The 56,801-nt window shown below is 53.9% G+C and carries 55 protein-coding genes and 1 tRNA gene (1 of these 56 cut by a window edge); 26 read left to right on the plus strand and 30 right to left on the minus strand.

Annotated elements, in window-relative coordinates; all coding sequences use genetic code 11:
* Positions 1 to 103: 103 nt before the first annotated feature.
* The 4 genes from ABD931_RS00740 (at position 104) to ABD931_RS00755 (ending at position 2,941) form a co-directional block, all read left to right on the plus strand.
* Positions 104 to 331, plus strand: a complete 228-nt coding sequence (locus ABD931_RS00740) for a hypothetical protein (RefSeq protein ID WP_345262926.1) — start codon at positions 104 to 106, stop codon at positions 329 to 331.
* A gap of 125 nt (positions 332 to 456) precedes the next feature.
* A complete protein-coding gene (locus ABD931_RS00745) occupies positions 457 to 888 on the plus strand; it encodes a sugar 3,4-ketoisomerase (protein ID WP_345262928.1) in 432 nt (143 codons plus the stop codon).
* A gap of 16 nt (positions 889 to 904) precedes the next feature.
* Positions 905 to 1,096, plus strand: a complete 192-nt coding sequence (locus ABD931_RS00750; protein ID WP_345262930.1) for a hypothetical protein — start codon at positions 905 to 907, stop codon at positions 1,094 to 1,096.
* Between the two features lie 42 nt (positions 1,097 to 1,138).
* Positions 1,139 to 2,941 (plus strand): AMP-dependent synthetase/ligase, encoded by a 1,803-nt coding sequence (locus ABD931_RS00755; RefSeq protein WP_345262932.1) that lies wholly within the window; start codon positions 1,139 to 1,141, stop codon positions 2,939 to 2,941.
* Between the two features lie 86 nt (positions 2,942 to 3,027).
* Here the strand turns inward: ABD931_RS00755 and ABD931_RS00760 are convergent, their stop codons facing one another.
* The 6 genes from ABD931_RS00760 to ABD931_RS00785 all read right to left on the minus strand — a co-directional run bounded on the left by ABD931_RS00760 (position 3,028) and on the right by ABD931_RS00785 (position 9,759).
* Complete coding sequence (locus tag ABD931_RS00760) at positions 3,028 to 6,282, minus strand: autotransporter outer membrane beta-barrel domain-containing protein (protein ID WP_345262934.1); 3,255 nt, start codon at positions 6,280 to 6,282, stop codon at positions 3,028 to 3,030.
* Positions 6,283 to 6,293: 11 nt separating this feature from the next.
* The gene (locus ABD931_RS00765) at positions 6,294 to 7,439 is read right to left on the minus strand and encodes an ABC transporter substrate-binding protein (protein ID WP_440590436.1); all 1,146 of its coding nucleotides are present in this window, start codon (positions 7,437 to 7,439) and stop codon (positions 6,294 to 6,296) included.
* Between the two features lie 7 nt (positions 7,440 to 7,446).
* Positions 7,447 to 7,974 carry a phage tail protein gene (locus ABD931_RS00770; RefSeq protein ID WP_345262938.1) on the minus strand — a complete coding sequence of 176 codons (528 nt, stop codon included), beginning with the start codon at positions 7,972 to 7,974 and terminating at the stop codon, positions 7,447 to 7,449.
* A gap of 35 nt (positions 7,975 to 8,009) precedes the next feature.
* Entirely contained in the window at positions 8,010 to 8,570 is a 561-nt protein-coding gene (locus ABD931_RS00775) for a phage tail protein (RefSeq protein WP_345262940.1), read from the minus strand.
* A 54-nt stretch (positions 8,571 to 8,624) separates the two neighbouring features.
* Positions 8,625 to 9,155, minus strand: coding sequence for a phage tail protein (locus ABD931_RS00780; protein ID WP_345262942.1), 531 nt, complete (start codon positions 9,153 to 9,155; stop codon positions 8,625 to 8,627).
* Positions 9,156 to 9,222: 67 nt separating this feature from the next.
* Positions 9,223 to 9,759, minus strand: a complete 537-nt coding sequence (locus ABD931_RS00785) for a hypothetical protein (RefSeq protein ID WP_345262944.1) — start codon at positions 9,757 to 9,759, stop codon at positions 9,223 to 9,225.
* Positions 9,760 to 10,124: 365 nt separating this feature from the next.
* On the opposite strand from ABD931_RS00785, the gene ABD931_RS00790 reads away from it, so the two are divergent.
* From ABD931_RS00790 to ABD931_RS00800, 3 genes are all read left to right on the plus strand, one after another.
* Positions 10,125 to 10,838 (plus strand): hypothetical protein, encoded by a 714-nt coding sequence (locus ABD931_RS00790; RefSeq protein WP_345262946.1) that lies wholly within the window; start codon positions 10,125 to 10,127, stop codon positions 10,836 to 10,838.
* 88 nt (positions 10,839 to 10,926) lie between these two features.
* On the plus strand, positions 10,927 to 11,946 hold the full coding sequence (locus tag ABD931_RS00795) for an LLM class flavin-dependent oxidoreductase (protein ID WP_345262948.1): 1,020 nt from the start codon (positions 10,927 to 10,929) through the stop codon (positions 11,944 to 11,946).
* 76 nt (positions 11,947 to 12,022) lie between these two features.
* Positions 12,023 to 12,916, plus strand: a complete 894-nt coding sequence (locus ABD931_RS00800; RefSeq protein WP_345262950.1) for a PIG-L deacetylase family protein — start codon at positions 12,023 to 12,025, stop codon at positions 12,914 to 12,916.
* A 266-nt stretch (positions 12,917 to 13,182) separates the two neighbouring features.
* Here the strand turns inward: ABD931_RS00800 and ABD931_RS00805 are convergent.
* Positions 13,183 to 13,256 (minus strand) — tRNA-Asp (locus ABD931_RS00805).
* A gap of 259 nt (positions 13,257 to 13,515) precedes the next feature.
* On the opposite strand from ABD931_RS00805, the gene ABD931_RS00810 reads away from it, so the two are divergent.
* Positions 13,516 to 14,058: a PAS domain-containing protein gene (locus ABD931_RS00810; protein ID WP_345262952.1), complete on the plus strand. Its 543-nt coding sequence runs from the start codon at positions 13,516 to 13,518 to the stop codon at positions 14,056 to 14,058.
* A gap of 2 nt (positions 14,059 to 14,060) precedes the next feature.
* Here the strand turns inward: ABD931_RS00810 and ABD931_RS00815 are convergent, their stop codons facing one another.
* Together ABD931_RS00815 and ABD931_RS00820 are read right to left on the minus strand one after the other, a co-directional pair.
* Positions 14,061 to 14,222: a hypothetical protein gene (locus ABD931_RS00815; protein ID WP_345262954.1), complete on the minus strand. Its 162-nt coding sequence runs from the start codon at positions 14,220 to 14,222 to the stop codon at positions 14,061 to 14,063.
* The gene (locus tag ABD931_RS00820; protein WP_345262956.1) at positions 14,223 to 14,402 is read right to left on the minus strand and encodes a hypothetical protein; all 180 of its coding nucleotides are present in this window, start codon (positions 14,400 to 14,402) and stop codon (positions 14,223 to 14,225) included.
* 203 nt (positions 14,403 to 14,605) lie between these two features.
* On the opposite strand from ABD931_RS00820, the gene ABD931_RS00825 reads away from it, so the two are divergent.
* Complete coding sequence (locus ABD931_RS00825; protein ID WP_345262958.1) at positions 14,606 to 15,526, plus strand: alpha/beta fold hydrolase; 921 nt, start codon at positions 14,606 to 14,608, stop codon at positions 15,524 to 15,526.
* Between the two features lies 1 nt (position 15,527).
* Here the strand turns inward: ABD931_RS00825 and ABD931_RS00830 are convergent, their stop codons facing one another.
* Positions 15,528 to 20,180 carry a translocation/assembly module TamB domain-containing protein gene (locus ABD931_RS00830; RefSeq protein ID WP_345262960.1) on the minus strand — a complete coding sequence of 1,551 codons (4,653 nt, stop codon included), beginning with the start codon at positions 20,178 to 20,180 and terminating at the stop codon, positions 15,528 to 15,530.
* A gap of 196 nt (positions 20,181 to 20,376) precedes the next feature.
* Between ABD931_RS00830 and tsaD the strand changes: the two genes are divergently transcribed.
* The 6 genes from tsaD to ABD931_RS00860 all read left to right on the plus strand — a co-directional run bounded on the left by tsaD (position 20,377) and on the right by ABD931_RS00860 (position 26,924).
* Positions 20,377 to 21,375, plus strand: coding sequence for a tRNA (adenosine(37)-N6)-threonylcarbamoyltransferase complex transferase subunit TsaD (tsaD, locus tag ABD931_RS00835; protein WP_345262962.1), 999 nt, complete (start codon positions 20,377 to 20,379; stop codon positions 21,373 to 21,375).
* 101 nt (positions 21,376 to 21,476) lie between these two features.
* Positions 21,477 to 22,298, plus strand: coding sequence for an MOSC domain-containing protein (locus ABD931_RS00840; protein ID WP_345262964.1), 822 nt, complete (start codon positions 21,477 to 21,479; stop codon positions 22,296 to 22,298).
* Positions 22,295 to 23,122, plus strand: a complete 828-nt coding sequence (locus ABD931_RS00845) for a hypothetical protein (RefSeq protein WP_345262966.1) — start codon at positions 22,295 to 22,297, stop codon at positions 23,120 to 23,122. The genes ABD931_RS00840 and ABD931_RS00845 overlap by 4 nt, the downstream gene beginning before the upstream one ends.
* Before the next feature lie 34 nt (positions 23,123 to 23,156).
* Positions 23,157 to 24,113: a D-2-hydroxyacid dehydrogenase gene (locus ABD931_RS00850; RefSeq protein WP_345262968.1), complete on the plus strand. Its 957-nt coding sequence runs from the start codon at positions 23,157 to 23,159 to the stop codon at positions 24,111 to 24,113.
* Between the two features lie 24 nt (positions 24,114 to 24,137).
* Positions 24,138 to 25,268 (plus strand): cellulase family glycosylhydrolase, encoded by a 1,131-nt coding sequence (locus ABD931_RS00855; RefSeq protein WP_345262970.1) that lies wholly within the window; start codon positions 24,138 to 24,140, stop codon positions 25,266 to 25,268.
* Between the two features lie 156 nt (positions 25,269 to 25,424).
* Positions 25,425 to 26,924 carry a sensor histidine kinase gene (locus tag ABD931_RS00860; RefSeq protein WP_345262972.1) on the plus strand — a complete coding sequence of 500 codons (1,500 nt, stop codon included), beginning with the start codon at positions 25,425 to 25,427 and terminating at the stop codon, positions 26,922 to 26,924.
* 6 nt (positions 26,925 to 26,930) lie between these two features.
* On the opposite strand, the gene ABD931_RS00865 is transcribed toward ABD931_RS00860, so the two are convergent.
* The 8 genes from ABD931_RS00865 to ABD931_RS00900 form a co-directional block, all read right to left on the minus strand.
* Entirely contained in the window at positions 26,931 to 28,226 is a 1,296-nt protein-coding gene (locus ABD931_RS00865) for a hemolysin family protein (protein ID WP_345262974.1), read from the minus strand.
* A 95-nt stretch (positions 28,227 to 28,321) separates the two neighbouring features.
* Entirely contained in the window at positions 28,322 to 28,549 is a 228-nt protein-coding gene (locus ABD931_RS00870; RefSeq protein WP_345262976.1) for a hypothetical protein, read from the minus strand.
* 3 nt (positions 28,550 to 28,552) lie between these two features.
* Entirely contained in the window at positions 28,553 to 31,117 is a 2,565-nt protein-coding gene (gene ccsA / locus ABD931_RS00875; protein ID WP_345262978.1) for a cytochrome c biogenesis protein CcsA, read from the minus strand.
* A gap of 110 nt (positions 31,118 to 31,227) precedes the next feature.
* Positions 31,228 to 31,668, minus strand: coding sequence for a cytochrome c maturation protein CcmE domain-containing protein (locus tag ABD931_RS00880; protein WP_345262980.1), 441 nt, complete (start codon positions 31,666 to 31,668; stop codon positions 31,228 to 31,230).
* A gap of 30 nt (positions 31,669 to 31,698) precedes the next feature.
* Complete coding sequence (locus tag ABD931_RS00885) at positions 31,699 to 31,950, minus strand: CcmD family protein (protein WP_345262982.1); 252 nt, start codon at positions 31,948 to 31,950, stop codon at positions 31,699 to 31,701.
* 43 nt (positions 31,951 to 31,993) lie between these two features.
* Positions 31,994 to 32,653: a cytochrome c biogenesis protein CcsA gene (gene ccsA, locus ABD931_RS00890; protein WP_345262984.1), complete on the minus strand. Its 660-nt coding sequence runs from the start codon at positions 32,651 to 32,653 to the stop codon at positions 31,994 to 31,996.
* A 196-nt stretch (positions 32,654 to 32,849) separates the two neighbouring features.
* A complete protein-coding gene (locus tag ABD931_RS00895; RefSeq protein ID WP_345262986.1) occupies positions 32,850 to 32,999 on the minus strand; it encodes a hypothetical protein in 150 nt (49 codons plus the stop codon).
* 12 nt (positions 33,000 to 33,011) lie between these two features.
* On the minus strand, positions 33,012 to 33,686 hold the full coding sequence (locus ABD931_RS00900) for a heme exporter protein CcmB (RefSeq protein ID WP_345262988.1): 675 nt from the start codon (positions 33,684 to 33,686) through the stop codon (positions 33,012 to 33,014).
* A 190-nt stretch (positions 33,687 to 33,876) separates the two neighbouring features.
* Here ABD931_RS00900 and ABD931_RS00905 point away from each other — a divergent pair, with 190 nt between their 5' ends.
* The gene (locus ABD931_RS00905) at positions 33,877 to 34,137 is read left to right on the plus strand and encodes a FeoA family protein (RefSeq protein WP_345262990.1); all 261 of its coding nucleotides are present in this window, start codon (positions 33,877 to 33,879) and stop codon (positions 34,135 to 34,137) included.
* Positions 34,138 to 34,169: 32 nt separating this feature from the next.
* The gene (feoB, locus tag ABD931_RS00910; protein WP_345262992.1) at positions 34,170 to 36,299 is read left to right on the plus strand and encodes a ferrous iron transport protein B; all 2,130 of its coding nucleotides are present in this window, start codon (positions 34,170 to 34,172) and stop codon (positions 36,297 to 36,299) included.
* 67 nt (positions 36,300 to 36,366) lie between these two features.
* Here feoB and ABD931_RS00915 read toward each other — a convergent pair whose 3' ends face one another.
* Complete coding sequence (locus ABD931_RS00915) at positions 36,367 to 36,531, minus strand: hypothetical protein (protein WP_345243430.1); 165 nt, start codon at positions 36,529 to 36,531, stop codon at positions 36,367 to 36,369.
* 253 nt (positions 36,532 to 36,784) lie between these two features.
* Positions 36,785 to 38,284 (minus strand): NAD(P)H-hydrate dehydratase, encoded by a 1,500-nt coding sequence (locus tag ABD931_RS00920; protein ID WP_345262994.1) that lies wholly within the window; start codon positions 38,282 to 38,284, stop codon positions 36,785 to 36,787.
* A 110-nt stretch (positions 38,285 to 38,394) separates the two neighbouring features.
* Here ABD931_RS00920 and rplS point away from each other — a divergent pair, with 110 nt between their 5' ends.
* From rplS to ABD931_RS00935, 3 genes are all read left to right on the plus strand, one after another.
* On the plus strand, positions 38,395 to 38,769 hold the full coding sequence (gene rplS / locus ABD931_RS00925) for a 50S ribosomal protein L19 (protein WP_345262996.1): 375 nt from the start codon (positions 38,395 to 38,397) through the stop codon (positions 38,767 to 38,769).
* Positions 38,770 to 38,832: 63 nt separating this feature from the next.
* A complete protein-coding gene (gene dapF / locus ABD931_RS00930; protein ID WP_345262998.1) occupies positions 38,833 to 39,612 on the plus strand; it encodes a diaminopimelate epimerase in 780 nt (259 codons plus the stop codon).
* 110 nt (positions 39,613 to 39,722) lie between these two features.
* Positions 39,723 to 40,322, plus strand: a complete 600-nt coding sequence (locus ABD931_RS00935) for a DUF4142 domain-containing protein (protein WP_345263000.1) — start codon at positions 39,723 to 39,725, stop codon at positions 40,320 to 40,322.
* Positions 40,323 to 40,372: 50 nt separating this feature from the next.
* Here ABD931_RS00935 and ABD931_RS00940 read toward each other — a convergent pair whose 3' ends face one another.
* Positions 40,373 to 40,681, minus strand: coding sequence for a rhodanese-like domain-containing protein (locus ABD931_RS00940; protein ID WP_345263002.1), 309 nt, complete (start codon positions 40,679 to 40,681; stop codon positions 40,373 to 40,375).
* 208 nt (positions 40,682 to 40,889) lie between these two features.
* Here ABD931_RS00940 and htpG point away from each other — a divergent pair, with 208 nt between their 5' ends.
* The 3 genes from htpG (at position 40,890) to ABD931_RS00955 (ending at position 43,994) form a co-directional block, all read left to right on the plus strand.
* Complete coding sequence (gene htpG, locus ABD931_RS00945; protein WP_345263005.1) at positions 40,890 to 42,725, plus strand: molecular chaperone HtpG; 1,836 nt, start codon at positions 40,890 to 40,892, stop codon at positions 42,723 to 42,725.
* Between the two features lie 97 nt (positions 42,726 to 42,822).
* Complete coding sequence (locus tag ABD931_RS00950) at positions 42,823 to 43,299, plus strand: nuclear transport factor 2 family protein (RefSeq protein ID WP_345263007.1); 477 nt, start codon at positions 42,823 to 42,825, stop codon at positions 43,297 to 43,299.
* Between the two features lie 62 nt (positions 43,300 to 43,361).
* Positions 43,362 to 43,994, plus strand: coding sequence for an HAD hydrolase-like protein (locus ABD931_RS00955; protein ID WP_345263009.1), 633 nt, complete (start codon positions 43,362 to 43,364; stop codon positions 43,992 to 43,994).
* 22 nt (positions 43,995 to 44,016) lie between these two features.
* Here ABD931_RS00955 and ABD931_RS00960 read toward each other — a convergent pair whose 3' ends face one another.
* Positions 44,017 to 44,649 carry a DUF4126 domain-containing protein gene (locus tag ABD931_RS00960; RefSeq protein ID WP_345263011.1) on the minus strand — a complete coding sequence of 211 codons (633 nt, stop codon included), beginning with the start codon at positions 44,647 to 44,649 and terminating at the stop codon, positions 44,017 to 44,019.
* Positions 44,650 to 44,873: 224 nt separating this feature from the next.
* Between ABD931_RS00960 and ABD931_RS00965 the strand changes: the two genes are divergently transcribed.
* Positions 44,874 to 46,634: an ABC transporter ATP-binding protein gene (locus ABD931_RS00965; RefSeq protein WP_345263012.1), complete on the plus strand. Its 1,761-nt coding sequence runs from the start codon at positions 44,874 to 44,876 to the stop codon at positions 46,632 to 46,634.
* A gap of 46 nt (positions 46,635 to 46,680) precedes the next feature.
* Here ABD931_RS00965 and ABD931_RS00970 read toward each other — a convergent pair whose 3' ends face one another.
* The 7 genes from ABD931_RS00970 to ABD931_RS01000 form a co-directional block, all read right to left on the minus strand.
* The gene (locus ABD931_RS00970; protein WP_345263014.1) at positions 46,681 to 47,046 is read right to left on the minus strand and encodes a hypothetical protein; all 366 of its coding nucleotides are present in this window, start codon (positions 47,044 to 47,046) and stop codon (positions 46,681 to 46,683) included.
* A 123-nt stretch (positions 47,047 to 47,169) separates the two neighbouring features.
* A complete protein-coding gene (locus ABD931_RS00975) occupies positions 47,170 to 49,701 on the minus strand; it encodes a penicillin-binding protein 1A (protein ID WP_345263016.1) in 2,532 nt (843 codons plus the stop codon).
* 145 nt (positions 49,702 to 49,846) lie between these two features.
* Positions 49,847 to 50,377 (minus strand): peptide-methionine (R)-S-oxide reductase MsrB, encoded by a 531-nt coding sequence (gene msrB, locus ABD931_RS00980; protein ID WP_345264450.1) that lies wholly within the window; start codon positions 50,375 to 50,377, stop codon positions 49,847 to 49,849.
* 78 nt (positions 50,378 to 50,455) lie between these two features.
* Positions 50,456 to 51,268 (minus strand): anti-sigma factor, encoded by an 813-nt coding sequence (locus tag ABD931_RS00985; protein ID WP_345263018.1) that lies wholly within the window; start codon positions 51,266 to 51,268, stop codon positions 50,456 to 50,458.
* Positions 51,265 to 51,831, minus strand: a complete 567-nt coding sequence (locus ABD931_RS00990) for an RNA polymerase sigma factor (RefSeq protein ID WP_345263020.1) — start codon at positions 51,829 to 51,831, stop codon at positions 51,265 to 51,267. Before ABD931_RS00990 ends, ABD931_RS00985 begins: the two co-directional genes overlap by 4 nt.
* A gap of 133 nt (positions 51,832 to 51,964) precedes the next feature.
* Positions 51,965 to 53,101 (minus strand): fasciclin domain-containing protein, encoded by a 1,137-nt coding sequence (locus ABD931_RS00995; protein WP_345263022.1) that lies wholly within the window; start codon positions 53,099 to 53,101, stop codon positions 51,965 to 51,967.
* A gap of 123 nt (positions 53,102 to 53,224) precedes the next feature.
* Positions 53,225 to 54,547: an alkaline phosphatase D family protein gene (locus tag ABD931_RS01000; RefSeq protein WP_345263024.1), complete on the minus strand. Its 1,323-nt coding sequence runs from the start codon at positions 54,545 to 54,547 to the stop codon at positions 53,225 to 53,227.
* A 62-nt stretch (positions 54,548 to 54,609) separates the two neighbouring features.
* On the opposite strand from ABD931_RS01000, the gene lysA reads away from it, so the two are divergent.
* Together lysA and ABD931_RS01010 are read left to right on the plus strand one after the other, a co-directional pair.
* The gene (gene lysA / locus ABD931_RS01005; protein WP_345263026.1) at positions 54,610 to 55,860 is read left to right on the plus strand and encodes a diaminopimelate decarboxylase; all 1,251 of its coding nucleotides are present in this window, start codon (positions 54,610 to 54,612) and stop codon (positions 55,858 to 55,860) included.
* Between the two features lie 117 nt (positions 55,861 to 55,977).
* Positions 55,978 to 56,691, plus strand: a complete 714-nt coding sequence (locus tag ABD931_RS01010) for a YebC/PmpR family DNA-binding transcriptional regulator (protein WP_345263028.1) — start codon at positions 55,978 to 55,980, stop codon at positions 56,689 to 56,691.
* Positions 56,692 to 56,700: 9 nt separating this feature from the next.
* Here ABD931_RS01010 and ABD931_RS01015 read toward each other — a convergent pair whose 3' ends face one another.
* Positions 56,701 to 56,801: the 3' end of a sulfatase gene (locus tag ABD931_RS01015; protein ID WP_345263030.1), read on the minus strand. Its footprint extends 1,336 nt past the window's final position; 101 of the gene's 1,437 nt are visible here — the last part of the coding sequence; the start codon falls outside the window, past its right edge — the gene reads right to left on this strand; its stop codon occupies positions 56,701 to 56,703.

The following is a 56,801-nucleotide window of genomic DNA, read 5'->3' on the forward strand; positions in this document are numbered from 1 at the left end:
CAGAGTGTGGTTTGATAACGAAAACCCCGTGGTGTAGATAAATAGGCGACAGGCATTAAACGCCGGTCGGAAAAAAATATCTAACCAATAAACGCTCTACGCCATGGAAGCCCGTCCGCAAACCGCCGTTGTCCGCATGTTGTGCGGCATTAATTCGGCCGATTACACCTACCATCGGCTTACCTTTTTCGAGTCGGGCCGGGTCCGGATTGAAAGTCCGTATTCACAGATCGACACCCATCAGGAAGTACCCATCGTAGAAGACAGCGCCCGGCTGCACAAGTGGCTGATCTGGGATCTGGAAGAACACCAGACCGAGCAGTGGGTGTAAGCTGCAGGCTAAACGTCTGATACCTGATACACCGGTGGCCGATAAAAGTTGGAAATGGCGCAACAGAAACGCTCAATTTCTGTTTAGAATACGTAAATTGAGCATTCTCTTACAGACCATATCGAATGGCTAAACTGATCGATAACCTTCTTGACCTGAACCAGATACAAAAACAGTGGGGTACAGAAGTAAAGCGGTGTTTTTTTATATACGATGTTACCAGTGATTCAAAACGGGGAAAACATCGTCACAAAAAGAGCCGCATGGCGTTGTCGTGTCTGAATGGTACGGTGCGGGTATATGTGCAGAATCGGCGGACAGATGCGCATTATCTGCTTAGCCGGCCCGAACAGTGCCTGCTGGTGGAGCCGGAAGAATGGCGCATCATGTACGATTTCAGCCCCGGTGCCATTCTCTTAGTGTATTGCTCTACTCCGTTCGACGCCAGTGATTACATTGATAAACCGTACTTCCAGGCACCCAGCCTGGACAAAGGCTTCCTGAAAAAAGTGTTCGGCTCCCGACTCTGGCCCAACGCCGTACGCCTGCGTTTATAAGTACCGGTTAGCCGTCATGCCCGGACCGGGCCGCTGCATCGTTCAGTATTATTCGGATACGCTGCTACCCAAATACCGGTCAAAGCAGCGTAACGCCCTGGCCAGGGAGTGGGTCGCCCGGCGGCATGCTGTCTCCGGCTTTCTCATGCTCATTGGTGGATTCTTTGCCTGTTTTTTGGGACGAAACGGCCTGAAAATAGTTGATTAGCCTGAGTCCCTACCCGATAAACGGCATAGTTCACAGACAGCGATGAAAGAACCCAGACGATTATTTGACTGCCTGCAGTACCAGTTGGAAACGCTTCCGTTGGCCGATGCGCTGGCGGCCAGAGAAAACGGCCATTGGAAAACATACAGTACCCGCGAGGTGCGCGACCTGGTCAACCAGATCAGTGCGGGTCTGCTGAACCTGGGTGTCTCGGCCGGCGACCTGAGCGTGGAGAAACGGGATAAGATCGCGGTAATCAGCAAAAACCGGCCGGAGTGGGTGATGCTCGATCTGGCCGTGCAGCAGATCGGGGCGGTGCTGACGCCTTTTTACCCCACCATCAGCCTCAGCGAACTACAGTTTGTGCTGCAGGATGCCGCCGTTACCTACGTTTTCGTCAACGATACCGAACTGTACCAGAAGGTCGATAGTCTGCGGGCCTCACTGCCGGCCCTGCGGGGGATCTTTACCTTTGAGCCGGAGGTGGATCTTCCTCACTGGAAAACCATGCTGGCCGATGTAACCCCCGACATAGCCGAACACCTCCGGCGGATCAGCGATACCATCCGGGCCGACGATCTGGCGACCATTATCTACACCTCCGGCACTACCGGCACACCCAAGGGGGTAATGCTTTCCCACAAAAACATCCTCAGCAATGTCTTCAGCAGTTACCCTCTGTTTGCCGAGATTGGTATTACTGGTCAGCGGGCGTTGAGTTTTCTGCCGCTGAACCATGCTTTTGAGCGGACGGCTACCTACTGTTACCTCTACATGGGCTGCTCTATTTACTACGCTCAGGCTATGGATACCATCGGCGAAAACCTGCGGGAGGTGAAGCCTACGGTATTTACCACCGTACCGCGCCTGCTGGAAAAAGTGTATGAAGGCATTATGGCCAAAGGTGCCCAACTGACAGGCATTAAAAAGAAACTGTTTTACTGGGCTGTTAACCTGGCTACCCGATTCGAGATCAACCGGCCACGTAGTTTCTGGTACAACCTGCAACGCTCGGTTGCCGATCGGCTGATCTTCAGCAAATGGCGGGAAGCCCTGGGCGGCAACGTAAAAGCCATCATTACGGGGGCGGCAGCCTGCCAGATAAAACTACAGCGCATCTTTACGGCGGCCGACATTGTGATTATGGAAGGCTACGGCCTCACGGAGACATCGCCCGTCATCAGCGGTAATCGTTACAACGAAGAGAATCGTATGTTTGGTACCGTTGGGCCGTTGCTAAAAGATGTGCAGGTGATAATTGCCGACGACGGCGAGATCCTGGTGAAAGGCCCGAACGTAATGATGGGCTACTACAAACGCCCCGACCTGACCGCCGACGTGATGGCCGGCGAGTGGTTCCGCACCGGTGATATCGGCGAGCTGGTGGCCGGCAAATTCCTGAAAATTACTGACCGAAAAAAAGAGATTTTCAAAACCAGTGGCGGCAAATACGTGGCTCCGCAGCCCATTGAGAACAAGCTGGTAGAAAGCCCCTGGATTGAGCAGATCATGGTGGTGGGCGCCGATCAGAAGTTTGTCTCGGCGCTGATTGTGCCGGCGTTCAACAAACTGAAAGAATGGTTTCAGGAGAGCGGCAAAACCTATCCGGGCAACGAGGCTGTTATTACCGACAAAAGCGTTATGGGCCTCATCCGCGAGGCCATCAACCAGTCCAATCCGGCCTTCAATCCGGTCGAGCAGGTTAAAAAATTTGAACTCCTGCCCCGTGAGTGGACTATCGATGGCGGTGAACTGACACCTACCCTGAAGCTCAAACGCAAGGTTATTCTGGAGAAATATCGGGCCGTAATAGACCGAATTTATTCGGCATCTTCTCTGGCCTGACCGGAGACCACACTAACAGGACGAGCCTCAGAGCTCCAACCGCTTTACGTTGGAGCTCTGAGGCTCGTCCTGTTCAGGCTAACCCGTTAGTTGCCCTGCACAATCTTGAGCGTTTTTCTGTGGGTTGGGGTGCTCACCTGCAGCAGCAGTACGCCGGCAGGCTGTGAGTCTACCATCAGCGTTTGCCGCTCAACGGACGATGCCCGGTCGACTTGTACAATACGCAATGGTTTACCCGAGGAAGAAGTCAGCTGCAACTGTAGCGGCTGGCCGTCGGCACCGGTAATCTCCACGTTTATCTGGTTGCCCTGAATAGGGTTACCCAGCACCCGGACGTTTAGTTCCGTTGTCGGCTGTTCAGCACCAAGGCGGGTCGGGCTGCAATACTGCGCCGGATTGAAAACCAGCTCCACAACCAGGTAGCCTTTGTTGGGTGAGATTTGCCGCTGCCGGGCCTGAATAGTAATGTCTTTATCACGGAATTTGGCAGGAATCACATGGGTAGCGTCGGTTGTCCAGCCTTTCGTCACATTGTTGGCCTGGAATTCCACTAGACTGCCGTTGCCGCCCGCCGTTTTGAAGGTAATCTCCCCCGTTGCGCAGTTGTAGCTCGGCGTCAAGAGCCTGAAGGCTGTACTGGGCGGAGTTGTTTCGGTGACAGTAACCGTTACCGTCGTTGGGGGGCTGCTGCACCCGTTCACGACGCAGGTGGCTGAGTACACAAAACTGCCTGTCGTAGCGGTTGGCACCGTAATGGAACCGGTGCCGCTGGTGTTGTTTGGACCGGTCCAGTTCAGGGTGCCGGAGCAGTTGCCGGCCGTCAGCACCACATCCGGAGAACCCTGCACCACGGTCTGGCTGGTCAGGTTTGGGGCCGAGGGCAGCGGATCGGAGGAAACCATAACGGAAGCGGAGCCTGTGCAACTGCTGGCGTTGGTGACCGTCACCGAATACATCCCGGCCTGACTGACGGTGGCCGTGTTGCCGCCCGAACCGCCAATCTGCGTTGCCCCGGCACCAAAGACGTAGGTGGCCCCCGCAAGTTGGGTAGCCGTTAAAGTGACCGTAGGAGCCGTACAGCTAATGGGACTGCTGGCAGTCAGGCTCACCGACTGGGGTGTACTGCTGCCCGTTACCGCTACCGTAGCCATGCCGGGGCAGTTGTTGGTGCCGGTCACGGTAACCGTATAGGTTCCGGCCTGACTGACGGTGGCCGTGTTGCCGCCCGAACCGCCAATCTGCGTTGCCCCGGCACTAAAGACATAGGTAGCTCCAACAATGGGGGTAGCCGTCAGGGTGACCGTCGGGGTCACACAACTGATCGGACTGCTGGCGGTTAAGCTTACCGATTGCGAGGTAGTTGTACCCGTTACGGTCGTTGTAGTCGACGCTGTACAGCCATTCGGGCCGGTGACGACTACGGTATAGGTACCTGCCGCAGCAACAACCGCTTCATTGCCGGTGCTTGGTACGACTCCACCAGGACCACGGAAAACATAACTGTAATCCTGACCCGTTCCGGCCGTTAACGTCACAGTTGGCTGAGCGCAGGAAAGCGTGTTGCTCGCGGCTAACGTAGCCGTAGGTGGCGCTGTGTTTGACGTTACACCGGTTACGGCCGTGGCCGAACAACCATTGAAGGAGGCCGTTGCCGTCACCGTATACGTTCCTTCCTGACTAACAATGGCCTGGTTGCCATTGGCTGGAATAGACCCTTGTTGTCCCTTAAATGCATAACCAATGGCGCTGGTAGCCGAGGCCGTTGCTGTTAACGTAACAGAGGTAGCCGTACAGGTGATGGGGCCGCTTACCGTCAGACCGACGTTAGCTGGTGGCGTTATGTCTTTTATAACGGTCGTACCTGCTGATGCTGTACAGCCCTGGGGTGTTGTTGCCAGTATTGAATAACCACCCTCCTGACTGGTTGAAATGGTGCTGGTACCGGGTGATGTATTAATAGCGCCGGCGGGACCGCTGAACGCATAGGTTGTACCACCGGTAGTCGAACTGGCGGTAAGTTTAATGCTGGTAGCGATACAGGTAATCGGACCACTGGCTGCAAGAGCAAGATTCTGGGGGGGCTCATTTACCGTTAAGAGGGCTGTTGTGGAGGCAACCGACGACGGTTCAATCGGTTCTTCGGCTATGGCCCGGTAACGCGTGTTATTTAACCCGGCGGTGCTGGCAATGGATAAGGTAGTAGAGGTTACCCCGCTGTATACCCCCGAATTTGATAAGTCCGTCCAGTTAGTACCGTCGGTTGAGCTTTGCCATTTATAAGTCGTGTTCGCATCCTGAGCGACAGGAACTGTGGTTACTTGGGCCGCAACACTAAATGTCGCTGACTGGTACGAACACACCGTCCTGCTGACCGGCTGGCTCACAATCTTCAGTTCATATACGGTAAAGGTACAATTGATAGGCAGGTTAAAGGCTGCTGGTGGTACACCACCCGGATAACAGGGATCAGATGGATCATAATAGTACCCTTCGCAGGCTGTTCCTTCATTAGGAATAGTCCAGTTGGTAGGATTAGAAGACGTAACAGACACAGTAGAGGTAATGGTGGCGCTGTTGACAGCGTTCCGAATTGTCCGGGGAAAACCGGTGTTTGTCTGGCAATTGTAAATAGATAAGGCCCGGAAATTTTTGGAAAACGACGTAGAGTAGGTATTCAGCGCAGCATTGACGTTATTGGCCGTAAGCGAGGCCGGGAGGGTTGATTTAGACGGCGTGTATTCAGCGTTGGTAAGGGAACTGCTCCAGGCTCCCTGGATCATCATCCCGGCGAGTACAGTGGGGTTAGCTCCTCTGGCCGAACTCGCCTGGTAGGCAAATAACTGCTCACTGCCTCCGTCGGAGAGATCCATGCAATACGATTGCCCTGGTCGTGTTTCTGCAACTGCCTCCTCACAAACAACCGTACCGATGTTTGCTCCCATCTGGTATTTGGGCCGGATGACAATTTGTGTTCCGGCCGCCACACTTGTCGATGCGGTCCAGGAGATGATTGCGTCCGTTTTTGAACCCGTACCTGAACCTCCATTTTCTGGCCCGGCTACCCACTTTTTCTGAAAGCCCCCGCCGGTGAGCCAGCCATAATCGGTAAAGTATATTTTAGTGCCGGCGGCTACATCTTTCAGCAGCACAAACGAAAACTTTTCGTTGGAGACATTACCGTTTACCTGGTCGTCCGATGTATTATAGCCTACAAAGACCAGATTTCCTGTCGAAAGGCTGGTCTGGGCATAAAGGCTTTTTGCAAAGCCCAGTATTAGCAGCAGACTAAGCCAAAGGCGCGGGTGCCGGTTTAGAAGAAAAAGGGTAAATTTCGGGTTCATACTAATGAAGTTTAAATACATAAGTAGGTGTTATGCCAGCCCGTGTACGCAGTAGGAGGAGATTCGGTCTGAAAGGCGCGGAAATCCTGCTCAACAGTTCGTTCAGGCGTTAATGCAGCCAGTCGGCAGCGGCCCTGATTGTCCGCTATAACGGTGGCTGCGTAGGGTGGGGCAAACGAGAAATGAGTAGCAGGATCAAAGGCTACCTGCCCGCGTGGTCCCTCAAACGACAGCGACGCCAACTGGTTAAATACAGCCGGAGAATCCCTGTTATTCTCGTCGGTTAATCTCAGATAATTCGCCAGAATGAGACCACCTTCGTAGCCCAGGACCGAAAACAGCGTAGGCCGGCGACCGCGTTTCTGTACCGCTTCCCGGAAGATTCTGTTCTCCTCGGTGTCCAGGTGTTCCGACCAGGGAACAAAGCCCCGAATACCGTCCATCGCATACGGCACCGTCGTCAGCATTTGCTCTTCCAGCGCCAACGGCGACGCCCAAACCGGCAATCGGCCGGTCAGGGTTGGGTATACCTCCAGAAATTGCCGGGCCATGTCGCCGGCATACAGGGCCACTACCGCCTGCGCCTGACCGGATGAAAGCCCGGCCTGCAGGTTTTGGAAATTAGCCTGCGCCGGAATGTGCGAACTAACAAAGTATTGCACCATATGCCCACCGCCGGTGGTTACGCCCTGCGACGCGGCATATCCGTGTAAATACCCGGCATCGTAAAAAGAAGCCGCCTGAATAATCCCCTCCGCTCCGCTCTCAACCGCTTTTCGGCCGGCCAGCCGGCAACTCAGACAGCTTTGCAGCGAATGGAAAAACATCGTCGGTGCCGGCGGTAACCCTAGGAAAAACTCGCCCATGAGGTCCAGCACCAGCAATAGCCGGTTGGCTCCCGTAAACAGTGTGTTCAGCGTATCGGCCATGCGTCGGCTCATCATGCCAACCACCATGTCGACATCATCCTGCATCAGCAGCTTCTGCGCTTTGGTTTGCACCTCATGCGCATCCGTAGCGAAGCCGATTCCTTCTACAGCCCACGTAATGCTAGTTGTAATATGCTGGGTTAATCCTGCCTTAAGCCCGTCAAGCAGATCAAAGCTCAAGGCAGGATACATCGTTGAATGCGGTAATAGCAGCCCTACCTTTATCATAGATAGCTTAATTCGGACTCGGAAAAACGCCTTGTAAGGCAATGCAATAGCTGAGCACCAGATAGGGCTGCATATTATTGAACGCCTGATTACCACCCACCGAACCCGTCGTGACAGTTGCCGGTCCCTGTGAGTTGGCCCCCATGTTTACGTTGGCCGGTGTCCCGTAACTGTTCGCTGGGGTGGCGGCCGGAAAGTTGTTGGTCGGGTCGGCGGTTGTGCCGGCGTTTGTGTTGCAGGGCGGCTGAAAAACAAACGGATGAAAATGGTTGGGCAGGTTCTGAATGGTTAACGTAACGGCCTGCGACCCCGCGCGCTCGCCCAGGGTATGGCCACTACCCATATGCATAGCCGCGCGGCCGCGCAGATCAGGCAGGGCAAAGTTTACCCGGCCATCTCCGCCATAGGTAGTGCCCAGTAAAGAAAATAAAGCCTGGTTCTGGTTGATGGGTAATAGCTGCCCGTTGCACAGGGCCCAGCCTTTTGGGGCAAAGTTGAACGAAAAAAGTGCTAAGCTGGCTAAAAAGGGTTCCATATTGTTTTTGATGGTTTATGAATAGAACGGGACCTTCAGGAACGGGGCGGGAAAACCCCCTGTAATGCAATCAGGAAGTTAAGCGTCAGGTAGGGCTGTAACTGGTTAAAGGGCAGCCCACCGCCCGCAGCCTGTGTAGAGAGTGTATACGAGGCCATTGACCCGTTGGCCGTAGGGGCATACCGCAGGCTGGCTCCCGAATTAGCCGGCACACCTGCCTCCGGCGTATTGGTAGTGCCCTCCTGAGTAGTTGCCGGTTGGGTTAAAGACGCTGTTTGCCCGCTCGCCTGCCCGGGATGGGTGTGGGCGGGCATTTCGCTTTGCACCAGCGTATACGTGTCACTGCCACCGCTTTGCCCCAGAAAATACTCCGATAACCCGGGCCCCTGGCCCTGATGGATCGCTACGGCACCCTGTAAATCAGGTAGCGCAAAGGTACTTTTGCCATCTCCCCCGTAGAAGGTGCCTAACAGGGAAAATAAGGCGGTATTTTGTGAAATAGGCAGGAGTTGGCCGTTGCAGAAAGCCCAGCCTCTAGGGGCAAAATTAAAACCGCCTATACCGATCTCTCCGACAAATGGGTTTTGAGCATCCATGAAAATAGTATGGTTATTTTTAGTTGATTGACTAATTAGAAATTTCTGAATAGCTTAAGTTGGGCTCGGAAAAATGCCAAACAGCGAAATGATATAGCTGACCGTCAGATAAGGCTGCATATTATCAAACGGCTGACTCCCTCCGACCACCCCCGTTTGTACCGAATTTGTGCTGCTGATATCTGCCATATTCGTATTAATGGCGCTTATCCCCGCGTAATACCCCTGCCGCCCTGAAAAGGCGTAATACGCGCCCTGAGGACTGGTTTGGGTGCCGCCATTGGAAGACGCTACGGGCTGGTAGGTGTAGGTGTGGGCGTGGGATGGTATCTGGTTGACGGTTAGTGTAACGGACTCGGTTCCACCAGTTTGCGCAAGTATTAATCCATTGCCCTGATGTAGGGGTACTCGCCCCCGTAAATCCGGTAGGGCAAAGGTATTCTGACCGTCTCCTCCGTAACTGGTGCCGATGAGTTGGAATAAGACTTCGTTTTCCGAGATAGGCAGCAGTTGCCCTTCACAAAACATCCAGCCGGCAGGGGCAAAATTCCCTGCGAAAATCCTGATTTCTCCGACGTATGGCATAAAAATGATAGAATTAAAAGGGTGTAAATAGTTATTTGAAAGCTGATTATAAGCTTATACAATACGATCAGGCCTTTGGGTAAGCCGGCAGGGGCTTACTACCCAGTTGCCGCAGCACCCGTCCGGTGTAGTCCTGTACCTGGTAGCCGGGCCCATCCGGTGTGGTGTTGAGTATCCCTTTGCTGCCAACCAGCTGAATGGTTTGGGCGGGGGGGGTAGGATCACTGCCGTGGCGGGCAAGGCCCTGCCAATAAACCCGAACACCACCCGACTGGAACTGAGCGGCATACGAGCCGAATGGGGCAGAAGGCGTTTCGGCGAAGCGCATATTTCCGGCGGCAGACAGGTTGATTCCGGCTAAGGCGCCGGCAAGCTCAATATCCTGCTGCGCGAGTTGCCGCAACGCGCTTGTTGAGGTGACTTCCGGGTGATAGGTGTGGGTCAGATGAATTTGCCGGATGGTGCCAATAAAGCCTTTGCGTATATCGTCGGCAGCTTGTTGCTGCCAGCTGATGGCTGGTGAGACAGCAAAGCTGGGAAGCGAGAGGAACGGAATAGTGACTCCAGCCGCAGCTATTTTTCTAACAAATAAACGTCTTTTCATGGGTAGGCAGGTTAAGAAACGTATAAAAAGAAGAGAATGGGGCTTAAGAATTCTCTGGTAATTCAGGTGCGTCCGAAAGACTAAGCTTTACTATTCCTGTGGGGTATACGTATTCTCTTATCGACCTTGCTCAACTCAGCCAGTATACCTTTTGGGGCTCTGAAATTTATTTGACGGGAGCGGGTTGTGGAATCTATTTGCCGTGAATCCTGGAGCTAAAATTAACATTATTATCATAAGAGTCAATAGTTCAGATAGATTTTATTTATAAAGGCGTCAACCTCGTTTACGCCATAGAATATACGCCTGTATTTGCAAATCCTCTTTCTTATCCTTAGCTTTAAATGAATAATCCTTAATAAAACATGAAAAAGGTAACGTTAACCGTATTACTCATTCCCGCTCTCTGCCTGTCTGTTTTTGCGCAAAGCACCCCCTCGGCCGACGAAGTGATGGATAAATACCTGGCGGCCATCGGCGGCAAAGAATTTCTGGCGACCATCAACACCCTGACCGTTGATATGTCGACCGATATGCAGGGCAACTCCATGATTATGACCCGCAAGCAGATGGCTCCTAACAAGTTTTCGCAGGTAGCATATGCCAACGGGATGGAGCTGTTCAAAATGGTTTCCGACGGAAATAAAGTGGCGATGGTGAGTCCACGTGGTAATCAGACGATGGAAGGTGCCCAGGCCCAGAGCGCTATTTTGCAGAATATGCTGTTTCCGGAGATGCGGTTTGCCCAGATGGGGATCAAAAGCACGGTTGCCGGTATTGAAAAAGTAGACGGCAAGGAGGCCTACAAAGTAGCCCACACTACGGCCGATGGAGCCGTTAGCTGGTCTGATTTTTACGACGTAAACTCCGGGCTGAAGGTGCAGACGGTTTCGGTCATGCGCACCCCCCAGGGCGAACGCGAACAGGCTATACTCTATGCTGACTACAAAGACTTTAAAGGGCTGAAATACCCTACCTCCTTAACCCAGGGTAGCGGGCAGTTCCAGCGGCAATCGTCGGTAGATAAGGTGAAGATCAACGATAAGGTGAAAGATTCGGACTTTGCCGTTGCGCAGTAGATTGGTTGAGTAGTTAATTGGTTTGTTTGTTGGTTGAACTATTTAATCATTGAACCAATTACCCAATCAACCAATTAACTACTCAACCATGATCAACCTTAGTGTGCTGGATCAGTCGCCGATCCGCAAGGGCAGCAATGCCCACGAAGCGCTTCAGGAAACCACCGCGCTGGCCAAACTGGCCGACCAACTGGGCTATACCCGCTTTTGGGTAGCCGAACACCACAACACCACCGCCCTGGCCGGCTCAACGCCGGAGATCCTGATGGCGCACCTCGGCGGGCAGACTCAACACATTCGCATTGGTTCGGGTGGGGTGATGCTGCCGCACTACAGCGCCCTGAAAGTGGCCGAGAACTTCCGGCTGCTGGAGTCACTCTTTCCCGGCCGGATCGATATGGGTGTGGGCCGCGCCCCCGGTGGCGACCGTAACACGGCCAGTGTGCTCAACCCCGGCAACACTTTCAGCGAGCAGGATTTTGCCCAGCAGTTGTTCGACCTCCAGAATTACCTCAACGACCGGCCCGTATACCAGAACGTGAAAGCCATGCCGGTGCCCCCCTCCGTGCCGGAGCAGTGGATTCTGAGTTCCAGCGGGCAGAGTGCCTACTTTGCCGCACATTTCGGCATGGGCTTCTCGTTTGCGCACTTTATCAACCCAAACGGCGGTCCGCAGGCGGTAGCCTTGTACCGGGAGCGATTCCAGCCATCGGAAAACCTCGACCAGCCCCAGGCCACTATGGCCCTGTTTGTGTTCTGTTCCGATGATGAAGAGACCGTACGGCAGCAGCAGGCCATTGTCGACCACCGTTTTCTGCAACTGGAAACCCGTGGCCGGCTCGATCCGGTCGACTACGACGATGTGAAAGCAGTGGTGTACTCCCCGGCCGAGCAGCAGCGGATAGAGTATAACCGGCAGCGGATGGTACTGGGCAGCCCGGAGCAGGTGAAAGACCAACTGCTTCGCTATGCCGACCAGTATGGGGTAGACGAGCTGATACTGGCCAATATAGCCTCTGATTTTGCCGACCGGCTGCGGTCGTACGAACTGCTGGCGGAGGCTTGTGCGCTGCCACGCCCGCAGGCCGTAGGCGAGGAGGTTGCCTGAGGAATAGGGGAGAGAGGTGCTTTTTTGCCGTAATATGGTTAGATTGCCCTCTTTACCTTAACCCCGACCGCCATTTATGAAACGATTGTTGTTTTGTCTGCTTTTCGGTTTCTCCTGTTTACTAACGCCGGTTTTTGCCCAGTCGGGTGGTGCCGGCCGTACCCTCCGGATTATCGCGTTTGGTGCCCATCCCGATGATTGTGAGTTAAAAGCCAGTGGCGTAGCGGCACTGTGGGCCGCCCAGGGGCATAAAGTAAAGTTTGTGTCGATGACCAACGGCGACATTGGGCACTTCAGCCAGGCCGGTGGTCCACTGGCGCAGCGCCGGCGGGCCGAGGTGCAGGCCTGCGCCCGGGCGCTGGGCATCGAAACCGAGGTGCTCGATATCCACGACGGCGAACTGATGCCGTCGCTGGAGAATCGCAAAACGGTGGCCCGGCTCATCCGCGAGTGGCAGGCCGATATTGTGCTCTGCCACCGTCCGAACGATTACCACCCCGACCACCGCTACACGGGCGTGCTGGTCGAAGATGCCGCCGTAGTGGTAGCCGCGCCCTTTTTTACGCCCAACACCCCGCCCACCAAAGGCAACCCCATTTTTCTGTACTATTCCGACAATTTCCGGAAGCCCAATCCCTTTGAGCCGACCCTGGTGGTCGGCATCGACGAAGCCGTGGAGAAGAAGTGGGCGTGTTTGCGGGCCATACCCTCGCAGTTTGCCGACAAAGATTCCTGGCAGGGGCGTTACCTGCCCAATGTGCCCGAAGGAGACAGTCAGCGGCAGGCATACATCCTGGACGTGCTGAAGAAGCGCAACGAAGACGTAGCCTATCAATACCGCGAGCGGCTTGTGCAGTTGTACGGGGCCGACAAAGGCCGCAAGATCAAATATGCTGAAGCGTTTGAACTCTGCCAGTACGGCAGCCAGCCCAGCGTAGAGGAGTTGAAAAAGCTGTTCCCAACGTTTTAACCCCCAATCATGTACCTGCGGGCTTTAGCCCGTTACAACACACAATCGGCTCCCCATTTGTTTTCTTCCCGTTCCGGCTGCGCGATTGGCCCACCGGGACGGGGGGCGCTACAGTACCCCGGAATGTAATTCCGGTCTGGCCACTTAATTTTTACGTTTGGTGCAATCAGCGTGAATTACAGGCGGGGGAAAAACTAAAATACCTCAAAAAGACTGATTTACAGTCTTTTTGAGGTATTTTAGTTTTCTTGTTTTTATCTTGTTCGCGGTCTGGACGGGACTCGAACCCGCGACCCCCTGCGTGACAGGCAGGTATTCTAACCAACTGAACTACCAGACCGAGTATGTTAATTTCTTCCTGCGTTGCCGTCTTCCGAAATCGTGATGCAAAAGTAGGCGGTTTTAGGACGTTACGCAAGTGTTAACTTGAAAAAACTTTGCCGGGGAACTGTTTACACCGGTTTGCCGGTTGATTCTCAACTGGGTTTGCCGAAAAAAAATTTTTACCAGTACCGTTGGCTCGGTTCACAGGGCGTAAATAGAAACCTTGTAGGTTTGCTGGTAAATTGCCGGAATTATTACCTTTACACTCAACGACTATGAACGTATCCGACTCATACATGGAACTTGTTAATCGGGGGTACAGCCGGGCCTGGAACGAAGGTGCCCAGCCTTATCCGGCCCTGTGCTACGAAATCTTTCTGCTCGACCATGCCCGTCATAAAGCCCGGCAGAAAGAACTGGCTTTACTGGATGCGTTCCAGCAGCGGTACGACTGGCAACTGACGCGCCGGCAACGCCAGGGCTACCTTACCTCGCTTCAGCGGGGGGCTACCCTCGTGCTCACCGACTCGGCTAAACAAATTACGTGGGCCAGCCAGAGCTTTCTGTCTATGACCGGTTATACGCCCACCGAGGTTCTCGGACAGCGCCCCTGGCTGCTACAGGGGCGTAATACCGACCCGAGAACCATTGCTTATATCCGCAAACAATTGAATCGTCCGCAGTCGGTGAAAGCCGATCTGATCAACTACCGGAAAAACGGCGAACAGTATCTGTGCCGGCTTACGATTGATCCGCTCCACAACAGCTCGGGTGATCTGACCCATTTTATTGCTGTTGAGTTCGCCGTCGAGGGGTGAAGCTATAAGCCGGATTCGGCTTCCAGATCAAGGTCTCCTTCTACATCTTCGGGACCCGGACCCGGCGCATTGTCGGGCGTCATCAGCTTGGCAGCACCGGCTGGTTTTTCGGCGTCCGGGTCGGAATTGAAACCGGTGGCGGGAGCAGGGTTATTCTCCATCATTTACTCGTTTTCGTCGGTTATCAGATCCGTGATTGTATCGGGTCCCTGCTGAGGGTCAATGGCCTGGCGGGTGGCATCCGTGGGGGAGGAGTTTAGGGCGGTGTCGCCCCGATTTTCGCCCGGCACGTCTACATCGCGTTCGCTCACCTGGGTGGGCGGATCTTTTCGTTGGTCTTCCATAGCTGTGTTGGTTTGCCTTTATTTAACCGTTCCCTCTTTTAATTGTTTTTCCCGCCATCCGCTGGCTAGCTTTCCAAACTCTTAGGCCTAAAATCCTGTTTCAAAAAAGAGGCATAAGGAGTTATGTGTAATTACGTCGGCAGGTATGCTGCTCCCGGCAGGGAACAAAACGGTATCCGGTCGTCAGCTAAAGGTTTAGATTCATGAAGAATTTTTTTCGTGCGTTGCGGTGGGCGTTGCGGTCATTGCTGGTGCTGGTTGTGATTGGACTCATAGGTATCTGGTTTATCGATTATCGGCAGAGTGATGAAGAAATTAGAGATGAATATCGTCATCAGCCTGTAAAACCGTCTATTCACCGCTATCGGGTGGGGGACCGAACCATCCGGTTTATCGAAACCCCGGCCCGCGACTCCCTGCCCGTGGTGCTGTTTGTTCACGGGGCCCCCAGTTCGCTATCCTTTTTCAACAAGTTTTTCAAAGACTCGGTGCTGCTGAGTCAGGCGCAGTTGGTGGCCGTTGACCGACCGGGTTACGGTTACTCCGACTTCGGCCGGGTCGAAACGTCGGTTGTCCGGCAGGCCGAACTGCTACAGCCACTGATCAACCGCTACCGAAAGGCTCCGTATCTGGTTATCGTGGGGTCGTCGTACGGAGGCTCGGTATCGGCGCGGCTGGCCATGAACAATCCCGGCATAGTCGACCATGTGTTGTTTGTATCGTCGGCACTGGGGCCGGGTCTGGAGCGCACCTACCCGATCAGTTACCTGATCGATCTGCGGCCGTTTCGCTGGCTGATACCCCCTTTGCTGATGCTGGCCAACGACGAGAAACTGGCGCACCGCCAGGCACTGGAAGAGATTTTGCCCGACTGGCGGAAAATTACGGCCGGGATTACCATTCTGCACGGACAGCAGGACGACCTGGTGTATCCGACCAATGTGTCGTTTGCCCGTCACCAACTGATCAACGCCCGCGTGAAACAGTTTATCCTACCCGAAAACCGGCACGATATTGTTTTTAACAAACGGGAGTACATGACCCAGATTCTGCTGGATATTCTGTCGTCTGGGCACGTAAAGAGGCAGGTAAACAAGGATATGGTGCTGGCCAGCCATCCCTGAGCTATTTCTCGGGGGTCCGGCTGCGGAACTGCGTGAACGATGAGGTCGGCTCAGGCGTCGGAATGGCCGATGTTGAAGGGTTGTTCAGGCCGGGCCTGGTTTTTTTGGTGCTGCCAAACAGCCGGTTGAACGTACGGGTATACAGCAGACTAAGACCCCCGCTCGTGGTCAGTGAGGTATTGTTGATCGAGTACTGCCCCAGAATACTTTGCTGATTACGATTGTACATCTTCGCCCGGATACGGCCGTCGGGCGTAATCCAGTATTCCAGTGTCCATTCACCCAGCAGGCTGGCCGCACTGGTCTGGTTCTGACCATAGGTGAAGCCCCCATCGCGGCTGACCCGGAAGCGGTCGTTCAGGAAGCGGTACGAGAACCGGAGCTGCAGGTTATTAAACAGGTTATCGTTTAAATTATTCAGGCCCAGACCACCCAGCGAAATGCCCACATCCAGCTTCTCATCCAACGAGGAAGCTAGCTGGCTAAATCGGTTCGACAGCAGTTCGCTGACGCTGTTGGCAACCCCTGCATTAACGTTGTCCTGCTGAAACAGGCCTGAACCATCGGGCAGGAGCTGGTTAAAAATGAGTATGCTGCTGACCTGCCGATTCAGCTCCTGCTCATTGCTCTGGATGCGCGACTCAAAGGCGGTAACGGCCTGCCGGAATTCTGCCGAAGCCGGGTATTCTTTCACATCCAGATCAAAGCCGATGGCGGGTGACAGCAGTTCGCCCGTCAGGGTAATGAGCAGATCCACAGGGTAGCGCCGGTTGCGGTCGGGCGTGTTCTGGCTGGTCGATGGGGCCGAAATACTCTGCACCAGCGGCAGCAGCGAGGTATATTGCGTGTAGGCTGCCGTTACGTTCAGCAGGGCACCGTAGGGGTCGCCGGTCCAGGTAATGCGGCTGTTGGGTCGGATCTGGAATCGTTTGTTAATCACGTTCTCAAACGTAAAGGTGTAATCTCCCTGCTGGATCTCGTACGTACCCGTCATCGAAAATTCACCCTTCGTATCGACTTTCATAGCAATGCGCCCGGAGCCGTAAGCCTTGATGATGTCGCCCGTCTGCCGGTCCAGTTGAATTTCGCAGTAGGCATCGGGGGTGATGTTGAAGTTAAAATCCATCCGGATGCCCGATAAGTCAACCGTGGGTGCGTTCAGGATAACCGGCTTGCCGTTTACCTTGGTTTGGTGCGTATCGGCTCTGGCTACCTGGCTCCGGTTCACGAAGCGGACAAAGTCCTGGGCCGATACCGTTTCGGCACCGTCCAGCGGTATAAAGATCCGGGTACCTTTGTTGCTGGATACGTTGGCTTTAATGGTTAGGTTATCGGGCGTACCGTAGAGTTCGGCCTTACCTGTGACCACCGCCGAACCATAGAACAGATCGTTGTCGCGGGCGGTCGTGTTCATGATTTTGAAGTTCTTCAGATCGGCTTCAAAACCAAGCATGAAATACCGGAACCCGTCGTGCGATACGCCCCCTCGCAGCACGGCCGTATTGCCGTCGGGGTCGCGCAGCAGCAGCTTTTTAGCCCGGATCTCGGTTTCGGTGAAGTAAATTTTATCTTCAAAGGCGAAGTCCGCTTTCAGGTAATCGAACGTCAGCCGGCCTTTCCGGACATCGACAACGCCGTCGAGGATGGGGTTCTTCGGGGTGCCGGTAACGTTGACCAGACCCGTGGCCAGGCCGGTCAGGTTCGACACCAGGCCCTCTGTAAACGGCTCCAGCATCCGCAGGTCGGCATTGTTGAACAAGGCTTTCAGGTTAAAGGCGTCTTTGGTCTTCTGGGGCGTGTAAGTGCCGCGCAGCGTCAGCACATCGTAGTGGTCGCGGTTAATGCGGGCGTCGACGTTCAGCCGCTGTTGATTATCATCCCAGACACCTTCGCCCCGGACGTTGCCCACCAGAAAATCGCTGAAGGCGAGGTCGGTTACGGTAAGGCGGCTTTCGACAATCGGGGTTTTATACAGATTGCGTACCGATATGAGGCCGTTGGCGGTTCCGGCCAGCGGGGTGTTCACAATCGGCGTCAGGTTTTCGAGCAGGAAGTTACGCGTTTCAATGTGCAGAGCAGCTGTTGTGTCGTCTGCGATCTTGCCCGATGCGGTTATTAACTGGCCCTGGTTGAAGATGGATAGGTTGCGAACGGTGTAGTCGTCACCCACTTTCCGGATCAGGCTTTCGGGGTTGAGTGTCCAGTCATTATCCAGCACCCGAAACTCCGACCGCCGAAAGGTGAGGTCAATGGCATCCCCTTTAAACCGCAGCTCTCCGTTGACGTCGGCGCGGTTGGTGCTGCCGATCTGCTGAATACTGCTCGTAAAGTCAATATGGTCTTTGTCCCACGAGGCTTCAATGGCCAGGTTTTCGGTAGGGGCCAGGGTGTTCAGCTTTTGCCGCTGGGAGGTTACAATGGCCGAGGCCAGCACTTCTTCACTATTGGCAAATTTAGAGGTGGTAATGTCTACCTCGCTCGGCCCGAAGGCATACTGCTGGTACACTAGCGAGTCGGACCGGACATTGGCGGTCAGGAATAGGGTATTGTCGACCGTGAATCGCCCGTCCAGCACACTATTGGGGGCGATATAGGCCGTTTGCCCGGCGAAATCCAGCAACGGTTGGGTGTTCTTAAAAAAGAACGCATAATTGATGGTGTACCGGGCAGGCGGATTTTTCGCCAGGCTGGCCTGCTTTTGCCGGTAATAGGCGGTGCGGCCGGCTACATCGCCGAAGAAATAGAGTTCATATTCGGTCAGTAGTCGCTGGAGGTCTCCGGCGGTTTGGGTAAGTTCGAAATTACCGCGCAGGTAAGCAGTTACAAAATCGGAGGTAACGTCGATAGCCCGGCCGTTGTCCAGCATGGCCGAGGAGATCTGTAGGGTATCTACCGCCACGCTGCGGCCGTTGAGGCTGACCAGGGCGTTCCGGAACCGGGCATCGCCAATGAGCGTCTCAAGGGTATTACCTTCCAGTTGAACATCGAGGTCGGTACGCACCGTCAGCGAATCGCTCAGCAGCCGCAAGGCCCGGAAATCGGCGTGTAGAATGGTACCTTGTACGTCAAAGCGGTTGAGCGGCTTGCGCAGGTCGAATTCGCCATCGAGGCTGGTCACCAGGTTCTCGTCGCGTACACTCACCTGTCCGTTAAAAAAAGCTTTTTGCAGATTGCCGCGCACGCTCAGGTTCCGGTACTCATAGCCTTTCAGACCGAAGCGGCTGAAGCGGCCGTCGAGGTCCACGCGGGCGCTCGCCAGCGAAAGGCCCTGGCCGGTAATGCGTCCTTCGCCGTCCAGTTTCTGCAGCAGCTCTGGTTGGTCGATAAGCGTGCCCAGGGCTAGATTTTGCGCCTTTAGCTGGGCGCTGTACGTGGTGTTCAGCGAATTAGGTGCCAGCGTTAACCTGAGATCACCGGAGACCGTTCCGATATCGGTTTGGAAGTTACCCGCCGTCCGGAAGTTATTGAACGCGCCGGCAAACGTGGCCGCAAACTGCACCGTGCCCAGCTTCTGGATGGTGTGATTAAACCCTTCATCGGGATAATACTGCCGAATATCGGCCATGTTGACCGATGAGGGCGTAAACGCAAAGTTGACCGTGGTGCGGTCAATATCCGGGAGCCCCTTAAAGGCAATGAGACCCGCCAGGCGGCTGCGGCCGTCTGGGCCAAACCGCAGGTCGGTGTCGGTCAGCCTGAAGTCGTTAACCGTACCCCGGAAATCGGTCGTCAGGAACCAAGTTTCGCGCAGTTCCCTTAGGTATTCAGAAAAGTAACCGAGGTCGGCCGATTGCACGCGGCTGCCGCGCAGCCGGGCTTCCATAATCACGTTAGCATTAAATTCGCCAAAATCAGACGGTTCCCTGTAGTGAAACGTCAGGTGATTGCGCACAATGGAGTTGTTAATATGGGCGTACAAATCGGCCAGCTCCATCTTTTTCCGGCAATACAGAAAGCGCGTATCAAGCCGGTGTACGGTAAGTCCGCTGCCCTGGTCCACGGCCTTTAGGCCGGTCAGATCAAGGGCAATGGTATCGCCCAGCACCAGAAAGTTCCGGGCCGTGCCGTTGATTTTACCTAAGGTAAAATGATTGTAATCGAAGCTCTTTGGGTCGTTAAACGGTTTTTCGCGGGGATCGTGCATGGTAAACACCCCGTCGAGAATATTGACTTTACCGATAGTAAATGGCGTGTGCTGGTCCGATACGGTCTGGGTGGTGTCGCTGCTGAGCAGTTCGTCGATGCGGGCAATAAACTCATCGATGTTGAGGTCGCCGGTTTTGGGGTTTTTCACCAGCCGCACATTGGGCTGATACAGATACACCTCGTTCAGGTGAATGTTATGCGCCGAACTGTCGAGCAGCGTGCGCAGGTGAAAGGCTACTTCCAGCCGGCCCACGTCGATCATCGGCTGGTGCTGTCGGTCTTTGATGCTGACGCCCTGGAGCGTGAGGGCGTTGAACCATTTAATCGAGACGCGCTCGATAGAGATGGGAAACTCCATCTTATCCGAGACGCGCCGGGCTACTTCCTGCACCACCCGCGTTTGGACGGCGGGGATCTGCAAACCCACTACCACCGCTCCAAATACCAGCAGTATCGCCAGAAGCGTATACAGCAGGGTCTTCAGGAAAATGGTGATAAATGAGCGCATCTTTTTTATGAATCGAACCGGCGCACCGGAATGATCAATGAATAATGAATAGAACAGTTATTGGAGCGAATAAGGATTAGATGGCGAAAAAGGGTGTTCGTTTAATGGCTACGGCCCCTATTCACTGTTCATTATTCAATTTTCATTATTCATTCTCTCAAGTAACGTAAATTTGCGGGATTACCGCTATTCTTTAATGAACATTTTAGCAATTGAATCCTCCTGTGACGAAACATCGGCCGCCGTTTTATCCAACGGTACTATTCGGTCCAACGTAATTGCCGCTCAGTTGATTCACGAGCAGTACGGGGGCGTGGTTCCCGAACTGGCTTCCCGCGCCCATCAGCAGCATATTGTGCCGGTAGTGGACCGGGCGCTGACGGACGCAAAAGTACCGAAAAACAGCCTTAACGCCATAGCCTTCACCCGCGGCCCGGGTTTATTGGGCTCGCTGCTGGTCGGCGCTTCGTTTGCCAAGGCCCTGGCGCTGGCGTTACAGATACCCCTTATTGAGGTAAACCATATGCAGGCTCATGTGCTGGCCCACTTCATCGAACCGCCGGTGCCGGCTTTTCCGTTTCTGTGCCTGACCGTCAGCGGGGGGCACACCCAGATTGTGCTCGTCCGCGATTACCTCGACATGGAAATCATTGGCCAGACCCACGATGATGCCGTCGGCGAGGCCTTCGACAAATCCGCCAAGCTGCTGAACCTGCCGTATCCGGGTGGTCCGCTGATCGACAAATATGCGCAGCAGGGCAATCCATTGGCCTTCCGGTTTCCACTGGCCGAAATGCCCGGCCTCGATTTTTCCTTCAGCGGCATTAAAACGGCGATCCTGTACTTTCTGCGGGACAATACCAAACACGATCCTGCTTTCATAGAACAAAATCTCACCGATATTTGTGCCAGTATTCAGTATACGCTGGTACAAATGCTGCTCGGCAAGCTGAAACGGGCCGCCCGCGAAACCGGCATCCGGGAAATTGCCATTGCCGGGGGCGTATCGGCCAACAGCGGCCTGCGCATGGCGCTGACCCAGCTCGGGCAGGAGCAGGGCTGGGCGGTATACATCCCCCGCTTTGAGTACTGCACCGACAATGCCGCCATGATTGCTATGGCGGCCTATTACAAATACCTCCGGCACGAGTTTACCTCCCAGGACGTAAGCCCCATGCCGAGACTTGAATTTTAACTGTTTCAGGTTCCAAGTTTCAGGTTTCAGGTCGGAGCTACCTGGCTCATTGGCGAAGCAACTTGGAACCTGAAACCTGAAACTTCAAACTTCAAACGCTATTGCTTACCGTTCACGAACTACGCATATACCCCATCAAGTCGCTGGGAGGAATTTCGGTGACCGAAGCGGAGGTGGAAGGGAAAGGCTTCCGCTACGACCGGCGCTGGATGCTGGTGACGCCCCAGGGGCAATTTATTACCCAGCGCACTCATCACCAGATGGCCCTCATCGACGTAGCCCTGACCGAGCGTTCGGTACGGGTATGGCACCGCCACCGGCCGGACGATGTGCTGGAGATGCCCTTCGGCGAACTGTCTGGCGAACACCTGCCCGTTACCGTTTGGGACAGCCACGGCATTGATGCAGTGGTGGTCAGCGAAACGGCCGACCGCTGGTTTACGGCCGCTGTGGGCGTACCCTGCCGGCTGGTGTATATGCCCGAAGCCAGCGAGCGGCCGGCCGATACGACCTACGCCTGTTACGGTGAAGTAGTCAGCTTTGCCGATGGCTTTCCGTACCTGCTCATCAGTCAGGCTTCGCTGGACGAACTGAACCGGCGGCTGGAAGCGCCAGTAGCGATGCTGCGCTTTCGGCCAAATATTGTCGTGGCCGGTGGGGATGCGCACCAGGAGGACGCCTGGGACCAGTTTCGAATTAGTGATCTGGACTTTTACGCGGCTAAGCCCTGCGCCCGGTGTGTGCTGACGACCGTAGACCCGGCCACGGGTGAGAAAGGCAAAGAGCCGCTCCGGACGCTGGGCACGTACCGGCAAAAAAATAACAAGATCTATTTCGGCCAGAACGTGTTGCCCCAATCGGCGGGTGTGGTGCGGGTAGGTGACCGGCTGGAGATACTCAGCCACCGGATTCCGGTTTTATGAACTTGATTCGATACGCGTATTTTTTGAGTTTGCCCGTGGTACTGGGCGCTGTTTTTTCCAATCGCATGGCGGCCCGATTGTCGGGTGCCGGCCAGCCGATTCACTGGGCCACTACCTGGGTGCTGGCGCTGGTGGTGTTTGTAATTTATACCGTCGACCGGCTGCTGGACATTCGCAAGCCCGATATGCTGCCGACAGCCCGCCATACTTTTCACCGCCGACATGCGCCTTTGCTCTGGAAGGTTGTAGCCGGTGCAGCCGGGCTGGCCCTGCTGCTGACCTTTTGGCTGCCGGGTAGCGTCATAAAATTTGGCCTGGTGCTGGGTGTTTTGTGTGCGGCCTATGTGGCGCTGGTATTTCGGTTACCGGCGCGGCATCCGGCCCTGCTGGCTAAAGAGCCGCTGGTGGCCTTATTTTTTACAGCGGGTGTCTGGGGGAGCGTCTGGGCGCAGCGACCTTCGGTGAGCGCGGTCGACTGGACGGAAGCGTTGATGTTCCTGGGCATTGCGTTTCAGAATCTGCTCCTGTTTTCGGTGATGGAACTGCAGGAGCAACTGACGGTGCCGCAGTTTTCGCTGGCTACCTACTGGGGACCGCTGCGGTGCGATCAGCTCATGCGCTGGCTCACCTTCCTCGTGGTAGCCTCCGCTTTTTTTGTGTGCTTCACCACCGATGACCGGTTTGCCCAGCGGTCGGCATTCATCCAGGCCATTATGAGTCTGGTGCTGTACGTCATTCAACGGTATCCGGCCTATTTTTCGAAAAACGAGCGCTACCGCTGGCTTGGCGACGGCGTATTCTGGCTGCCACTGCTGGTGCTGTAGCGATAGAAATAAACCGACCATGTCTTTTATGCCTATGACAATCTACATCCATTTCCCGTTACAGGATGCCGAGCGCGAGTTGCTGACGCAGGCTTTGCAGTCCGGTGATTCTTCAGATACCAACCAATGTTTATGGGGGCAGGACCTCGCGCCCGAAAAGCGCCGGGACGCGTTTTTGCAGGCCGAAGTGGTGTTTGGCAACCCACCGGCCGGCTGGTGGCTCGAAAGCCGGAATCTCCGCTGGGTACAGCTCTACTCGGCCGGCTTTGATCCGTATCTGGCACTGGACTGGGAGCAACCGGAATTACAGCATGTTACAGTGACCAACCTGCGCGGCTTTTTTGGGCAGCCCGTTGCCGAAACCGCCGTGGCCGGTATAATGGCCCTGTACCGGAAAATTGATGAACTGGCCCGGCTCCAGGCCGAACGCCGGTGGGTGGGTGGTGAACTCCGTCCGCAGATGAACCTGCTGTACCGGAAGCGGGTGCTGGTGCTCGGTGCCGGGGCCATCGGCGAAACCATTATGAAAATCCTGCGCGGGTTTGATTGCCACGTAACGCTTGTCCGGCGTAGTCAGGCCCCAACGGTGGAAGACCTGAATGAACTGTTACCGGAGGCTGATCTTCTTATAGCGGCCCTGCCCGATACCGAAGAAACCAGGAATACGCTGTCGGGACAACGGCTGGCGCTGATGAAGCCATCAGCCATTGTGGTCAATGTCGGGCGGGGTTCGGCTATCGATGAGCCGGCGCTGATCGACGCCCTGCAAACCAGCCGGCTGGCCGGGGCGGTGCTGGATGTGACGCTCCAGGAGCCGTTGCCAACGGATAGCCCGCTCTGGTCGATGACAAATGTCATACTGACGCAGCATACGGGCGGTGGGTACGCCGACGAAAATGCTGATAAGGTGCGGGTTTTTCTGCGTAATCTGGACCGCTACCGGGCTGGTGAGCCCCTGGAAAATGTGGTAGATTTTAGCCGTGGGTATTAACCCCAGCATCAGGTATTATTGATTATGCGGAAACTTCTCCTGATCGTACTGCTAGTGGTTACGTCCCTGGCCTGGGGACAACCCGATGCGCCGGGTCGCTGGAGCCGGAGCAAAGCCAATAGCTGGTATCGCCACCAGCCCTGGTTGTTTGGCCCCAACTATGTGCCGGCCAACGCTATCAATCAACTGGAAATGTTCCAGCCCGAGACGTTTGACCCCGCTACCATCGATAAAGAATTAGGCTGGGCCGAGGCAATGGGCATCAATACGCTGCGGGTTTTTCTGCACGACCTGCTGTGGGAACGTGACGAAACCGCGTTTAAGCGGAATCTGGACACCTTTCTGGCTATTTGCGATAAGCACCATATCCGGCCGATGCTGGTGCTTTTTGACTCCTGCTGGGACCCCTTCCCGAAAATGGGCAGGCAGCCCGACCCAAAGCTGGGGGTGCATAATTCGGGTTGGCTGCAAAGCCCCGGTGCCCATGCCCTTGCCGATGAAGGAGAGTACCGGCGGCTGGAGGCTTACGTCAGGGGGATTGTCAGGGCGTTTCGAAAAGATAAACGCGTGCTGGCCTGGGATATCTGGAACGAACCCGACAACCCGAACACGGGCAGCTACGGCCGGCGTGAAGCGGCCGATAAAGCAGAGCGGGTAGCCCGGCTGCTACCGCAGGTGTTTCAGTGGGCACGGTCGGTAAAGCCGATACAGCCGCTGACCTCCGGAGTCTGGCTGGCCTGGGAAAGCCGTGACTGGGTCAACCCCGCTGCCTGGAAACCGATTGAGAAGATTCAACTGGAAAACTCCGATTTCATCTCCTTCCACCACTATGCCGATGTAAACGCCTTTGAAAAAATGGCAACGAGTCTTCAGAAGCTGGGCCGGCCGGTGGTCTGTACCGAGTTTCTGGCGCGGAGTGTCAACAGCCGGTTTCAGTCGCACCTGCCGGTGGCCAAGAAGCTCAATGTCGGCATGATGAACTGGGGCTTCGTGGCCGGTAAAACGCAAACATTTCTGCCCTGGGATAGCTGGGAAACACCCTATACCGGCGGCCGAAATCCCTCGGTATGGCACCACGAAATTCTGACCCCCGACGGCAAACCGTACCTGGCCGAAGAGGTAGAGACCATCCGCCGGACTACCGGCAAGCGGTAAGGCCGGAGCGGTTGGCCGCTCAATAAGTTTTCGTAGGTATGCCAAAACCCTGGTTGATGTTCTGTGGGACTACCGGTAAATTAGATGCTTATCTCAGGATACGTTCCTGGGTTGTGGCTTATGAATGTACCTGTACATCCCCTTTCCAGAACCACTATGTCTCCGCTATGGCAGATTGCGCTCGACCACTCGGCCAGCGGAATTCTGGTTCTTCAGGCGCTGGACGTAGCCAGTTCCGATGCGGTGACTTTCCGGCTGGCGCTTACCAACCGGCGGGCCAGTGAGCTGACCGGTGTAAAACTGAATCTGCTGCTTGGCCGGTCGGTGAGTACGCTCTTTCCCGACGACTGGTCTGCTGCGCTTGTAGCAACGGCGCAGCGGGTCTGGAAAACCGGCCGGACCGAAGAATATGATCAGGCCTATTCCATCAGGCGGACGGGCAATACCGGCTGGTTTCAGATAACGCTCACCACCGCCGGCGACGGGAAGCATGTGGTCGTTTCTATCAACGACATTACCGAGATGCGCAAGGCCAAACTGGCGTTGCTGAAAAAGGCGTATCTGTTCAATACCATGTCGCGCAACGTACCCGATGCCGGGGCGTTGGTGGTTGGCCCGGATTTGCGGGTGATTCTGGCCAATGGCGAGCTGCCTGCCGACCTGTTTCCGGGTCTGGACCAGAAGGCTCTGATCGGGATGCCGATTGCCCAGGTTTTAGGAAAAGCGTTTCAGTCGGAAATGACCCAGTATTTCGACGATGCCCTGACCGGCCTGACCCGCAGCCTGATTCAACCCATCGGCGAGCGTGTGTATGAGGTATTTGTCGGCCCGGTCAACGACGAAACCGGTGAGACGCTGATGACGATGGCTATATACCGGGACATTACGTTGACCCGGCGCTACCACCGGCAGATGGAACAATCGATTGTAGAACTGAAACGCTCCAACGAAAGCCTGGAACAGTTTGCCTACGTGGCCTCACACGATTTGCAGGAGCCACTCCGCAAAATCCAGTCTTTTGGCGATGTGCTTTCGGATCAGTACGCGCAGCATTTGGGTGAGAACGGAGTCGATCTGGTTGCCCGGATGCAGTCGGCCGCCTTTAGAATGTCGGGCCTCATTCGGGATTTGCTGACCTACTCCAAGCTGGCTACCGAGCACCAGACTCAGCAGGCTATAAACCTGAATACCGTACTAACCGATGTGATAACGGATCTGGAAGTAACCCTCCGCGATAAACAGGCTTGCGTAGAGAGTACCGATCTGCCGGTAATCAAGGGTGATCCGGCTCAATTACGCCGGGTATTCCAGAACCTGCTGTCCAACGCGCTGAAATTTATCAAGGCCGGTGTTCGGCCCTATATCCATATTACCAGCCGGCAGGTAGCGGGAACCGCCATTCCGAATGTTGCCCTTTCCGACGAACACCAGCTATTCTATGAGATCAGCTTTTCCGATAACGGTATCGGATTCGATGAGCGGTACCTGGACCGGATCTTCGTTATCTTCCAGCGGCTGCACGGGCGCAACCAATACGCCGGTACAGGCATTGGCCTGGCTATCTGCAAAAAAGTGATGGATAATCACCGGGGGTATATCCGGGCGAGCAGCCGGGTAGGAGAGGGTGCTACCTTCCGGATTTACCTGCCCACCTAAACCTGATCAGGAGGTTGCCTCTTCGTTTTTCTGCGTAATCTGGACTTTTACTGTGTCGATGCGGGTGCCGTCCATAGATACTACGGTGAAGACGAACGGTGGCAGCTCAATAATATCGTTTACGCTGGGCAAATCTTCGTTGACGGCGAGAATCAGCCCGCCGAGGGTGTCATAATCGCCTTCCGGAATGCTCCAGTTGTATTTTTCGTTGAGGTATTCTATTTCGTGCCGGGCGCTGAGCAAATAGGTGTTTTGGTCAATCTGCCGCTCGGTCCAGTCTTCGTTGGTATCGTATTCATCCTGAATTTCGCCGAAAATCTGCTCCACAATATCTTCGACGCTGATAATGCCTGAGGTACCCCCAAACTCATCGACCACCAGGGCCAGACTTTTGCGTTCGCCAATAAATCGCAGCATCAGATCCTGCGCCGGCATTGTTTCGGGAACCGTCAGCATCGGCGTCAGAATACTTTCGATACTCGCCGGTTTCTGAAACAGCGCAACGGCATGGCAGTAGCCGATCACGTCGTCGATATTATCCCGGTAAACAATAATTTTGGAGTGGCCTGTCTCCTGAAATTCATGCCGGAGTTCATCTATGCTGTCGTCGACGCACACGGCAGCTATCTCGGTGCGGGGAATCATGCAGTCGCGCACCCGCACATCCCGCAGCTCAATGGCATTGTTGAAAATGCGCGTATCGACCTCAATTTCTTCTTCAGGGTCTACCTTCTGATTCAGATGCTGCAGGTAATTGTTCAGGTCGGTCAGCCCAAACACCGGCCGGATTTCGGAATACTGCCGCCCCAGAATATACCGGATAAACAAGCGGGCAATACCGATCAGTACCCGCACCAGGGGAGCAATGGCCTGGTAAATCAGCCAGATGGGTACGGCCAGCCGCTCCAGAAACGCATCCGGGTGAATGAGGGCCAGGCTTTTGGGCAGGTAGTCGGCAACCGGCAGGAAGATAACGGTCAGAATAACGGTCTGGAGCAGAATCAGCGCTACCGGATTGTCGAAATTATCTGGCAGCAGCGTCATCAACATCGGGTTCAGGAACGTTACCCCCAGTACCGCATAGAGGACCAGAAAAAAGGTGTTACCGGTAAGCGTTGTGCCGATAAACAGAATCGGGTTTTTCAGAAACTTGCTGACCAGTTTTTCACCCAGCGGTCCCTGCTTGCTATGCAGTTCAAAATACAGCCGGTTTACGGAGACATAGGCCATCTCAATCGCCGAAAAAAAACCGGCCATAATGAGGGCGAGCAGGGCACCGAAGAGCAGGCTGTATGATTCCATGTTTGTCAGTAGGCGGTTCTCAGTGGGCGGTAGGCAATAGGCAGTAAGCAGTGGGCAGTTAGAGAACGGCGCCTTTTCTGCCTACTGCCCATTGCCTACTTCTTTTTCTTCTTCCGCTGCTCCGCCATTTGCTTAATCGTTGGCGATACATCTTTGTTGTCCTGCCGGCGTTTCTGCCGGATGTACTGGAAGCCAAACAAAAACGCCAGGCAACACAGCAGAATCCAGTAACTATCCAGAAAGCCTACCCGTCGGTATTCCAGTATCCAGAGGAGCAGGCTGCCAATGCCGGCAAACAGCAGGAGTGTGTCGGTTAGTTTCATGGATTAAACCATTTCCGCCCGGCGGCCGGTCTTGGTTTTCGTTTTGTGATATTCGCGGTACCGACGCACCGTTGCCATCGTGAAGCCGAGGACGAGAATCAGCGTACCAATCCATAACAGGTTGATCAGCGGCTTCTCCATTGCTTTCAGCACAATGTAGTCGCGCTGGGTGCGGTTGACCGCAAACGTAAACTGGCCGGTCTGCGGGTTAATTTCGTTTAACTGAATCCGGACGCCCAGTTCTTCGCTGGTATCGGCTTTGCGGCCAATCAGGCGGTCTTTGATCACAAACACCGGCTCCAGCATATACTCCTGGTTTTTGTCGAGCACGCGGATCATGGCTTTTACAGCCGCATCTTCCGGCCCCAGTTGCATGCCTTCGACCTCGGTCGTCCGCACCACATTATCCAGAACGGCCACGTAGTCGTTCAGGAAGAACGTATCTTTCAGCGACACTTTATACTCTTCGGTCTTGCTCCACTGATTTTCCGACGATGGATCGGGGATTGACGATACGAAGGTGTACAAATCTTTGCCGGCCTTCCGGCGAATATCGGGCGAGGATAGCAACCCCATTCGCTCGTTGACCTGCGCCCGTGGATACAGGCTGAATATTTTGCCGTTCGGTTCGCGGTACTCTACCTCATAATACACGTTTTCGGGGTACAAGGCCAGCGTATCGCCTTTCTTGTGGTAAAGCTTACCATTCTGCTCTATATCCCGCAGGGCAAGGCCGTGAAAATCACCTTCAATAACCTCGACCCAGTTCTTGGGCACATAGCCCGGTACATCCCGGATTTCGACCCGTGGGCCGCGGTAGGTCAGCGTGTAAGGTCCCATCCGCTCCGACTGATTAAGCCAGAGCAGTATATTTTCCTTGTTTTCCTTATTGTCGTTTTTGGTGAAATCCTCGCTTTTGGAAATCATCAGGCCGCTGTTGTTGATGGAGACCACCCGCGAGAAGCCCGACGAGAACAGCACGCCAATCAGCATCAGGGCCATACCCATATGGGTTACGGCCCCGCCCGATACCCGGTAATTACCCCGGACAATACCCAGCAGGATGGTCCCGTTGGCGAGCAGGGCAAAAACGGCAGCCACCAGCAGCGCCATATACACCGGATTGCGAATTTCGCCAAAGGTGATAAGGGCCGCACTCACCAGCAGCGTCAGCAGGGCCGGAGCCGTCAGCGCCCGCCAGTTTCCTTTCTCCACTTTGCGCCACCACAGATACTGACCGATACCGGTCAACAACGCAATAACGACAAAGAACCAGACCTGAAATTTATTGTAATGAGCAATCTGATCGGCAGGTAGGGCCAGGTTGGAGACAACGCCAAACAGTTCGGCTACTTTGTTGTAAACCGGAATGGAGGTGGTGGCCAGAACCTGAAAGCTGGCCAGGCAGATTACCGTAGCCCCGATAAACAGCCAGAATTCTTTGCTATAGACCGACGCTTCTTCTTCATCCGACGGAATTAGCTTCCATTTGCGGACCATCAGCCCAACCGCCAGCGCCACAAACGCCAGCAGGTAAATCAGCAACTGCCCCGACAGGCCCAGATCGGTAAAGGAGTGTACCGATGCGTTCCCCAAAATACCGCTGCGGGTCAGGAAGGTTGAATACAGAATGAGCAGGAAGGAGGCAACCGACAGAATAATGGCCGACTTCAGCCCCGTTGAGCTGCGCCGGGCAATAATCATGGTGTGCAGGGAGGCCACCAGCACCAGCCAGGGTACATATACAGAATTTTCGACCGGGTCCCAGTTCCAGTAGCCGCCGAAGTTCAGCGTCTCGTAGGCCCAGTAGCCACCCATCAGAATACCCACGCCCAGCACCATAGCTGCCAGCAGCGACCAGGGCAGCGCCGGCCGGATCCACTCCAGCGGCTGGTTACGCCACAGGCCCGCCAGGCAGTAGGCAAACGGCACCATCGTCAGCGCAAAACCCAGAAACAAGGTGGGCGGGTGAATCACCATCCAGTAGTTCTGGAGCAGCGGGTTCAGCCCGTTGCCATCTTTTGGAACAAAATTAGGATCTGTAGCGAAAATAGGGGTGTTGGGCATCGCTTCGCGCAGCAGCAGGAACGGCGAGCTGCCAATCTTGACCGAGTCGCCAAAGACTACGCCCAGAATCATCGACGCCAGGAAGGCCTGTACCAGCGCAAAGACCGTCATCATGGGTGCCTCCCAGCGTTTGTCGGTGCGCGTCAGAATAACGCCCAGCACGGCATTCCAGAACAGCCAGAGCAGGAAACTACCTTCCTGACCTTCCCAGAAGCAGGAAATCATATAATGCGTCGGCAAGGCCAGCGAGGAGTGGCTCCAGGCGTAATGGTATTCGAAATAATGGTTATATATGATCCAGAAGAGGCTGGCAACTACCCCGACAACGGCCGCGCCGTGCACGTAGAAAGCCATACGGGCCAGCCTGCGCCATTGCGCCGTTTCGGCCAGATCGGTACTGCCAAGCGCCGTTTTCAGGTAGGCAACCGTAGCCACCAATGCCGTGACAAACGACAGGATTACGAACAAATGACCCAGATTACCGACGGTTGTGTGTATCATTTTTTAGAGTTTGAAGTTTGAGGTTTAAGGTTTGAAGTTGGAAAGGTGCAACCTGGCCGTTAAAGGTGCCTGAGCGGAGCAACTTCAAACTTCAGACTTCGAACGTCAAACTATAATTTAGCTGTTTTCGCTTCGTGTTCCGTAACCTCCAGCTTGTTATCCTGATATTTCGAGGGGCACTTCAGCAGAATCTTGTTGGCCTGGAAATGATCGCCCTGCATGGAGCCGATAACCACCACTTGTTCGGAGCGGTCGAAGTCCTGCGGTTTGGGGCTGTTGTAGACTACGCGCTGTACCCGGTTGGCGTTGTCAACCAGCGTAAACTCGAAATGATTGGGGTCAACCTCGGGCTGGTAGTGCATGCCTTCGATCTGGCCACGGGGGTCTTTTTTCAGCTTACCCACCACGTGAATCATATCTTTCTCTCCGTTGCGGGCCAGTTCTTCGGCCTGCGTAAAGTTCACGTACGAACTAGCGTCGCCGGCCGTCGAAACAATAATGCCGATAGCCAGCGCAATGACGATAATGCCGATGATGTGCGAAATTTTCATAGGAGTACGAATAAAGTCAGGGAGGAGGGTTTATGAGCGGATGTCGGCCGTTTTTTTGAGTTTCACATCTTTCTCCAGTTTGCCAATTTGGCGGTCGAGCCGTACCAGGTACGTGACGATGCCGACAAAGACGACGGCAATCACCAGCACCACCACCCATATTTTACCGTCGGCCCGGAGCCGGTCGGCCATCTCGACCTGGTCGGGCGTTTGGGCCATCAGAGATTGTGTTATAAGCAGCAGAGCCGCCGGCAAAGCTTTTTTCCAGAGCGTTAAGCGCATATATAAGGGAGTAATCTAAGTAATAACATAAAATGGGAAAGAATCATTCCTCGGTAACGGCCTGCAACCGGCGCAAACGGATTCGTAATTCGGTAATCCAGACGCCCATCAGCGTCCAGCCGATCACGGCCGGGTAAAAGACCATTCGCATCTGGTTGTTCATATCGTACTGCCCGAATGCCGGATTACCGCCGTTGCCGGGGTGGAGCGAATCGGTCAGCCGGGGCAGCACAAAGATGAGCGGAATAAAGACCGCAAACGCAAAGATGTTGTACACCGCCGAAATCCGGGCCCGGCGCTGCTCATCGTCAAACGAGCCGCGCAGAATCAGGTAGGCAAAGTACAGCAGCATACCCACGGCCACGCCGTTCAGCTTCGGGTCGTTGGGCCAGGGTTCGCCCCAGGTAAAATTGGCCCAGATCGCACCCGTAGCGCAGCCCAGCAGGCCGAACACAATGGCCGAATTGGCAAACTCGACAGCAACAAGATCATCGTCGGGGCGACCGTTGCGCAGGTAGCGGATTGAGTAGATCATTGACGTAAGCAGCAGAACGATCATGCCGAACCACAGCGGCACGTGAAAGTACACGTTCCGGATACTTTCATTGAGAATCGGCTGCCGGGGTACGGTACCGAGGAGGCCCGCCAGAATGACGTATGTCAGGATGGCTACGGCCAGAATTTTCCACCAGTTTTGTTTCATATTGGTTGTGACTCTTCAGTCAAAGGTACTATATCAATCAAACTCTCAAATCGCCGGAAATCCTGAACATTGTTGGTCAGTAGTTTCCGGATGCCGTATTGCTGCATCGTGGCCACGATGTTAGTCTCTTAGCCTGGTCATGAAATGCGGAGTCGGAAATTGTCCCGTGAAAATTTCTGACCGGGATTTTCACGTTTTATATCGTAGGCAGTTGCACTACACTTTTCTTTTTCGGGCGGACCGCTTTCTCATTGTATACGATCACAACCTCAACCGCACCTTCGGTTGGAAGCTCTTCTTCCAGCTTTAACTCCCCATTATTGTAAATACCTCTTACAGTTTTCATAGTGTTAACAGGTTAACTCCGCCATAAAAACGGAAACAACATCCATGACAGCACCAGCACAATGGCATCGATAGCCAGCACGGTTCCGATTTCGTCCATACTCACGCTGCGGTCGAGGCCGTCGATGGCGTTCTTCGATACCCGCAGCAGCATCAGCAGCAGGGGCAGAATGATCGGGAAGCTCAGCACCGCCATCAGGGTCGCGCTGTTTTCGGCCTTGGAGGCAATGCCCGCAATCAGCGTCAGCGAGGCCGCAAAGCCTACCGCCCCCAGCAGCAGACTGAGCAGGTACAGCGGCACATCGGCCACCGGATTCCCCAGCACAAAGGCATATACACTAAAACCCAGGCCCGCCAGTACCAGCATCAACACGGTATTGTACAGGATCTTCGACAGGATGATCTGCTGCGGACTGGCCAGGGTATAATAATAGAGCAGCCGACCGGCCCGCTCCTGCACAAAGCTCTTGGCAATGGCGTTGATGGCCGTAAACAGGAGAATGATCCAGAATAAGGTGTTCCAGACGATAGGGGTAAGCTGGTTGCGCCGGGCGTTGAAGCTCAGGTAACAGACAAATACCGCCCCTACAATGTACAGCAGCATTCCGTTGAGGGCGTACCGCTGCCGCCATTCCAGCCGGAATTCCTTCTGCATCAAAGCACCAATCTGTTGCACCGACTCGGGCATAATTCTCCTGTTTAATAGACAAAATTACGACACAAAGGCGTTCCCTCGGAGGGCTTGCCTGAGTAAATCTCCTGATTTTTGTCATGAATTGGTAAACATTCATGTTCAGGCAGCTTTTGTTTGCATTTACAAACTTTCCTGAGTAATCTTGCATTTGTTTATAATAAATCTAAATACGAATAAGGCAGGTATGGCAAAACGAAGTGTCGCCCAGCAACAAAGTGTCACCCAGCGCAGCGTAGCGGATTTGAAAGTAGGCGAGAAGGCTGTGATCCGTTCTTTCAGCGATCAGTGGATGTCGTTGAAATTACTGGAAATGGGCTGCCTGCCGGGTGTTGAGGTGTCGCTGCACTGCAAAGCCCCCCTGGGAGATCCTATCTGCCTGAACATATCCGGCTGCTACTGCCTGTCTATGCGGAAAGATGAGGCTGCAACCATATTAGTGGCCTAACGCCGGGTTGCTCGTTTACAAAGCTTAAGTCGTTGAAATCGCATCCTGTAATAGCACTGATCGGTAATCCAAACGCAGGCAAATCGTCGTTATTTAACCAACTGACGGGTCTGCGGCAGAAAACCGGTAACTTCCCCGGCGTTACGGTCGACAAAAGGTCCGGTACCTTTACCCTCCCTGGTCAGCATGGGCAAAAGCCTGTCGATATTACCGTAGTTGACTTACCCGGCGTATACTCCATTTATCCAAAGTCACTTGACGAACAGATCGTCACCGATATTCTGGCGAATCCGCACCATCCCGATTACCCGGATGTAGCCGTGGTGGTAGTCGATGCCTCCAACCTCCGCCGGAACCTGCTGCTCTTTACCCAGATTGCTGATCTGAACCTGCCCGTGGTGCTGGCCCTGAACATGCTGGATGTAGCCAAACAGCAACACCTCGACGTGAACGCCGTGAAACTGGCCATGAAGCTGGGAGTGCCGGTGGTACGAATCAACGCCCGGACCGGCGAAGGGGTCAGCAACCTGAAACAAGCCGTTCTGGCGCAGCTAAACCAGCCTAGTTACGTTCAGGCGCTCTTTTTTGACCCGGCCGAAGCTGTACCTGACCTGATTGAAGATACCAAAGCTAACTACCAGCTCAACAACAATTACCTGGCGCTCCAATATGTGATGCAGCACGATGGCTTCTCGTTCCTGAACCGGCGGCAGCGCGAGGGGCTCGACGGACTTATTGACCGCTATCGCTTCAGCGAACCCGATTTTCAGGCGCAGGAAACCATCCAGCGTTACCAGCGTATAGCTGAGGTAGTGACGGAGGCCGTCACTGACCGCCGACCGCTGAACCAGCCTACGTGGAGTCAGCGTATCGATAAAGTGTTACTGCACCCGGTATGGGGCTATCTGTTGTTCCTGTTTATTCTGCTGCTCATTTTCCAGGCTATTTTTGCCTGGGCGGAGCCGTTTATGAACGCCATTGACGAAGGGGTGGCCTGGCTCAACGGAACGCTGAAGGAGCAGTTGCCGGATAGTCCGCTCACCAGTCTGCTTACCGATGGCGTGCTGGCCGGGATTGGCGGTATTCTGGTGTTTATTCCGCAGATAGCCTTTTTGTTCATGCTGGTATCGGTACTGGAGGAGTCGGGTTATATGTCGCGGGTGATGGTACTGATGGATCGGATCATGCGCAAGTTTGGGCTGAACGGCCGCAGTGTAGTGCCGCTGATTTCGGGCGTGGCCTGCGCCGTACCGGCCATCATGGCGACCCGTACCATCGGTACCCGGCGCGAACGACTCATTACTATTCTGGTAACACCCCTGATGAGTTGCTCGGCGCGTTTGCCGATCTACACCATTCTGATTGCCCTGGTGGTGCCCGATCAGCCGGTATTAGGCTTATTAAACCTACAGGGGCTGGCGCTGCTGGGTCTTTACCTGCTGGGCTTTGTGGCTGCGTTAGTGGCGGCTTTTATATTGAAATCGATCCTGAAGACGAACGAACGCAGCCTGTTTGTAATGGAACTGCCCACCTTTAAGCTGCCGCGCTGGAATCACGTGGGTCTTACAGTCTGGGAAAGTGTCCGGGCGTTTGTCTGGGAGGCCGGCCGGGTCATTCTGGCTATCTCCATTGTGCTCTGGGTATTGGCCAGCTACGGCCCCGGCGATGCTATGGAGCGGGCAGAGGCCAGAGTACGGCAGGAGAACACGACGGCTCCAAAAGCAGCCCTGGAGAACGAGGTAGCAGCTCAGCGACTGGAATACTCGTATGCCGGCCACTTCGGTCATTTTATTGAACCGGCCATCAAACCGCTGGGTTACGACTGGAAAATAGGCATTGCCTTACTGAGTTCATTTGCCGCCCGCGAGGTGTTTGTCGGCACTATGTCAACCATTTACAGCATCGGCGATGCAGGCGAAGACAGTCAAACCATTCGGGATCGGCTGCGGTCGGAACGTAATCCGGATACTGGCGGACCAATGTACACCCCGGCTCTGGCGTTTTCGCTGCTGGTATTTTATGTGTTTGCCATGATGTGCATGAGCACGCTGGCAACGGTTTATCGGGAAACCAAAAGCTGGAAATGGCCGGTGGTGCAGTTAGCCTACATGAGCGCGCTGGCGTATCTGGCTGCTTTTCTGGTGTACCAGATAATGACGTAATTCCCCAAAGAGGCATAAAAAAAGGCGATCTACAGCGGTAGATCGCCTTTTTTGTGGGAGATACCCATCAGAATATAAGACCTTTTTCGATTAAGGGGTAGATAAAGTGATACAGGATGTAACCAAACAAAGCTAATGATAATCCGCCCAAGGCAGTCGTCTGATCCATGTCAACGCTTGATTTTTTGGCGGACCGGCTCAGACGCCAGTCTTTTTGTGCAAAGTTTCTCATGAGATACGTCGGTTTTGGTTGGTAAGGCAATCTATTACAAAATTGGTGCCTAACCTGTGGAACAAATGCCCCTCTTTTGTGGAGCGATTACCTCTATAACGAAAACATTGGCTGTTCGTTTTCCAACAGGAGATTAAAATTTTCTCACGTATACAAAGAGGCACATATGTAAAGGCCTAAAAATCTGTTGATTGTGGAAATAATTCCACAAAAAAAGATAACTTTTCTACACTAGAGGAATTAGGAAACGGTTTCAGGACCATCGGAGGGCATCCAGCACGTCTGTGGCTGTCATGCCAATCTGGCCCCGCTGCCGGCCTACCAGATCACCGGCCAGACCATGCTGGTAAACCCCCAAAACGGCAGCTTCAACAGAATCGTATCCCTGGGCAAGCAAAGCTGTCAGAATACCCGTGAGCACATCACCCGTACCACCGGTACTCAGGCCCGGGTTGCCCGAGGAATTAAAGTGAATATCTCCCTCCGGCGTGGCAATAGCAGTATGGGCACCCTTCAGTACAACAACAATTCGGTAGCGCCGGGCAAAATCGCAGAGGATTTCCAGTTTATCATAGTCGTTCTCCCACTTTTGCGTCAGCCGCTCAAATTCTTTAGGGTGAGGAGTCAGGATGCTGTGTTCCGGGATCAGTGACATCAGGTCCCGGTTTTCGGCCAGCAGGTTCAGGGCATCGGCATCAATGACCAGCGGATTTCGGTATTGACTGAGCAGCGTCCGTAGCATGTTTGCCGTTTCGGGGGCTTTGCCGATACCGGGACCAACACCAATGGCCGTGAACTCCTCATACGGTATCCCTTCGATTTCGCTTTGCCCCGACAACACATACTGGTGCGTATCCGGGCGGCACATAGCCTCCGGAACAGCCGTCTGTAGTACCGCATACCCGCAGCGGGGTGCCTGAACCGTTAGTAATCCCACTCCGGAGCGCAGACAGGCCCGGGCCGCCAGCACCCCCGCCCCAATTTTGCCGTAACTGCCCACCAGCAGCAGGGCGTGACCAAACGTGCCTTTGTGCGAAAACCGCTCCCGCTGCCGCAGCAGCAGCCGGGCTTCTTCGGGCGTGGTGTAGAAATAAGGGGTAGGGGTCTGGTCGATAAAGCGCTTGCTAAGCTTAATATCGATGATGTGCCACTGACCTACGTACCGGCTGTTGCGGGGGAGCAGAAAGCCGATTTTGGGTAACTGGAAGGTGACGGTATAGTCCGGCTCGATAATAACGTCGTCCGGTCCATTCGGCTTATCGGGGTACAGCCCACTGGCAATATCGACCGACACAACCTTAGCCGGTGCCCGGTTTATGGTCTCGATCACACTTTTGGCAATACCGTCTACCGGCCGGTCAAGGCCGGAGCCGAAGATGGCGTCGATCACAATCTCGTTGTGCCGGATGGCGGGAATGTTGTTCGGCTGCTCGATGTAGTTGAGGGTAGTGAGCAGCTTGAGTCGCCGGTGGTTATGCATAAAGTCATCGGACTCACGCGGGGCATAGCGAACAATATTAACCTCAATGGTGTACCCCTGCTGCATCAGAATGCGGGCAATGGCCAGTCCGTCGCCCCCATTGTTGCCCAGGCCACAGAACAGTTTAACCGGATAGGAGGTGGTAAACCGCGCTGTAAACCAGTCGACAAAGGTTTGGGCGGCACGCTCCATCAGGTTGATGGGCGCTATGGGTTCATGCTGAATGGTATACTGATCGAGTTGACGAATTTGTTCGACGCTTAGAATCTTCATACGTTGATAGGAACAAGAGCTGTAATTTTGCAAAACTATTTTCTGGTAACCAAATTATTCGCTATATTTGCGGCTCATTTCGCAAATTCTTATCTGACGATACATAGGTCATGAGTGAGCTGATTAAACTGGTGGAAGCCGACAACGCACAGCGTCGGACTGACATCCCGAATTTCCGCGCCGGCGACACGGTCAACGTGCACGTTAAAATTCGTGAAGGAAATAAAGAGCGTGTTCAAATTTTTCAGGGTACGGTGATCCAACGCCGGAACCCGAACACCAACGGTGAAACGTTCACCGTTCGCAAGATCTCCAACGGCATCGGTGTTGAGCGTATCTTCCCGGTTCTGTCGCCGAACCTCGACAAAGTCGAAGTGGTTCGTTTGGGTAAGGTTCGTCGGGCGCGTCTGTTCTATCTGCGCGGTCGTCAGGGTAAAGCTGCCCGCGTAAAAGAGCGGAAGCCTAAAGCAACCGTAGCGGCTTAAGCCTTTCCGGCACCAACATTTTCGGGGAAGCTGTCTGGAAAGGCAGCTTTTTTGTTTTTACAAATGACTATCGACTTTTATAAATACCAGGGTACCGGCAACGATTTTGTGATGATCGACGACCGGGCCGAAACTTTTCCGGTGCAGGATCAGGCGCTGGTAGCTCATCTCTGCCACCGGCGATTTGGTATCGGTGCCGATGGGCTGATTCTGCTCCGCAACGATCCGGACTACGATTTCCGGATGATTTACTTTAATGCCGATGGAGCCGAAGGAAGCATGTGCGGCAACGGCGGACGCTGTATCGTTCGCTTTGCCCACGACCTGGGGGTGTTTGACCGCCGGACACGCTTCATTGCCGTAGACGGAGCGCACGAGGCAGAGGTGACCCCAGACGTGGTAGCGCTGAAGATGAATACCGTCAGCGGCATGACGGTGCAGCCCCATTACATATTCCTGAATACCGGCTCCCCCCATGTGGTCAAATTCACCGAAGATCTGGAATCGCTGGATGTGGTGGCCGAAGGCCGGCCGATTCGGTACAGCGAGCCCTTTGCCCCGGGTGGGACTAATGTCAATTATGTGCAGGTACTTGATGAACAGCATCTGTTTGTGCGGACCTATGAGCGGGGCGTCGAAGACGAAACATACTCCTGCGGGACCGGCGTAACGGCGGCTGCTCTGGCCGTTCACCGCCAGTATGGCCTCAGCAGCCCTATTGCCATTCGCACGCTGGGCGGTGACCTCCGGGTAGCCTTTACACCGCAACAGGATGGCAGCTTTAGGGATATATCGCTGATTGGCCCGGCTCACCGCGTATTCGGTGGTCAGGTGAGTTACTAGTGGCCTATTTTCCCATTCAGTAAGTAAGATTCCGGTCGGCAAAACCTTATACGTTGGGGCTCGTTCTACGTACATTTGACTTATTTGTAGAACTCGGAACACACTGAACTATGAGAAAACTGAGTATGTGTCTGCTGCTGGTAGTTGCCGCCTGGAATTTTCAGGCCTGTAACACCCGGAAAAATGAAGATAGTACTGAACGGGCTGAAGAGGCTAATGAGCGAAAAGCTGATTCGCTGGACGATGCAGATCGGGACCAGCGGGCGGCCGTTCTGGAAAATGATGCCGACTTTGCCGTAAAAGCGGCCAGCGGAGGCATGATGGAGGTTGAACTCGGAAACCTGGCTCAGCAAAAAGCCCAAAATGCACGAGTAAAAGAATTTGGCCGAATGATGGTTGAGGACCACACCAAGGCCAATAACGAACTTAAAGACCTGGCCGCCCGCAAAAACATCACCTTACCAACATCAATGGGTGAAGACCACCGGAAACACGTGGACGAATTGCGGAGTAAGTCGGGCGCCGATTTCGACCGGGCGTACATGGACCTGATGGTAGACGACCACGATGAAGACATTGATTTGTTTGAGAAAGCGGCCAACAATGCCAAAGATGCAGACGTGAAAGCGTTTGCCGCCAAAACGCTGCCGACACTCCGGAAACACCACGAGGCTGCCAAGTCAATTAAGGATGGTATGAAGAATTCGTAAATCAGGGTTATCAATAGTGAAGGGATGCTGAAACAATCGGTATCCCTTTTTTAATCTTCTGCTTCCAGAATGCCCCCTTTTAGATGGTAAATGATCTTGTTCTGTAACTCTGCCTGGCGCAGCAGATCTTTGGCCGCAATCCGGCTCCGGACGCCATTGGTGCAGATGCAGATCAGCGCCTTAAAATTCTGTAGCTCGCTCTTTCTGGCCCGTATATCAGGCAGGGGAATGTTAATCCCGCCGATATTGAACTCCTCAAATTCCCATTCATCGCGCACATCAATAACCGCCGTGTCGGGCTGCTGTCGCAGGTGCTCCAGGCTGGCCGTATCAATATCAGTGTACGTTTTCGTTGTCATACTCTATAAAAACAAGGCTGTTTTGTTTCAGGTTTCAGGTTAGTCAATAGTCGTGAGTGGCTCCGCCGGTTTTACTATTGACTAACGACTACTGACTAACCACTTCATCTCTGCCAATGTGTCAGCCCCGACCCGTCTGGAACAGTGTTTGAGCACCGGCAGGCAGGTATTTATAAACTGCAAATTCACTCAATCACTGACGTTTTCTATGGAAGCTGTACAGAACGAGAAAGGCCAGATATCCATCCACACGGAAAATATTTTTCCGATCATCAAGAAATTTCTTTACTCCGACCATGAAATTTTCCTCCGTGAACTGGTATCCAATGCCGTTGATGCGTCCCAGAAGCTGAAAAAGCTGGCATCTTTCGGCGACTTTAACGGCGAACTGGGCGACCTGAAGGTGACCGTGTCCGTGGATAAAGAGGCTAAAACGATCACCGTCAGCGACCAGGGTATTGGTATGACGGCCGATGAAATCAAGAAGTATATCAACCAGATTGCTTTCTCGGGCGCGGCCGAATTTTTGGAAAAATACAAAGACAAGGCACCTGACGATAAAGCCATTATCGGTCATTTCGGTCTGGGCTTTTACTCGGCGTTTATGGTAGCCGATAAAGTAGAGATCATAACCAAGTCGTACCGGGAGGAAGGTGACATGGCAGCCCGCTGGGTGTGCGACGGCTCTACCGAATTTGAGATTACCCCGGCTGAACGCAGCGAACGCGGTACCGACGTAATCCTGCATATGGCCGCCGATTCGGAGGAGTTTCTGGAGAATAGCCGTATCCAGGGCATTCTGGAGAAGTACGGTCGGTTTCTGCCGGTGGAGATCGAGTTCGAGGGTAAAGTCATCAACAACACCACGCCGATCTGGACCAAATCACCCTCGGAGCTGACCGATGAGGATTACAAGAAATTCTACCAGGAGTTGTATCCGTTCTCCGAAGAGCCGCTGTTCTGGATTCACCTCAATGTGGATTATCCGTTCAACCTGACGGGCGTACTGTATTTCCCAAAACTGAAGAACGATTTCCAGATCCGCCGGGAAAAGATTCAGCTTTTCAGCCGACAGGTGTTTATCACCGACGAGGTGAAAGACGTGGTCCCCGATTTTCTGATGCTGCTGCACGGGGTGATCGACTCGCCGGATATTCCGCTGAACGTGTCGCGAAGCTTCCTGCAGGCCGACGCCAACGTGAAGAAGATCAACGGCTACATCACCCGCAAGGTGGCCGACAAACTAAACGATTTGTTCAAGGCCGACCGGAAAGCGTTTGAGGAGAAATTTGAAGACATTGGGCTATTTGTCAAGTACGGCATCCTGAGCGACGATAAGTTCTGGGAAAAAGCCAAAGAATTCTGCCTGCTGAAGAGCGTCGACGAGAAATGGTCTACCCTGAACGAATACCGGGAGTACGTACAGGCCAACCAGACCGACAAACACGAGAATGTGGTGGTGCTATACGCAACCGACCGGAATCAGCAGGATGCCTACGTGGAGTCGGCACGCCGGCGCGGCTATGATGTGGTGCTGCTGGATAATGTCATCGATCCGCATTTCATCAACGCCCTGGAGTCTAAACTGGAAAAAACAACCTTCAAACGGGTAGACGCCGATACGCTCGATAAACTGGTCGACAAAGGGCTGAACAACGAAAGTGTGCTATCGGAAGCCGATCAGACCAAACTAAAGGAGGTATTCGAGAAAACCCTGGACAACAAGGCACTCACGGTGAGTATAGAGGCCATGCCGACCGATGAACTGCCGGTCACTATCACGCTGCCGGAGTTTCTGCGCCGGATGAAAGATATGTCGGCGCTGTCGGGCGAACGGTCGTTCTACGGCAACATGCCGAATACGTATAACGTAGTGGTGAATGCCAACCACCCGCTGTCGGCCAAGGTGCTGGCCGCCGAAGAAGGGGAAGCTCAGCAGAAACTGGCCAAGCAGCTTTACGATCTGGCCTTGCTGTCGCAAAACATGCTGACCGGTGCCGACCTGACGGCCTTTGTGCGCCGGACGGTAGAGACGCTGGCGTAAACCGATAGCCATTCGTTAACTTTTATACCCCTCAGGCTGGTTTTAATCGGGCTGAGGGGTATTTTTATGGCCAATGCAGACCGCAAAAAATGTACTCATGGATGATCAACTGAAATTGCTGCTGGAGAAAGATCGGATAATTGACACCATTAACCTGCTGTTTATTGCCACCGACAGCCGCGACTGGGAAGCCGTAAAACGCTGTTTTACCGAGCTGGTCATGTTTGACATGAGTTCCATGACGGGTGCCGCCCCGGCCCTTACAACGGCGCAGGAGATTGCCGCCGGCTGGGAGCAGGGGCTGGCTCCGCTGAAAGCCGTTCACCACCAGGCCGGAAATTACCGGGTCCGCATCCATGGCGATCAGGCCGAAGCGTTCTGCTACGCCACCGCCACCCATTTCCTGCCCAACTCAACCGGCCAAAATACCCGCACCTTTGTCGGGAGTTATGACTTCAGACTGATAAACGAAGACAAGAGCTGGCGCATCAATCAGTTTACATTTAACCTAAAGTACCTCGACGGTAACACCGACCTGCACAACCCGGACTCTCAGACACCAAACGCCAGATAACCAGAGCCGTTTCAGGCTACGCGCCCCACTCATTCGCTCATTCGCTCTTTCACCCCTCGCCTATGTACAAGCTGGTAATATTCGACTTCGACGGTACGTTAGCGAATTCATTGCCGGCGTTCGGGCAAGTGCTGAACGAACTGGCTGACCGGTACCATTTTCCTAAAGTCGACGAAAGTCAGGTAGAGCGGTTGCGGAGCCTGGGAGCGCGGCAGATTATGCAGGAGCTACGAATTCCGTACTGGCAAGTGCCCCTGATTGGCCGCGACGCCGTTCGGCTGATGGCCCGGCACGCTGACCAGATCGCTTTGTTCGACGGTATCGATACGGTACTCCAGCAGTTGTCAGAAGCGGGAATTACTCTGGCGCTTATCACCTCCAACTCCCGCGAAAACGTATCGCAAATTCTGGGAGCCAGGAATCAGGCATTATTGCACTATATCGAGTGCGGCTCCTCGTTGTTCGGGAAGCGGGCAAAAATCCGGAAGGTCCTCAAAAAGAGTGGCTTCAGGCCCGGCCAGACGCTCTGCATCGGCGATGAAATCCGCGACATCGAAGCCGCCCACGACGAAGGTACCGCCTTCGGGGCCGTTGCCTGGGGATATACCAACCTCGATGCCTTAAAAGCCTACCAGCCAAAAGAAGTATTCCACGCGCCGGCGGAAATTGGAACCCGGCTCATCACCCCAAATTAACCAGTTAACCACTCAACCACCTTCACCCTCGGCCATTGCTACTTCTGGGTATCTGATCGAGTGGGTTGCCGGGCTGAGCTTTCGGTCGGGTGAACCAGAACCGCCGGCGGGTCAGCAGGCGGGCGGCTATGTAAATCAGAATAAAGGCAATAATCACAAAAGCGATCAGCGGCAGAAATAAGGTAAACAGCGAAAGACCAAACGAGGCTACGTTCTCGGTGGTGGCCACCACCGGATTTCCCAGCCCGCCTGTGGTGGCTGTTGATCCCAGCCGGAGCAGACTGGTACCAGCCTGTACCAGGCCGGCGGCACCTCCACCCAGCATCAGGCCTAAGCCCCAGTCGAGAATGGGGTTGTCGATGTGAAAAAACGATGTACTGAGCAGGGTACCGGCAATCACTGCCGCCGGTGCTGCGATGGTATCGAGCAGATTGTCGAGCCAGGGAACGTAGTAGGCACCCAGCTCAACAGCCGTGGCTACCGCAAGCCCCAGGATTCCCGACCAGGTACTGACCCATTCCATACCCGAGAGCGGGCTAATCAACCCAATTTTTGTAGCGAGCCCCGCCAGCAGCAGCGGCACAAACACCCGAAAGCCGCAGCAGGCGGCTAATCCCACACCCATGCAGGCGCTAAGTATCCAATCCCAACTCATTTTAGTTTGAAGTTTGAGGTTTGATGTTCCAGGTTCCAGGCTCCAAGTTTCAGCGGGGTATCCCGGTGGTTTCATGTTCTTCGGGTGGTATCCACTTAACCTGGAACTTGAGACCTGAAACCTGAAACAATTACAAACTACAAACTTCAAACTCTTAACTGTAACTTTCGGTTGGAAAATTCTGTTACAAAACCGAACCTCCCATATCTCATCTCAATAGCTCTGTGAACGAAGAAAAGAAAAGCGGCCGGATTTTCGACTGGGTTATCCTGAAGCGGCTGTATCGTTTTGTCCGACCTTACCAGGGGCGTTTTTATCTGGTTGTCTTCTTAATTTTATTGGCGGCCCTACTGGCTCCAGTGACCCCACTGCTGATTCGGTATACCATTGATAATGAGATTGCCAACGGCAATTACCAGGGCCTGACCCTGATGCTGCTGGTGATGGTGGTCGTGCTGGTGCTGCAGGCTGTTCTGCAGTTTTCCAACACGTATCTGTCGGGCTGGCTCGGGCAGCACGTCATCCGGGATATCAGGATTCAGCTCTACCATAAAATTCTGCACCTGCGGCTGAAATTTTTTGATAATACGCCCATCGGACGGCTGGTGACGCGCACCATTTCCGACATCGAAACCCTGGCCGATGTATTCACTGAGGGTATGGCCGCCATTGCCGGCGATATTCTGCAACTCATCCTGATCGTAGCCGTTATGTTCTGGACCGACTGGCGCATGGCCGCCATCAGCCTGTCGATGATTCCGCTGATGCTGCTGAGTACGTACGTTTTCAAGGAAAAAATCAAGGATTCGTTCAATGAGGTGCGGACGGCGGTGTCCAACCTCAACTCCTTTGTACAGGAGCATATTACGGGTATGAGCATAGTCCAGATTTTCGGCAGCGAGAAAATCGAAAGCGAAAAATTCAGCGCTATCAACAACCAGCACCGCAAAGCCCACATTCGGTCTATCTGGTATTACTCGGTTTACTTTCCGGTGGCCGATGTTATTGCCGCTGCCGGTACGGGACTGGTGGTCTGGTACGGTGCCCGCGAAATTTTGCAGCAGGAGGTGACCTTCGGGACGGTAACCGCCTTTATTATGTTCATCAACCTGTTCTTCCGGCCAATTCGGATGCTGGCCGACCGCTTTAACACCCTCCAGATGGGTATTGTCAGCACCGACCGCATTCTGAAACTGCTCGACAGCGATGAGTTTACCGCAAATAACGGCACCTACCAACCCGAAACCCTGCGGGGAGAGGTCGAGTTTAAAAACGTCTGGTTCGCCTACAACAACGAAGAGTACGTGCTCAGGGATATTTCGTTCAAAGTAAACGAAGGAGAGACGGTGGCTTTTGTGGGCGCTACCGGAGCCGGTAAGTCGTCGATCATCAATCTGCTGAGCCGGTTTTACGACATCAACAAAGGGCATATTTACGTAGATGGTGTCGATATTCACGAATATGAATTAGGGGCGCTTCGCCGGGACATCAGCGTAGTGCTGCAGGATGTATTCCTGTTCTCCGATACCATCGAGAATAATATTACGCTCGGGGACCCCACCATCAGCCGCGAAAAACTGGCCGAAGCGGCTAAACTGGTTGGAGTCGATGAATTTATTGAGCGCCTGCCCGGCGGCTACGCCTATAACGTCATGGAACGGGGTTCTACCCTATCGGTTGGGCAGCGGCAGCTTATATCATTTGTGCGGGCTATGGTTCATGACCCCAAAATTATTGTGCTGGACGAAGCCACCTCTTCGGTCGATACCGAAACAGAGGAGATGATTCAGGACGCTATCGGTAAACTCATGAAAGGCCGGACGGCCATCGTGATTGCCCACCGGCTTTCTACCATCCAGAAGGCCAATAAAATTATTGTTGTTGATAAAGGCCGGATTGTGGAGCAGGGTACCCACGAAGAACTGCTGCAGCAGGAAGGGGCCTACGCCAATTTGTACCGGATGCAGTACAAAGAGATGGTATAGCGTATACAAGGGCATGGCCGGTATTTCTGCCGGCCATGCTTCCTGTTTATTCACCTGTTAATGTTGAATCCCGTAGATTCTCTTCTTCCTCTTTTAGACCGGCACCGGTAACGCCTTCCGTTATTACTTTGCGTTCCGGCGTGGTTGGTTCATTGCCGGTCGGACCAGATCCCGAACCATCCAGCGCGTAAGCAAGCGCCTTCGATAAATCCTCTTCTGCCGTTACGGCACCCGGCAGCGGTTCACTCCTGGTCTGGCTATCCCCTTTGGGAAACGTCTGTTTTGATCCATATTCCGGCTGATCGGCCGGGGCAGGATATTGGTCCTTCGCACCGGAGCCACCAGCCTGCTGATCAATCACCTCTTCATCTGCACGGGGGTCAATGTCCATACCCGATGGAATTGACCTCATATTCTCAGGCTTTGGGGCATTATGGTTCATATACGTTGCTAATTGGTTAATTAAGTAACCAAACAGCAGGCAGGGGTGTTTAAAGACCATCTGCCAAAACGGTGAAAACAGCCTGTATAAACCCTATTGTTCCCGGTTTCCCGTGGTATCCGGCACCGGTTCCGGTGCCGTTGGTACGGTTGGCTCAAACTCCGAATCGTCAAACTCCTCGTCTACTTCGGTTGTGTCTGGTTCGGCCGGTTCTTCTTCGTATCCGCCCCCACAGTCGAGGTATTGTTTAATGATCGGAACCGTAGGTTTGGCAAAGGGACCCTGTAAATCCTTGAACTTAGCGTCGGCATACACCTTCTCCAAAAACCGACCAACCAGCGGCATGGCTGTTTTGGCCCCTTCACCGAGATCCGTCGACCGGAAGTGAATACTACGGTCATCGCCCCCTACCCAGGCCCCCACAACCAGTTTATTGGAAACGCCGATAAACCAACCGTCTGAGTTATTAGACGTAGTACCGGTTTTGCCGCCCATCTGGTGGCCGTTCCTGAAAATATTGAACGACCAAAGGTTCTGAGAAGTACCACCGGGTTCTTCCAGACCGCCCCGCAGCATGTGTACCATCAGAAACGCTGTCTCGGGGCTCAGCACCTGTTTACTTTCCGCCCGGAATACCTCTATTTCGTTGCCGTTCCGGTCCTCTATCCGCTGAACGATGATGGGTTCGGTATACGTCCCTTCGTTGACAAAGGTGCAGTAGGCAGATACCATTTCGTACAGCGATACGTCTGAAGAACCCAGGCCGATGGAGGGTACCGCCTGCAACCGGCTCTTGATGCCCAGACGATGGGCGTATTCGGCCACTTTTTCAGGACCAACCCGGTCGGTAAGACGTGCCGTTATGGAGTTAACCGATCGGGCCAGTGCCCGGCGGAGCGTCATGTTGGCGTAGCTGTAATAACCGGTCGAATTTCTGGGTTCCCAGAACGTCTTCTCCCCGTTTTCGACAAACTCCTTGCGGAAGGGCTCATCCCTGATCCGATCGCAGGGGCTTAAATTCATACTCGTATCGTCGATGGCCGCTGCATAGACAAAGGGTTTAAAGGTCGAGCCCGGCTGTCGTTTCGCCTGTTTTACGTGGTCATATTTGAAGTAGTTATGGTCCAGACCACCCACCCACGCCCGAATATGACCATTATATGGATCCATAGCAACCATACCGGCCTGCAAAAACCGTTTGTAATACGCAATAGAGTCATACGGAGTCATTTCCACCTCGCGTTCGCCACTCCAGTCAAACACTTTGATCTTATTTTTTTTGACCTTCATGTAATACCGAACCGAATCCGGCTGGTCGGGGAAGCGTCGGATGAGACCCCGGTAGCGCTCGGTGCGTTTGGCAACCGTATCAATAAAGCCGGGAATTTCCTTACCTCGTTCGTCGGACCAGGGGTTGCGCCCACTCCAATGGTTTTCAAATACCCGCTGAAGCTGCTTCATCTTCTCGTTAACCGCTTCGTCGGCGTACGTCTGCATCTTCGAATCGATGGTCGTATAAATTTTAAGTCCATCGGTATACAGGTCATAGCCGTTGCGTTCGCCCCAGTCCCGCACAAACTCAACCACCGCATTTTTAAGGTAGCTGGCCGGGCCGGCCGATGGGTTTTCGGGCGTAAAGTCCGTTTCCAGGGGCAAGCTGGTGATGGAGTCTGCCTGAGTTTTGCTCAGATAGCCGTATTTTGCCATCTGACTAAGGACCACATTCCGGCGTTCTTTGGAGCGCTTGGGGTTCCGGATCGGATTATACGTGGTGGTCGCTTTCTGCAAACCGACCAGTACGGCACCTTCCTGGATGTTTAGTTTATCCGGTGTTTTGTTAAAATAGGTACGTGCTGCTGTCTTCAAACCAAATGAGTTGCTGCCAAAATCGACGGTATTGAAATAATACGTCAGAATTTCATCTTTGGTGAAATTGCTTTCCAGCTTTTTGGCCATCAGCCACTCTTTCGATTTGATAACGAACGTCCGCACGAGCGGAATCCGACCCAGAATCCCTTTTGAGCTACGGCGGGTTTTAAACAGGTTTTTGGCCAGCTGCTGGGTAATGGTACTACCTCCGCCCCGGTCTCCTCCGGTCAAAACCGATAGAGCTACAGCCCCCAGCGCCCGGGTGTCTATGCCGGAATGCTTATAAAAGCGAATATCCTCTGTAGCAATCAAAGCATCTTTAACATGCTTCGGAATATCTTTAAACTCGATAGGCGTCCGGTTTTCGGTAAAGAATTTGCCAATTTCCACGCCATCCAGCGTATAGATCTCCGACGCCTGATTAAGCTTCGGGTTCCTCAGATCTTCTACACTAGGCATTTCACCGGTCAGCCACAGAAAGTTGGTTTCCAGCAAAAAAATGTATATGGCCAGCAAAAGCAGGGCGTTCAGAAAGAACTTGGCCGAGCCCCGCAGAAATGGATAGTAGCTCGACTCCGGGTCAATGTATTGGTGAACAAAGGAACGGAAGTTTTGCCTGGACTGGTTGTACGAATACATCCAGCGATCGACACGCTCTTTCCCGGCAATGGCAGCAACAATTTTATAGATCAGACCGCGAATTCCTTGTGTAATCCGGTGCCAGAAGGCGCGAAGACGCTCCCAAAAATCACTCATGTGTATGATTTAATAACCTTGTTTTTGGTGATAATTGGCCCGAAGAAGGCCCGTAAATATAACGCAAAATCTACCGATAAAATGCCAAAAGGCCGGACTGCGATGCAGCCCGGCCGGGTATTGTCTTGATTTTCAGGCAGGTTTTTTACTTCTTTTCGAACGTAAGGGCTACACCGTTCATGCAATAACGCAGGCCGGTTGGCTTAGGCCCATCGTCGAACACATGACCGAGGTGTGAATCACAGACGGAACATAACACTTCGGTCCGGACCATACCATAGCTGCGATCCGACTCTTCCTGAACGGCGTTTTTAGCAATAGGTTCGTAAAAACTGGGCCAGCCGGTGCCGGATTCGAACTTAGCAGCCGAACTGAACAGCGGATTGTGGCAGGCGGCACAGTAGTAAATCCCTTTTTCTTTATTGCGGTTGAGTGGGCTGGTACCGGCCCGTTCGGTCCCTTGTTCCCGCATAACGGCATACTGATCGGCCGTCAGGATTTTCGCCCATTCGGCATTGGGCTTTACCACCCGGCGACCGCCGGGCGAGTCAACCGTTTTCGGCTCCCGGCTGGCGGTGGCTTGTTTCTGGTTAGCTGATTGCGTCTGACCAACGCAGGACAGGAATCCCCCCGTTACCAGAAAAACAGGAAAAAGCAGCGCTATAATAGATTTCATGGTTTGCATAGTTGTATTCTATTTACGCTAAACAGGCCCGGCAGGATTCCGAAACTTTGTTAAAAAAGGTTAAATAGCTCACGATCCGACCGGCGTTAACATTACCAGTGACGACAGCGTAGGCGTAGGACTGCCGCCCCGCTTTTCGATGGTTACAGCAAACGCATCGGCCTGCGCAATAATTTTATCCATTTTCTGCGGATCTGTTGTAACATTGAACACGCCCGCATCAACCGGCTGACCATTGACCAGCGACCAGAGCTGATACTGCTGGTTAGCGGGCAGCGGGGGCATATTCATCACCTCAACCATCACCTGCCGGCTGTGCGGGTGCCAATACACCATCATTTCGCCCGTTGGGGCTTTGTCGTTGCCTTTTAGCCGGATGATCCGTACCTCCGGCCGGCGAAGCATGGCTAACAGCGTTTCGCTCCGCAGGCGGATGTCGCGCTGCCGCTGCACCTCTGCCTGCAGGCTTTCGTTGTTTTCGCGGAGTATTGCCGATACGCGCTGTGCCTGACGAAGCTGGCTGAGCAGAAAAAACGAGAAAACCAGGATCAGCAGGCCCAGCGATGCTGCGGCAATCCAGGTAATTTTGTAGGTAGGGGCAGACTCGGCCGGCAAGGGTATAATCGGCGGCTCGGCATCGGCCGGTTGAGCCGGACGGTCAAATTCGAGCCGGCTCATGATCTGTTCCTTAAGTCCGGTGGGCGGGGGCGTGCTGTACGAAAGCGCATATTCCTCCAGCGCAACCGACAAACGGTCGAGTTCCTGCCGGATTTCGGGATAGATAGCCGATAAACAGTCTACCTCCCGTCGTTCTTCGTCGCTTACGGCGCCCAGCACATACGATTCAAGTATACCTGATGCCAGGTATTCCGGGATATTCATAGTTTAAATAGCTGCTTCAGTTCATGCAGGGCAGACCGAATGCGTGTCTTTACGGTTCCTAATGGTATATTCAGTTCTTTGGCTACTTCCTCGTGCGTGTACCCTTTAAAATAGACCATATCAATTAATTGCTTTCGTTCGGGCCGGAGTTTATCCACTTCCTCCCGGATTCCGATCAGGTCCGGATCAGGTTGGACCGTGTTATGCTGCCGGTCTACAATATATACGTTCTCGCCATCTGGTTGGATTGAATATGAGTTACCTGCCTGCGGCCCGGAGCGGCCCGAACGCAGCGCATCAATCGCCGAATTCCGCGCTATATTGAGCAGCCAGGTAAATAACCGGCCTTTTTGCGGGTCGTAACCCTCCAAATTTTTCCAGATTTTAATGAAGATATCCTGTAGCAGGTCTTTGGCCTGTTCCTCGTCCCGCACAATTTTCAACACCACACCATAGAGGGCACCAGAGTATTGATCATACAGCCAGTGAAATGCCTGCTGATCACGTCGGGCCAGTTTTTCTATCAGGACATCTTCCGGTACGAAAGACTTCGCTTTTTTCACATCGGGTTTTTTGTGTCAGCCAAATATATCGAAAAAGCTAGGTAATGCACAACAAGGGTCGTAAAACGCCAGAAAGCCAGACCGGTGCGGTTCGTCCCGCTGGTCTGGCTTTTCTGGTGCAACTAATGGTGGCTTACCGGAAGCGAACCGTTATACCTTTGGGTAACAAGACTTTATCGACGCCGTGGACAATACCATTGGACTGGAAGTGATCCGGAGATTCGACGTAGGCGATACCGCCCTGGTCATCGGTAATCTTCAGCCGACCGTTGGTGCCCATCTCTACAGTCAGGGTGCCGCCGGCCAATGTTTGCAGCCGGGCTTTGCCGTTCCCTTCGTTCATGCGCCGGGCAATTTCTTTGGCGTCAACAGCGCCCTGTACGATATGATACGACAGCAGATTTTTCAGCCTATCCTGATTTTGCCCTTTCAGCAGATTATTGCGGGTGGTAGCCGGCAACTTGTTGAAGGCATTATTGGAAGGGGCAAATACAGTATACTGACCATTTCCCTCCAGCATATTGGTCATGTCGGTCACCTGTAAAGCGTTGACCAGCATAGTATATTCGGGAGCCGCCGATGTATAATCGGTAATCGACAGCGTGCGCACGTTCGGAATGTTGCGGGCTACGCCGGTCGCGTTGCCGGCGTTCATCCGGATGGTGCTGCTTTCACTGCTCATGCCGGTCGACGTACCGGCCGGGTTCATGGTGCCGGTGTTACCGGTGCTGCCGGTATAGCCGCTGGTTGATGTGCCCTGCGGGTTTATACCCGTATTGCCATTCTGGTTGCCGGCATCGGTGCCGACGTTGCTCATTCCGGTACCAGACATGGTGCTCATAGGGCGGTCTGGAGACGTCGTACGGGTGGTATCCGTGTACACGGCGGCTGCGGAGGGGGTGTTATACATACCCGTGTTGCCGTTCTGGCTGCTACCGGTATTATCCTGAGTCGGGTAGGCGGTCGTATTTTCACCATTCCGGTTGATATGCGCATTCTGATCCATTCCCTGCACCATTTTGTCCTGCATGCGTCTCCGCCGGAGTTGCCGGCGTTCCCGGCGCGTCATGTTGGGTTTTGAACCCAGTATGGTTGTCGAGGTCGGATCGTTCAGCGAGTCGGGACGCAGGGCCGGCGGCCCTTGCGGATACGTTTGCGATGAGCCGTTTCCGCTATGTTCTGCGGTCGAGGCCGGGTTCTGGGCCTGGGCGGACAGGCCTAACAGCACCGCTCCCAGCGCGGTCAGGCCAACTTTTATTTTCAGTTTCATAACGTTGTTGAGGGGCAGGTCAAAACCACGGGATTCCGAACACGCCTGCCTTTCTCTTCAACTGGTTTTCAGGCGAAAAGTTTGGGATGGAATGGCTTTTGGGAATACATGATGGCGACCGTTTTACCGTAAATCCATGGCCCTGATCTCGCGTGACCAGCGTTGCGTGCCTTTGGCATCAAAGACTTTTATGGTCAGCACCCGGTCCTTTAACGGGCCGCTTAGGCTGAGCAGGCCAAAGTTACGCTCCACAAGCAGCGTGCCGGGCACCACCGTTGGCAGTGCCAGTTCATCGGCCAGGGGCTGGGCCGGGCCTGAGGTGAGGGGCGATATGGTCAGGTCATAGAGCGGGTAGGTACCGGGGCGTTCCAGCTTGTGCAGGATGGTGTGGTGCCGGTCGCCCGTAATAAACATGACCCCCGGTATATTGGCTTTGGCAATGGCCCGAAAAAGACTGTCGCGTTCGTCGGCGTAATTGGCGTAGTTCTCAAACACTTTGGCCGGGTTAACTACCTGTCCGCCAATGACCACGAATTTGAAAGTAGCCTGGCTGAAAATCAGGGCGTCGATCAGCCACTGCAACTGAGGCTGACCCAGCATCGGGCGTTTGCTCAACTCCGGTGCATTATTGGGTGCCCGAAAAGTGCGGTCGTCGATCAGGAAAAACTGGCAGTCATTCCAATGAAAGGTGCCGGCACACCCTTCGTCAAAAACATAATTCGGATTCGCCCAGAACAGTTTAAACGCTTCCAGCGTGACCGGCTTCAACCAGTAGCTGCGGTCAGAATCGTTGGGGCCGTAATCATGATCGTCCCAGGTGGCGTAGTGGTGAGTAGCCGCCAGCAACGGCTGCAGCTCCTTGACCGACCGCGTGTGGGTGTAGCGGTGCAGCACACCCGTACGACTGTTCCAGTCGGGTTCGCGCAGGTAGGTGTTATCGCCTGTCCAGAGCATAAAGTCGGGCTGTTGTTTGGCCAGATTCGTCAGAATTTCGTAGCCCCCGCCGTAGGGCGTCCCTGGCCGGTCAAGCGCGGGTTCGTTAATGTACGTACAACTGCCCACGCCGAACTGAAAAGCGGGTGGGTCGGTGCGCCACTGCCAGAGCGTCTGTGACTGAAAGCGGGTGGGATAGGGGAGGTCTACTTTTTTGCCGTTGACCAGTATGGCGTACTCGTATTTTTTGCCCGGCTGTACCTGGTCGGCCAGTAAATGAGCGGTAAAGGCGGTTTTCGCGGTGGTGGCTACCTCGGCGGTCGACCAACTGGGCGTTGGCTTGCCCTGTTCCCAGTACTGAACCTGAACGCGGGCCGGCTGCCGGGTTTGCGCCCAGAGCATGACCTCTTTCATGGTGGAGTAACCAACCATAGGGCCGGATTGTAACTGCGCAAGCGAAAGCGTGGCCTGAAGCAGACAAAGGAAAATTAGTGGAAAGCGGATTGATTTCATGATAAAAATAGCGGTGTAGCAAAGAGGCAGAGTTCGTATATTTGCGGTTCGTTTCGACTACTATGCAATTACATAACCAGGTATATCAGATTCAGGGAGTTGGTGTCCTTGACATAGCCGGGCAGTTCGGTTTGCCGCTCTACGTATATGATGCGGACAAAATTATCGAAAAAGTCAATTTGCTCCGGTCCTCGTTCAGCGGGGTTAATTTAAAAATAAAATACGCGGCCAAAGCACTGACCAATATTTCCATTCTTCGGCTGCTGCGTCAGCAGGGTGTTGATCTGGATGTGGTATCGGTCAACGAAGCCCGGATGGGCCTGATTGCCGGCTTTGAGTCGCAGCAGATCATGTATACGCCGAGTGGGGTATCCTTTGCCGAAATTGAAGAGGCTATCGAACTGGGCCTCCAGTTGAACGTCGATAGCCTGGCCCTGCTGGAGTATGTAGGCCGGCAGTATGGCAGTGCCGTTCCGGTCAGTATCCGGATTAATCCGCACATTGCCGAGGGCGGCAATATCAAGATTCAGACCGGGCATGCCGACTCCAAGTTCGGTATCTCCATTTTGTACCGGGCGCGGATCAAAGCCCTGGTTGAGCAATACCAGATTCCGGTTGTCGGGCTGCATATTCATACCGGTTCGGATTTTAAGAACGCCAGTGCTTTTCTGCGCGGGGCGGAGGTGCTGTTTGAACTGGCTGCCGACTATCCGGACCTCCGGTTTATGGATTTCGGCAGTGGGTTCAAAGTGGCCTACCGGGCCGGTGATCACGTGACGGATCTGGCCGATCTGGGCAGTCAGGTGTCAGCAGCCTTTGCGGCTTTCTGCCGGCAATATGGGCGTGAGCTGGAGCTTTGGTTCGAGCCGGGTAAACTCCTGGTGAGCGAGTGTGGTTCGCTGCTGGTGCAGACCAACGTCCTGAAAGAAAACCCTACCCGTACATTTGTTCACGTAGATTCCGGACTAAACCACCTGATCCGGCCGATGATGTATGATGCCTGGCACGACATCGTCAATGTATCGAACCCGGCGGGTGAAGAAAAAAACTATACCGTTGTCGGTTATATTTGCGAGACGGATACCTTCGCAACCGACCGGAGCCTGCCGGAAGTTCGCCCTGGTGACGTGCTGGCGTTTAAAAATGCCGGTGCCTACGGCTACATGATGGCGTCGACGTATAACTCCCGGCCCCGTCCGGCGGAGGTACTGGTGTATGAAGGACAACCCTACCTGATTCGCCGGCGCGACACGTTTGACGATCTCATCCGGAACCAGGTCGATGTGCCTGTATTAAATGCTGTAACTGTATAGTAGTTTGAAGTTTGAGCCGGGCGGCCGGTGCCGTTTGAAGTTCGAAGTTGTAAAAACAGCAACTATTAGCTTTAGGCTCAAACCTCAAACTTCAAACCTCAAACTTTAAACCTCAAGATGGGAAGAGCTTTTGAATATCGCAAAGCCCGGAAATTCAAGCGGTGGGGGCAAATGTCCAAGACCTTCACCAAGATTGGTAAAGAAATAGCGATGGCCGTGAAGAGCGGTGGCCCCGATCCCCACGCCAACGGGCGCCTGCGGGCGGTGATTCAGAATGCCAAAGCCGCCAACATGCCGAAAGACAACGTGGAGCGGGCCATCAAGAAGGCATCATCCAAAGAGCAGGAGGATTACAAGGAGATCACCTACGAAGGCTACGGCCCCCACGGCATTGCTATTGTGATTGAAACGGCAACGGATAACCACAACCGGACCGTAGCCAACATCCGCAGCTACTTTAATAAATTGGGTGGCAGTCTCGGGACTCAGGGTATGCTCGATTTTATGTTCGACCGCAAATGCGTTTTTCGGATTCCCGCCGAAGGAATCGACATTGAAGAACTGGAATTTGAATTGATCGATGTAGGGGGCGACGAAGTTGACCTGGACGAAGAAGCGAATGAACTGGTGATTTACGGCGAGTTTACCGCCTTCGGAGCCATTCAGAAGTTTCTCGAAGAAAAAGGCTACGATATCCGGCAGGCCGAATTTGAGCGTGTTCCCAACGATACTAAAGAACTCAGCGAAGAAGAAGCTGCCGAAGTGGACAAACTTATCGAGCGCATCGAGGAGGATGACGATGTGCAGAGTGTTTACCACAACATGCGGTAAACGTCTGCTTTATTTCTTTGCTTTATAAGCGGCATTCGATGTGGGCATAGCTGCCTGCATCAAATGCTGCCATTGATGTAGCTTCTGCTGCATGACCTCAGCTCGTTTGG

The organism is Nibrella viscosa (genome assembly GCF_039541875.1).
Taxonomy (GTDB): domain Bacteria; phylum Bacteroidota; class Bacteroidia; order Cytophagales; family Spirosomataceae; genus Nibrella; species Nibrella viscosa.

Bases quoted from the DNA above. Each gene is read 5' to 3' on its own strand.
- ABD931_RS00880 (WP_345262980.1), bottom strand. From the start codon at position 31,668: ATGAAAATTTCGCACATCATCGGCATTATCGTCATTGCGCTGGCTATC.
- ABD931_RS00800 (WP_345262950.1), top strand. From the start codon at position 12,023: ATGAAACGATTGTTGTTTTGTCTGCTTTTCGGTTTCTCCTGTTTACTA.
- ABD931_RS00810 (WP_345262952.1), top strand. From the start codon at position 13,516: ATGAACGTATCCGACTCATACATGGAACTTGTTAATCGGGGGTACAGC.
- ABD931_RS00955 (WP_345263009.1), top strand. From the start codon at position 43,362: ATGTACAAGCTGGTAATATTCGACTTCGACGGTACGTTAGCGAATTCA.
- ABD931_RS00985 (WP_345263018.1), bottom strand. From the start codon at position 51,268: ATGAATATCCCGGAATACCTGGCATCAGGTATACTTGAATCGTATGTG.
- rplS (WP_345262996.1), top strand. From the start codon at position 38,395: ATGAGTGAGCTGATTAAACTGGTGGAAGCCGACAACGCACAGCGTCGG.
- dapF (WP_345262998.1), top strand. From the start codon at position 38,833: ATGACTATCGACTTTTATAAATACCAGGGTACCGGCAACGATTTTGTG.
- ABD931_RS00775 (WP_345262940.1), bottom strand. From the start codon at position 8,570: ATGGATGCTCAAAACCCATTTGTCGGAGAGATCGGTATAGGCGGTTTT.
- msrB (WP_345264450.1), bottom strand. From the start codon at position 50,377: ATGAAATCTATTATAGCGCTGCTTTTTCCTGTTTTTCTGGTAACGGGG.
- htpG (WP_345263005.1), top strand. From the start codon at position 40,890: ATGGAAGCTGTACAGAACGAGAAAGGCCAGATATCCATCCACACGGAA.
- ABD931_RS00920 (WP_345262994.1), bottom strand. From the start codon at position 38,284: ATGAAGATTCTAAGCGTCGAACAAATTCGTCAACTCGATCAGTATACC.
- ABD931_RS00815 (WP_345262954.1), bottom strand. From the start codon at position 14,222: ATGATGGAGAATAACCCTGCTCCCGCCACCGGTTTCAATTCCGACCCG.
- ABD931_RS00915 (WP_345243430.1), bottom strand. From the start codon at position 36,531: ATGAGAAACTTTGCACAAAAAGACTGGCGTCTGAGCCGGTCCGCCAAA.
- ccsA (WP_345262984.1), bottom strand. From the start codon at position 32,653: ATGAAACAAAACTGGTGGAAAATTCTGGCCGTAGCCATCCTGACATAC.
- ABD931_RS00900 (WP_345262988.1), bottom strand. From the start codon at position 33,686: ATGCCCGAGTCGGTGCAACAGATTGGTGCTTTGATGCAGAAGGAATTC.
- ABD931_RS00950 (WP_345263007.1), top strand. From the start codon at position 42,823: ATGGATGATCAACTGAAATTGCTGCTGGAGAAAGATCGGATAATTGAC.
- ABD931_RS00795 (WP_345262948.1), top strand. From the start codon at position 10,927: ATGATCAACCTTAGTGTGCTGGATCAGTCGCCGATCCGCAAGGGCAGC.
- ABD931_RS00770 (WP_345262938.1), bottom strand. From the start codon at position 7,974: ATGGAACCCTTTTTAGCCAGCTTAGCACTTTTTTCGTTCAACTTTGCC.
- ABD931_RS00905 (WP_345262990.1), top strand. From the start codon at position 33,877: ATGGCAAAACGAAGTGTCGCCCAGCAACAAAGTGTCACCCAGCGCAGC.
- ABD931_RS00995 (WP_345263022.1), bottom strand. From the start codon at position 53,101: ATGAAACTGAAAATAAAAGTTGGCCTGACCGCGCTGGGAGCGGTGCTG.
- ABD931_RS00845 (WP_345262966.1), top strand. From the start codon at position 22,295: ATGAACTTGATTCGATACGCGTATTTTTTGAGTTTGCCCGTGGTACTG.
- lysA (WP_345263026.1), top strand. From the start codon at position 54,610: ATGCAATTACATAACCAGGTATATCAGATTCAGGGAGTTGGTGTCCTT.
- tsaD (WP_345262962.1), top strand. From the start codon at position 20,377: ATGAACATTTTAGCAATTGAATCCTCCTGTGACGAAACATCGGCCGCC.
- ABD931_RS00970 (WP_345263014.1), bottom strand. From the start codon at position 47,046: ATGAGGTCAATTCCATCGGGTATGGACATTGACCCCCGTGCAGATGAA.
- ABD931_RS00760 (WP_345262934.1), bottom strand. From the start codon at position 6,282: ATGAACCCGAAATTTACCCTTTTTCTTCTAAACCGGCACCCGCGCCTT.
- ABD931_RS00765 (WP_440590436.1), bottom strand. From the start codon at position 7,439: ATGATAAAGGTAGGGCTGCTATTACCGCATTCAACGATGTATCCTGCC.
- ABD931_RS00935 (WP_345263000.1), top strand. From the start codon at position 39,723: ATGAGAAAACTGAGTATGTGTCTGCTGCTGGTAGTTGCCGCCTGGAAT.
- ABD931_RS00830 (WP_345262960.1), bottom strand. From the start codon at position 20,180: ATGCGCTCATTTATCACCATTTTCCTGAAGACCCTGCTGTATACGCTT.
- ABD931_RS00885 (WP_345262982.1), bottom strand. From the start codon at position 31,950: ATGCGCTTAACGCTCTGGAAAAAAGCTTTGCCGGCGGCTCTGCTGCTT.
- ABD931_RS01010 (WP_345263028.1), top strand. From the start codon at position 55,978: ATGGGAAGAGCTTTTGAATATCGCAAAGCCCGGAAATTCAAGCGGTGG.
- ABD931_RS00785 (WP_345262944.1), bottom strand. From the start codon at position 9,759: ATGAAAAGACGTTTATTTGTTAGAAAAATAGCTGCGGCTGGAGTCACT.
- ABD931_RS00790 (WP_345262946.1), top strand. From the start codon at position 10,125: ATGAAAAAGGTAACGTTAACCGTATTACTCATTCCCGCTCTCTGCCTG.
- ccsA (WP_345262978.1), bottom strand. From the start codon at position 31,117: ATGATACACACAACCGTCGGTAATCTGGGTCATTTGTTCGTAATCCTG.
- ABD931_RS00740 (WP_345262926.1), top strand. From the start codon at position 104: ATGGAAGCCCGTCCGCAAACCGCCGTTGTCCGCATGTTGTGCGGCATT.
- ABD931_RS00850 (WP_345262968.1), top strand. From the start codon at position 23,157: ATGACAATCTACATCCATTTCCCGTTACAGGATGCCGAGCGCGAGTTG.
- ABD931_RS00895 (WP_345262986.1), bottom strand. From the start codon at position 32,999: ATGAAAACTGTAAGAGGTATTTACAATAATGGGGAGTTAAAGCTGGAA.
- ABD931_RS00865 (WP_345262974.1), bottom strand. From the start codon at position 28,226: ATGGAATCATACAGCCTGCTCTTCGGTGCCCTGCTCGCCCTCATTATG.
- ABD931_RS00825 (WP_345262958.1), top strand. From the start codon at position 14,606: ATGAAGAATTTTTTTCGTGCGTTGCGGTGGGCGTTGCGGTCATTGCTG.
- ABD931_RS00750 (WP_345262930.1), top strand. From the start codon at position 905: ATGCCCGGACCGGGCCGCTGCATCGTTCAGTATTATTCGGATACGCTG.
- ABD931_RS00940 (WP_345263002.1), bottom strand. From the start codon at position 40,681: ATGACAACGAAAACGTACACTGATATTGATACGGCCAGCCTGGAGCAC.
- ABD931_RS00855 (WP_345262970.1), top strand. From the start codon at position 24,138: ATGCGGAAACTTCTCCTGATCGTACTGCTAGTGGTTACGTCCCTGGCC.
- ABD931_RS00860 (WP_345262972.1), top strand. From the start codon at position 25,425: ATGTCTCCGCTATGGCAGATTGCGCTCGACCACTCGGCCAGCGGAATT.
- ABD931_RS00745 (WP_345262928.1), top strand. From the start codon at position 457: ATGGCTAAACTGATCGATAACCTTCTTGACCTGAACCAGATACAAAAA.
- ABD931_RS00975 (WP_345263016.1), bottom strand. From the start codon at position 49,701: ATGAGTGATTTTTGGGAGCGTCTTCGCGCCTTCTGGCACCGGATTACA.
- ABD931_RS00960 (WP_345263011.1), bottom strand. From the start codon at position 44,649: ATGAGTTGGGATTGGATACTTAGCGCCTGCATGGGTGTGGGATTAGCC.
- ABD931_RS00870 (WP_345262976.1), bottom strand. From the start codon at position 28,549: ATGAAACTAACCGACACACTCCTGCTGTTTGCCGGCATTGGCAGCCTG.
- ABD931_RS01000 (WP_345263024.1), bottom strand. From the start codon at position 54,547: ATGAAATCAATCCGCTTTCCACTAATTTTCCTTTGTCTGCTTCAGGCC.
- ABD931_RS00780 (WP_345262942.1), bottom strand. From the start codon at position 9,155: ATGCCATACGTCGGAGAAATCAGGATTTTCGCAGGGAATTTTGCCCCT.
- ABD931_RS00755 (WP_345262932.1), top strand. From the start codon at position 1,139: ATGAAAGAACCCAGACGATTATTTGACTGCCTGCAGTACCAGTTGGAA.
- ABD931_RS00820 (WP_345262956.1), bottom strand. From the start codon at position 14,402: ATGGAAGACCAACGAAAAGATCCGCCCACCCAGGTGAGCGAACGCGAT.